Genomic DNA, 57,671 nt, shown 5'->3' with positions numbered 1-57,671 from the left:
TCTTTTTATCTTTGTATCGCGACTTTATTTCATCGTACTTTTTAGTGATTTGCTCTGCGACTTGTTGAGCTTTTTTTTCCGCGCCGACTTTTTTTCCTAATACAATCAGATCTCGACTAATTTCATCCATTTTTTTGGGATGCGTATAATAGATATTCAACCCGAGTGATTCTAATTTATTCAAGTCAGCCAATTTGTTTCCACTTTTCCAGGCAACAATTAAATCAGGCTTTAGCGCAACAACCTGTTCAATCTGTATGCCGGTGTAGCTCCCTATACGCCGAATTTTAAGCGCATCTTTCGGGAAGTCAGCATATTCAACCGTTCCCACAATGCGATCACCGACGCCAATAGCATAAAGCATTTCAACCGAATGCGGCGACAAAGCGATAATACGTTTAGCCGGTTCAGTTTTCTTAGCTTCGCCAGCAGCTAAAGATCCCGAAAACCAAACTAAGCTCGACGACAGAACAAGCCATAAGACCAGTCGTAGATTCCTCACCAGTCGACTCCTTTACGCGCTTTGATGCCCGCTTTAAATGCATGTTTTTCTTCTTTGACTTCACTCACGGTATCCGCTAATTCTCTCAGTTCTCTCACTGCCCCGCGTCCGGTAACAACAACCGATTGATTTTCCGGTCGGTTTTTAATGGCATCTAAAACTTCTTGTTTATCAAGATAATCGTAACCAAGCATATAAGTTAACTCATCAAGTAACACCAGGTGATATTGAGGATCAGCGAGGAATTTCTTTGCTTGCTCCCATACGCTTTCAGCTGCGGCAATATCACCTGCTCTATCTTGGGTATTCCAGGTAAATCCTGTTCCCATTACCGCAAAAGGCACATCGTGTTGTTCGAGCAAGCTTCGCTCTCCACAATCCCATTTACCTTTAATAAATTGAACAACAGCGGCTTTATAACCATGACCAACACACCTGGCAACGGTACCAAAGCCAGAAGTCGACTTACCTTTTCCGTTTCCAGTAACAACGATCATCACGCCTTTTTCTATTTGTGCTCGCGCGACATTCGCATCAACTTTTTCTTTTTGCTTTTGCGCTTTTCGTTTATGTCTTTCTTGTTCGTCCATCGTCTTACCCATTTGCAGTTAATGTTTTTTTACTTGCTTGTTTTGTTTTTATCAAATCAATTCTCAATAGTCTGAATAATCGCGTCAATATCCAGATATTCTTCAAAACAATCGGCTAATCGTTCCAATTCAGTTTCTCGCGTTTCATTCCAACCTTTAACGACGTGTTCTTTACCTGAGATCCAACTTAATATTGACGCCAGACTATTCTTCGATTCGAACAAACCATGGATGTAGGTTCCGATAATTTGTTTATCCTCAGAAATTACACCATCTTTGTAAGTATTTCCTTGTTGGTCAGTAATCGTCGCGAACGCATTTTGCAGCGCATCTCCTTCACTATTGCCACAATGTATTTCATAGCCCGAAATTTCATTTGAGCTTTCATCGATGTGGCATTGTCCACTGACTCGTTTCAATTGCTTCGCTTGAGTTAAGTTGGTTTGGAAATCGAAAAGAGCGAGCCCTTGGCTGGAGCCTGCATGACTTTCGATACCTTCCGGATCTCGTATAACATTGCCCAACATTTGAAAGCCGCCGCAAATGCCGAGCAGTTTTCCGCCATAACGTAAATGACGTTTTATTTGTTTATCCCACCCCTGCTCTTCAATGAATTTCAAATCACTTCTGACACTTTTACTGCCAGGCAAAATGATCAGGTCTGCGCCTTCTAAAGATTCTCCGCCACCTATAAATTGAAGATTGACATCTGGGTGCCACTTTAAAGGATCGAAATCGGTATGATTGCTAATCCTGGGCAATACCGGCACTTTGATATTGATACTAGCCGACTGCTGATGTCTCTCCGAATTAATCGCATCTTCCGCATCCAATTTTAATTGAGTTAGATAAGGCAGCACGCCCAAAACCTTTTTATTCGAATAATCTTCCAGCCAATCTAATCCACTCTGAAGTAATTCTATTCGCCCTCGAAACTGGTTGATAATAAATCCTTTTATTCGTTGTTGTTCTGATTCGGACAACAAATTTACCGTCCCGGTAAGATGGGCGAACACACCACCACGATTAATATCACTGATTAAAACAACTGGGCAATCGACGGCTTCCGCGAATCCCATGTTGGCAATATCATTTTTTCGTAAATTAACTTCTGCGGGACTACCAGCGCCTTCAATTAACACAACATCATACTGCTTTTTTAATCGCCAATATGATTCCAACACTTTTTCAAACGCCATCGACTTAATGTCACCAAAGGTTCTTGCTTCTAATTCACTAACAGCTTGTCCATGAATAATAACTTGAGATTTCATATCCGAAGAAGGTTTCAATAGCACCGGGTTGAAATCAGTTGTCGGTTCCAATCCACAAGCAGCAGCCTGCAAAGCTTGAGCACGACCGATCTCTCCGCCCACCTCCGGTTGTCCAACAGATTTTGCCACGGCGCTGTTCAACGCCATATTCTGCGGCTTAAAAGGCGCGACAGAAATTTTCTTGCGTTTTAATACGCGACATAATCCTGCCACACAAATACTTTTACCAGCATCGGAAGTCGTCCCCTGTATCATTAAACTACCTTGTACCATTCAATTAGCTCTCCAGAAATCAATTCGTTTCACGACTTCTACACCGTTACTTCAGCTAATTCTGGACGCTGATTTAAGCCCAGAAGTTGAGGGTAAAACTTATCATCTTGATAAATTGATAAGTGGGTAATGCTGGCATAATCCACCGCGAAACGCCTGAAATGTAAACCAGAGGCGTAGTCCATTTTTAAACACCAGGCGACCAATGTTCGTATAACGCCTGCGTGGGTTACAACTGCAATACGTTGCCCACTATGTTGCATGACTAAATTTTTTAGCGCCTTCTCTACTCTCTCACTAAATGCTTTCAGTGATTCTCCGCCGGGCGGTGGGAATTGGTCTGGGTCACTAAAAAATTGACTGACTTGTTGCGGGTACTTTTGATGTAATTGTTGATAGCTTTGTCCATCCCATTGACCAAAGTGGCACTCTCGCCATGCGCCATCAATTATCAGATTTACATCGTTTTCCTCGGCAAAATTCTGCGCAAAGCTAGCACAACGACTGAGTGAACTGGACACGATAGAATCGATTTCAACTAATTTGGAAAAGGATTCATTTAACTGCAGCCAACCAAGCTCACTCAGTGGTGAATCGGTTGAACCTAACAGTGCATTTTGTAATACTGGCTGACCATGTCGCACCAGGAAAATCTCGGTTGTCATATCTATATTTTAGTGTTTAAGTATTTTTCAATTTTGGTATTTCAGTTTAGTATTTCAAACCTGAACCTGAGTATTTCAATTAATTTAGTCTGCACAAAACGGGCAGTTTTTTATGCATCTTCTTTTGGTTTTAAACTGATTGGGCATCCGGCAACAACTAAAGTGACCTTGGCCGCAGTTTTCGCTAACTCCTGATTTAGCCAACCTGCCTGGTCAACAAAATCTCTGCTTAACTCCCCCATAGGCACCACACCGCTCCCAACTTCATTCGACACAATAACGATATTTGCCTGGCTATTTTTTAGCGATACAAAAAATCGTTCTCTTTCTTCTTTCCATCCTTCGGTGTCATTGGTACAAAGCCAGTTACTGAGCCACAAAGTCATACACTCAATAATTAATGTTCCGCCATCCATCTCTTCAATAACTTTCGATAAATTAAATGGCTCTTCAACCAGTTGCCAGTCTTCTGGTCTCGAATTTTTGTGATGTTCAATTCTCGCTCGCATTTCATCATCATTGATGGTCGCAGTTGCCACATAAGTGACAGTTTCATTGTTTGCAGCCGCTTCGTTTTCCGCGAAACGACTTTTTCCTGAACGAGCACCGCCGAGTATTAAATGGATCATTTTATTGTCTCGCCAACAATACAAAGTAAATTAAAAGTTCTGAGACCTGCTGGCTCGCTCCTAAGGTATCGCCAGTAAAGCCCTGAATTTGTTTACGTAAAAAAATTCGAATAACAAAAACACTCAAAAGTAAAACGCCAACAATCCAAATAATCGAGGTGGGCACTAACAAAAGTGATGAAGCGCCAATAACCAGGCTAAATTGAAGATCACTTTTCGAGTGAGTTTCCGCGAGCGGTTTCACTTTGGCGTTATCTGAACTTGTCACATAAGGTAAAAGAAAAATAAGAACGGTTGAAACAGCCCGACTCAAAGGATGGGCAACGATTAATGCGATAACGATATTGTCCAAATTTGATAAGGCAAAGAATTTGATTGATAAGGCAAACCAGAGTGCTGTTGCGCCATAAGTGCCGATTCTTGAGTCTTTCATAATCGAGAGCTTTTGCTCTTTGGTCCAACCGCCTCCCAGACCATCACAGGTGTCAGCCAAACCATCTTCATGAAAGCAACCAGTCAGTAAAATACCAGCTAACATCGAAATGATAACTGCAATCTGCTGCGGAAGAATTTGCGCAGTAATCCAATAAGCAACCGCAGTAACAAAACCAATTAGCCAACCTACCAGCGGAAAGTAACGGCTAGCCTGATTCAGTTTGTTTTGAGAATAATCGACATTCTCTGGCACTGGAACTCGCGTTAAAAATGCCAACGCAATATAAAACAGATTCAGCTGTTCTCTGACGCGACTCATACAGCATCCACTCCAGCACTATCGAAGCTAGCCATATCATTATAAAAAGCCTGTGCCGCTTTCAAAAGCGGAACCGCCAACGCTGCACCGGTTCCTTCGCCTAGTCTTAACTCAAGGCTTAATAGAGGCGTTGCTTGCAAATATTGCAGCAGTTTTTGGTGTCCCGATTCTTCAGACTGGTGACAGAACACCATATAATCTCTAGCCGCTGGATTAATTTTTACTGCCGCCAATGCAGCCACTGTAGCAATAAAACCATCGACTAAAACAACACTATTGCATTCGGCGGCAGCTAACATCGCGCCGACCATTTGAACAATTTCAAATCCTCCCAGCGCTGACAATATCTGCTTCGTATCGTCAAAGGAATTTTTGTGCCGTTTGAGTGCTTTTTGAATTAACGAAAGTTTTTTCTGATACACCTCATCACTAATTCCGGTTCCTCGGCCAACACACTCTTCCGCTGGAATTCCGGTAATAGCGCTCATTAACGCCGATGCCGACGAAGTATTACCAATTCCCATTTCGCCAAAACCAAATACATTGCAACCTTCACTCGCCATTCTGTAAACAACTTTCGCCCCTAGCGAAAAACCTTTGGTTACAGCCTCCAGACTCATTGCTGGTAAAGTGACAAAGTTATTAGTTCCTCGTCCAAGTGATTGCATGGTTAACTTTGGTGCGTTAATTGGCACCAAAATTCCCGCGTCAATCACTTCAAGCGCAATATCGTTGGCACGGCAAAAACAATTAATTGCTGCCCCGCCGTTTAAAAAATTGAGGACCATTTGTTGCGTAACTTCCGGCGGAGCAATACTCACTCCTTCTTTTGCAATACCGTGATCGGCAGCAAATACCAACATGGTTGGTTTATTTAAAATAATTTCATCACTTCCTGTGATCAATGCCAATTGCATGGCTAATTGTTCCAATCTGCCTAAGGCGCCGGGTGGTTTGGTTTTTTGATCAATTTTTTGTTGAATAGCAGTTCGCTTAGAGTCTGTTAACGGTGTTATATCAAACATAATTATCTCTCCAACTATTGCAGCTAAAACAAGGACTATTCATAGCATTAATCATCTTAATCGCGTCCGATGTTTTAATATCACAAAAAAGAAAAAACTCCCTACTGCAGAGGTGACAATTCCAACCGGTAAAACCTGGTGTTTTAATAACGAACGAGCAATTACGTCAACCCAAATCATAAAACTTCCACCGAGCATCAAAGACATAAAAAGTATGCGATGAATTTGAGCGCCGACAATAAATCGAGAAATGTGTGGGATCATCAATCCAACAAAGCCAATACCACCAACATGAGCAACCAACACCGCTGTAATCGCCGAACAAACAATCAACATAGAAAGACGCAAACGATTAACAGGGATCCCCAACGTAAGCGCGCTTTCGTCGCCAGCCTGAACAGCGATAAGCCAACGTCGATAAATAAAAAATAAACTCACGCCTACTAATAATGTGCCGGTTGGTAACCAGAGTTCATTCCACTGGCTGTTTGAAAAACTGCCCATCATCCAGAATAGTAATGTCGCGGCGGTTTCCGGATTAGAGTAGTACAAGATTAAACTGGTGAAGGCGCTCAACATAAATGAAACTGCAACCCCGGAAAGTAATAACCGTTCAACCTGAACCGCGGCACGACCGGCTAAAACTAACATTAACAGCACCGAAAAAGCGCCGCCGATCAAAGCCCCCATCGTTATAGAAACCATCGCAGTAGAAACAACAGCCATTACAATGACCGCTCCCAGCGAAGCACCGGAAGAAATGCCGAACAAATAAGGATCCGCCAAGGGATTTCTGGTAACCGATTGTAAAATAGCTCCTGTCACCGATAACCCCGCACCGGTGATCAACGCCATTAAAATACGTGGGAGGCGAATATCCCAAACGATCTGCCGACTGATTGGGTCAACCAGACAATTATCATTCAAATCATTGCGACAATAGAGCAAACTATTCAGCACTTCACTGAGCGATAAGTTAACACTTCCCATACCAGTGGCTAAAAGCGCACTGAAAACCAGCAGCAAAACAGCAGCCACCGAGAATAAAGAAAAACGCGAAGTGAAGCCTTGTTGTGCTTTGTCGGCTTTCAGCCGAAATTGAATTCTATCTTCCATGTTTTTCGCCACCTAAATCATAAGTGATCCTTAATTTTCGATTAAAGGGGTGTTGATCCACATGAACATTAACTTCGAATACTTGTTGGATCTGCTGTTTGGTTAAAACCAATTCAGGTGCCCCTTGAGCAACGATTCTTCCACGATTCAGTAAAATAAGTCGATCACAATATGCCGCCGCCAAATTTAAATCATGGATGCTGACAATAACCGATATGTTCAACGAGCGAGCCAATTCTAATACCTCTATCTGGTGGCGCACATCGAGGTGATTGGTCGGCTCGTCCATTAACAAAAGTTCTGGTGCTTGCAAAATAGCTCTTGCGATCATTGCGCGTTGCTTTTCACCACCGGACAGAGAGTTGAACTCTTGTTCTAGTTTGTCAGACAGTTCTACTTGCTCTGCCGCCTCTTCAACAGCTTTTTGATCATCGAGAGTATCAAATGACAAGAGTGGTTTATTGGGAGTTAATCCCATTCGGATAACATCGGCAACGCTTAGTTCAAAACGAGTGGGCGGCTCTTGTAAAACTACCGCAATCTTTTGTGCCAGGCCGCGCATTGTATAGTCGTTGAGTGACTGTTCGGCAAACTCGACCATGCCTGAAGTGAGTTGGTTTTTGCGGTATAAACACCGGAGTAGTGAAGACTTACCTGCACCGTTGGGGCCAATGACTCCAACAAATTCGCCTGAACCAACAGAAAAAGAAAGATCGTCGAGAATCGTTTTACCGTCGACCGCCCAAGTTAACTTTTCGGCTTTTAACAACCCTGCCGGTTCCGATTGATCGGCATATTCGCTCAAATGATCAGCATCCAAATCATTCGGGCTCGAGTCATTACTATTTGGATTATTGAGGATTGATCGATCTTGTGACACCCGAAACACCTGGAATACGAAAAAACAAAAAGCGGCCGTGTCTGGGAGAAGTAATGAAAGGAAAAGCGATCATCACACCACCGAGTAACCCGCTCGATTAGCTACAAAATAGAAATTATCGGCAGGTCTCCTGGCTTGTAGAGATAACCTTCTAACCTGGATGTTCCAGGCTCAAGCCCCTTCCCGACGCGTTTCTCGATAAAATGAGGTTTCTCGATTTAATGAGGCCTCGATTTTATGAGAATTCGCACCAGTGGTTTGGCTTGTCGCTCTACTGACAGTTGCGGGTACAGCCACGGAATTCAACCGTGTTCCCTATTAAGCGCTTAGCGCACCGAAATTTGCGGCGCGATTATACCACAGGTTAAGGACAGGGACTAATCTTCGCTCATTAGCCAGCGGATCGCTTCGGTTTTACAGGTAAACACCTGTGCATCGACCGGCGTTTTAGAAATAAGTAGCTTGTAAACTGACAAAAGCGCTTTACATAAAGTGTCATTGGCCACCATTGCCAGTTTGTAATTAAAACCCCGGTTGTTCAGGTGGCTGGATACAAAATAGGCATGTTCTTCAATTTCAGCCATGCCAATTTCTGGGTAAGCATTCAAATAATCATAACAAGCGTTAATATTAAACTTAAACTGCGGATGTTGGGTTAGTTTAACAAATGACTCATTTAGCAACTCTTTAGTAACGGGTCCGTCAAATATCAGATCGGCGTAATCGCCAGTTTGATTGATTGTAATAGTCAGTGACGAAGCTTGTTGCTGTTGCTTTTGCGATGCCATTTATTTTTATTGACTCCTAATAATTAGAATTGGATAACTAGAACGCACTGATTTGAAAATAAAACCTGAAATGGATAATCAAACCGCTAAATTCGTAACGCGAAACAACAAACTCAACCCAAAATCAGGTAGTTAGCGGAATATGTTTAAGTGTTTTCTATTTTGTGTTAAATAGCAAGAATAATTTTGAAATTCCTAAAGATAAGACATAACCGTTAGCAATAACTAACGAAATTTATGATGAGAAATGCGAAGTTTTTTGAAAAGCAATCAAGCTGGCTCGCAAAGCCAATCCATTGCTGAAGACTTGGTATCTGTGTTAAATAATTCGATATCAGTTCGAGCCAGAAATAATCGATAGAAATCTACCAACATTTTCGTCATCTCGTCACCACAGATAAAAGCGATTCTATAATTGGCTCCGCGACGATCGCGAAGCCCTTCGACAAAATGCGAAAAAATTTCAGTTTCATTCAGGTCGATTTCGACAATTGCTTGCGACAAATCGTAGCAGGCGTCCATATTGTGAACAAAATCGGGGTGTCTGATTAGTGCAGAAAAACTACCGACAACGTCTTTAAGCGTGATGCTACCGAAATACACAAGGTGCGCCAGCGAATTTGTCGAGTCAATTTCAACAAAGTACTTTTCTGCTGTATTGGCCAACGCCTCACTTTTCCTCAGGTGTGTCATTTGCCCTGATCCGTTTAGATTGCCACATTTCCTCGCCGGCATTATCGACACGAGCAAGAATTCGACAAAACACAAACAGAAGATCCGATAAGCGGTTAAGATAAATGCGCGCATTGTCATTAATCTCGTCGGTCCGCGCCAGCGTAACAATCCGTCGTTCTGCACGACGGCAAATGGTGCGCGCTAAATGACAGCTTGTTGTCGCCAAATCCCCCTTCGGTAATACAAATTCTTTAAGAGGCGGTAACTGCTGATTGAAGGTTTCAAGTGAGTCATCCAGCTGCACAACATGTTCTTCTTTAACCAGCGTATAACCTGGCATCGCCAGCTCTCCCCCCAAATCAAACAACCGGTGCTGTACTTCGCCTAAGGTAGATGCGATGTCGCTTTCAACCGGTTGAGACAAGGTCATGCCGATTGCCGCATTCAACTCATCGACAGTACCAATTGCTTCAATACGTGCCGAGTCTTTATCCAGGCGTTGATTCCCACCTATTCCGGTGGTTCCATCGTCGCCCGTTTTCGTCGCGAGTTTTGAGAGTCGATTTCCCATATTCAATTCCAGTGTTAGTCAGTGTTTGTATTAACTAGTACAAGCCCATCATTAAGCTACTGATAATACAAAGCGTTGAGAGCAATAAAGCGCCGAAGATTACCTGCTTCGATATTACCAATTACAGTGATAAGATCAGTCCTATAATAACGCGTCAATTTACTTTTAACTTGTTGAAAATCAACTAACTCTAACATTTTGACCGCAATTGCCGTTAGATAAATTTTCCGGTTACTGGTTAGTCGAACAGAGTAGATTATTTTTTAACCATACACTCGACTAAAGCGCGCGTATTCTATAGAAGATGTTTTAAAATAGAAACGGTTTAGACTTCTCAATTTGCTATAAAAACACGAAAAATTGTGAAATATTTACATAGTTTACTGACTTCATTATCTTTTCAATAAAAATTCAAGATTGGCACGAATAACTAATGAAAATCATTTGCCTGGTACCATCGATTACCGAGACTCTGATAGCCTGTGAAGCGGATATTGTTGGTCGCTCACGCTTTTGTATTCATCCAGCAGATTCCCTTGACTCGATTCCTAAAGTTGGCGGCACCAAAGACATCAATTGGCAAAAAGTTGCGCACTTAGAACCAGATTTGGTTATCCTCGACAAAGAAGAAAATACGCTGGAAATGGCCACTTCTTGCCCATATGACTATATTGCACTCCATATCACCAGTATCAACGACGTGGCCGTTGAACTCACCCGTTTGGCGAAAAAGATCAGCAATGCGAAATTAGAACAAATAGCCAATCGCTGGCGTAAAGTGAGCACAACCAGCTATCAGTTACCTTCATTAAAAGATCTACCCGGTGTGATTGAATGGTGGAAGGAACCTACCAGTCAAACAAGCGTTGAATACTTAATCTGGCAAGATCCCTGGATGGCAATCGGCGAAAATACTTTTATTCAATCAGTGCTCGATTTTTGTGGATTACAACAAGCTAAAGTTAAGCAGCCTGAAAAGTATCCACAAGTTAACATTGAGCATTACTCCAGGGAAAATGTCGTGCTGCTTTTTTCTAGTGAGCCTTACCCATTTGAACGATACAAAACTGAAATGCTCGATCTCGGGTTTAGCTGTGGTCTGATCGATGGAGAAAAGTACTCCTGGTATGGGATCAGGAGTTTAAATTTTTTAGAATCTTTAGTAAGCCCTCTCAGCCTTAAAATAGAGGACTACTAATTTTTATTGGTCTATTTTCAAATAACACAAGAACTATTTATTTTTCCTTAATTCAACCTGTGCCGTTTCCATCATGACTAAAACTTCACATGGGGAATATTGCTCTAATAAGGAATTTGAACGATAGGTAGACCACTCTGCAATTGGATCAAAATCATCCTTTTTTCGAAAGTTTAATTGTTTTAGACCAACCAGACATTCTCCTTGCATTTTGGCATTCTTAAATTTGTCAGCAACTAAAGACGTCCCCTTGTAACGCTTGGCAATTGACTGATAATCAAAATTGGTTGCGGACAGGTTACCGGTAAACATTAGTATGAATAAAGCGCTAGTTAATAATTTCATTTGTACTCCCTGAAAAGTTATTTTTATACAACGACTGAATTAAAATGACACCTCTGGTTTCAGATATTCTCATAAAGGCGTGACTCGCTAAGTTGAACCAGAGATAAAATTAAATAACCTGAGATTAAACACAAAAAAGGGCCAGCAAGTTGGCCCTTTAATGCAAAGAAACTAGTGATAAACCAAATGTAAAGCTCTAGTCTCGCTTTTAAATCGGCGAGCCAGGAGGCATTTTGGGTAACACAATCAACTTACCGGTACCGTCAACTGAAAGATTTTCTAATCGTTTTGACTGATAAGCATAAAACCCATAATAACTCGATGTCTTTCTCACCGCTGTTAACTTCCTTAGTAAATAATCTTTTTCTTTCATCAACACACCAAGAATTTGCATTTTAACTTGTTGTGAAACTTTATCGCTGTGTAAAAGATTTAAATAATTAGAATAAATCAAATCAACGACAGATTGGTGGATACTCGCTTCAATTCCGTCATAATTCTGCTCAATAATCGCTTGATGGATATCTGTTGCTATCGAGTCAATCGATGGAATTGTTGGATCATTTGCACTTTGCTCAATTAACCTGGCAAGTCGCTGTGGGTTAAAAATGAGACCTAACGTGTGCTGAGCCGACGCACTGGCTAAAGCCAACTGATCAAAAGCAACACCAGTGTTGCCATGAATACTCTCGCGTGAACGATAATATTCGGCAGCTTTAGGCGGCAATTTAGAAGACAATTCTGGCGAAAGCTTTAAAAACTGGGGTTCAAGTGAAGATAACATCGATTTCAACGCCTGAGCTTGTTTTTCGCCGGAGACAACCCGTACTTTTGCTGGTTGGCTATTGCGTTTAATCGAATATTCGTACTCTAGTCCGCCTAGCCATTTAGCAACCGCGGCAATCTGATAGCGATGGAAATAATAAACCGGTACCAAAAGCTCTTCCAGATCAGACCAGGGCCTGTCACGTTTCAGATTGCGACTACCAAAATTTTTCAATGCCACTTCACGGATTTTCTTCATCGCCTCAAACTCAATCACCGCATCTCGACCGTTATCCCAAAGGCTTGCTTTAGCATGCGGGCTGCCTGGACTTCTGGCGTCAGGGTCAGAAATGTACAACAAGCCTTTTGAGTCATTTTGTGCAATAAGTTGCTTTAACCAGGCACCTTCTTTGTCGTCTTTAAATTCTTGATAACCATATGCAATGGCGGCCATATCCCACTTTCCAAGGCCGACGCCATATGCGTTGGGCGCAGAAATTTTATTTCCCTGTAATTGGAACTGTGGGTGTGGGTAATCCATAACAGATTCTCGACCATAAGTGCTTGCTGCAAAATTATGGTTAAGTCCTAAGGTGTGTCCAACTTCATGGGCCGACAATTGTCTAATCCTCGCTAACGCTAAATCCATTAGCGCTTTATCATCTTCATTTTGAGTAAATGGCGCCATTAACGCTTGCGCAATCAGGTAATCCTGACGAACTCTCAATGACCCCAGCGTGACGTGACCTTTAATAATTTCTCCGGTTCTAGGATCTGTGACCGATGCGCCATAAGACCAACCTCGTGTTGAGCGGTGCACCCACTGAATGACGTTGTAGCGCACGTCCATAGGATCAGCCGTTGCCGGTAGCATTTTTACCTGATACGCATTTTTGTAGCCAATTGCTTCAAAAGCTTCATTCCACCACATGGCGCCATCAATTAACGCAGATTTAACCGGCTCTGGTACGCCAGGATCCAGGTAATAAATAATCGGCTTAACCGCTTCGCTCATTTCAGCATCAGGATTTTTCTTCTCTAACCGATGGCGGCCAATATACCGTTTGGTTAAGTCTGAGTTAATTGGTGAAGCGTAATCCTGGTATTCCACAGTCCAGTAGCCGCTTTTCGGCAGGTATTGTCTCGGCTTATATCCCTTTTTCGGCAAGCGAACAAAACTATGGTGCATTTTTAAGGTAATCGCGTGAGCATCAGGTGCTGTTTGTCGCAAATAGTTACCGGGCTTGTTTCCGGTGAGAGTAATAATAGCTTCAAGTTCCGTATTATCAGGGAAACTGGTTGTACGAGGCATGTAGAAGGAAGAGCGAGATTTATCAACCCGATACCCACTACCTTGTTTTCTCTGCTCCAATCTTCGACCAACACCGTGAATGTCCTGCAACATGAAATCAGTGGCATCGACCAAAACCCAATTTTTGCTACTATCCACCACTGGGAAGCCCCACAAAACGGATGAAGCGAACGCCTCTTCTAGTGCTTTGGCTTCCTGTCGATTTTTAGTGATGGCGCGGAAATCAGTCGGGATTTGTTTTAAAAAGACTTTATTGCCTCTCTTTTCAAATACCGCCAAACGAGTGTTGCTTAACTGACCACGATCAAGACCAATATCGTTTGAGCCCAGCCCAGAGGGTAAGCTAGTCTGATAGATAAATTCTCTATCCAGGTTGTCAATTTTCAGATAAATTTTGTCTTCTTTTTTATCGTGAATGACCCCTACAAAACCTTTATCGACATTATAAAGCTGTTGTAATTCTGATAATGTTTTTGCCCCAACGCTTAGAACTGACCAAAAGAATACACCACATAAGGTGATCAGCACTTTTTTCATGATTTGTTCCTTATAATTTGAGCTAGCGAGTACAGATTTTCGTGATTCAACTAATTATTCAAGCTAAAAGCTTAGCATCTTCATTAGGGTCTGTTATTTTTCTCTCGCGCGTTCAACCCGCAGTAGTAACACAATATAAAATTGTTACGCCTTGAAAATCAAGCAACTAGCAAAACTTATTTGAATTAATATTAAGTTTAAGCCACGAATAACAATCCCTTAACCAACAATGATTGCTTTTACGCCGATCATAATCGGTTTTTGCTCTCCCATTCACTATGCAACAATCCATATTGGTACTGGTCCGTCCATTCACCATCATTCAAAAAATGCTGAGTAAAATGACCCTCTCGCTTCATGCCGAGTTTTTCCATGACTCTGTAAGAAGCGACATTTCTCGGATCACAACAGGCAATTAATTTATGTAAATTGAATTCACTGAACAAATAGTTAACTACTATCCTTACTGCCGCAGTACATAATCCCTGACCTGAAAACTTCTGGTTCAAACGATAACCAAGTTCTCCGCGCCAGTTCTCCCAATTTTCAATTCTAAAAGCAACATGGCCTGCAACCTTGTCTGCCTGACAAATCATTAATACATTCCAGTAGCCAACCGAGAGCTGCCAGTGACTGGATTGATGGTTAACAATTTCTTTGATCCGCTGGTCTGACTCAGGGGGGCGGATAAAGCGGCAATTTTCAGGGTCTTGCCGATAAGCTTTTATGGCCTCTAAATCATCATGCCGGCAAGGTCTTAAGCAAATGTTTTCTCCAGAAAGCGTTGGAATCGGCAAAACCTGATCGACTTCATACTTCATCTTTTCTTTTTCTCTGACTGCTTCTTTTCGGCTTTGCCAGTGCCAGGCTTTTGATTATTTTCATCTTTTTCCTTCGATTTTCCTGGCGCGCTAATAGCTTGGCCATAATAAAGAGCGTTCAGAAATACACGGCTGGTTCCAAGCCAAAATCCACGGAATAACGGATTGTCAGAAAACGCAATTAATCGACCGCTTCCTTTACCTTGAATTAACACACTCGTGCCACCGGCAATATGGTTGCTATTAGCTTCAGATAGGTACCCGGCAGCATGGGGTTTATCAGTAAAGCGCGCGACACTGACGAATGCCTCTCGTGGCTCTGTAAACACTCTTCGGCCGCGTTTAAAAATTGCTAAATCTTGATTGTCCAAACCGAAAGCGAGTGGATGTCCTGAGTCAATCTTTGCGTGAGTTATGGCCCCACCAATAACATGTTCAGCATCTACCTGGCTTTTATCCTGGTATGCAGCGGTTGTATCAACGGGTTTGTCGAATTGCTTAATTTCACTTGAAGTCCACCCCTGCGAAAGCAACCATTTGGCGCCACTGCTGTGCGCAACGATTATGCCTCCCTGGTTAACCCAACTTTCAATTTTTGCGACAGTGTCATCATCAAACTGATATTGGCCAGATACCAAAATCAGGTGGCTGTAATTAATGTGAGGTAGCTTTTTAAACTGGGTTTGAGTCATCATAGTGACTGGCTGTGAAATTCTTTGATCAAGTAAATGCCAAACTTCACCCGCATCATAACTGGAGACCCCTTCGCCAACAATTAACAGCGGATTTATCGTTTTTAAAACTGGCACACTCGGACTGCCCATATCCACACCAGATATGGCTAAACCACTCATTATTTCGATGGGTTGAATATCCAATTGCTTCAGTTTAGGTGCCAAATGCGCCAATATTTGACGACGAGTAAGCTTTTGGTTATTTAACATCAAAACAACGCTCCCAAGAGATAAAGAGCGATCACCTTGAGTGGTTTTGATCTGCGTGGGTTTGGTTACCCCCTGAACCACCAGTCCAAGCCTCTGTAACTCACCTAACAGGTTGACTACATTAAAGTTATTCCAATCAAAGGCAAGACCGAGAACTCGTTTATCTTCTGCAGAAGTTAGCTTTATTTGTCGCTTAGTTGCATCAGAATTGTTTTTTCCCAGCAACGAGCGAGCAAAATCTGACCGGCTCACAAATGAATAATTCAAATCAAATGCCGCGCCCATATTCCATGCAGAAACATCATAAAAGACTTTATCTTCAAAGGTCTTTCTCGACTCAAAAATCGACTTAATTAGCCGATATTGTGCCTGCTGCAACGGAATAATTGTGGCCGAATTCTTGTGAAAAACCTGGCCATCAATCTTTAAATCTTTAGCCAGAGGATAGTGGAGAATCTTGTGACCGTTCAATATTCGCTTTAGCTCATTCAATCGATAACGATCAGCAGACTCAAATACCACGGCACGTTGGCGATCAGCCTTAGCCATTTTCGCTGATTCAGCAACAAAGTTCGCACTCATCGACTTCAACTTATCTCTATTTTGCTGAGCCGCCTCAAGTGTCGAAAATGATGTAGTCAGGTGATTTTTAACGGCAAAGGGAAACCCTACCGTACCGTAAACTGAATCTTGTGCATGACCTCTAGCACTGGCCTGCTCAAACAAAATGCCGACAGAACCGTGAACATCTGGATAAGTGGAACCCTTGCCATAATAAAAATCGTCAAAATTTTCTTTGGTGTAATAAAGGCTGCCGATTCCATCTAGAGCCTTGGCATGATACTCCGCAATGGTCGCGGTCATCTTAAAGTTTTCTTCCGGCGTTAATGGATTTTGACGAGAATGAACACCTGGCTGGAAAAAGTATGAGCTATTGGTTCCCATTTCATGGAAATCCGTCAGGATATGGGGTCGCCACTGGTGAAACTTGCTGACTCTTGCGCGAGATTCAGGATGTTGCAGCAGCAGCCAATCACGGTTTAAATCAAACCAATAGTGGTTGGTTCTCCCCCGAGGCCAGACTTCATTGTGCTCCATGGTTTTTGGATCGGCATTGGGGATCTGACTTTTATACATATTGACCCAATGGGCAAACCGCGCCAATCCGTCAGGATTGAGCATCGGGTCAATGATAATGACCTGATTTTTCAGCTGATCCAGCGTTTGTTGATCATTGGCTGCAGCCAGGTGATAAGCCAGCAACAACGAAGCATTACTGCCACTAGCCTCATTGCCATGCACGCTATAACCCATCCAGGTAACGACTGGCACATTTTCAGACGGCGTTTTTTTATTTCCTGATTTATTTGACAGTCTTGCCAAATGAGCTTGTCGAATATCTTCCAGCCGCGCAATATTTTCGGGAGAAGAAATATAGGCAAGAATCAGCGGCCTCTTTTCGTGGGTGTAGCCAATCGTTTCAATTTTGACTCTTGAAGACTGGTCTGCCAGTTGGTGGAAATAGCGATCAATTTGCTCAGGACGCACATGCCACTCCCCAACCTGGTAGCCTAATACGCTCTCAGGTGTAGGAATTTCCGAGTTATATTGTTTCGCGTCAGGAAGGTAATACTCAAGCTCAACCGCCATACTCGATAAGCTAGACCAAAAACCTACTAATAAACCTGTTACTATCGTTATTTTTTTAATCATTCTTGTTTTATTCACTTTATAGTCGTAATTAAACTCATCCATTCGAAGCGCAGAGTCGTTCATTTGATTTACTTGAGCAATTTAAGTTCAATGTTTATGAACACGCTGACAACAACCGAGAATAGGTAAATTGACGTTTCAGATCAACGAATATACAGATATTGTTACGATAAAATAAAAATTAATTTTCGCTGCCTGTTCACCAATCGATATACGCAGATCATTTGGCGAAGTTAAAATCCACTTTTCATAGCTATTTACAATCAATTAATCAGTTTTTTATTATATCCCTATAAAATACATGGGATATTCTTCCCAGCTATCTGATAAAATAGGATCACTTTAGTTCTATTTAGCTTGTTAGAATGATTAATATTACAGATACTGCCCAGGAACATTTCTCCAAATTACTTTCTTCGCAAGAGGAAGGCACTGGAATTCGCGTTTTCGTTGTTAATCCTGGGACCCCTCACGCTGAATGCGGCGTGTCTTATTGCCCGAATGACGCCGTCGAAAAAGATGATATCAAACTTGAGTTTGGACTTTTCGATGCTTATGTTGACGAAGAAAGCGTTCCATACCTTGAAGAAGCCGAAATTGACTTCCAAACCGATGATATGGGCGGCCAGTTAACCCTTAGAGCACCAAATGCCAAAGCACGCAAAGTTGCTGATGACGCGCCGGCCATAGACCGAATTCGCTACATAATTGAAGCTGAAATAAACCCTCAACTCGCCAGTCATGGTGGACAGGTAGCATTAGCCGAATTTACCGAAGAAGGTACCGCTGTATTGCAATTTGGTGGTGGATGTCAGGGTTGTGGTATGGCAGACGTAACTTTGAAAGACGGTATCGAAAAAACCTTAGTGGAAAAAGTCCCTGAAGTTAAAGGTGTAAAAGACGTCACTGAACATCAGCTGGGTGAAAATCCTTATTACTAAGTTTATCAAGACCGGGCTTTATCTTCGTCAATTATAATGAACTGTCACCTGACTGACATTCAGTGTTTTACTTGTGTAATAACTGGATATTTTCTTGAGCAGGTGACCAGTGCTGATCGCTTCTGTTCTTAACTCATGGAACCTCTTAAACAAAAGTTGAAACAAATGGCTTTGACGCCCAAAGCCCAGCTAAAAAAAGTTGCAATCGGTACAGTCGGTTCGCTGCTTTGCATGTTCATCTTGATATTAACATCACCACAAGAAAACCAATGGCTGTTTTATGGTCTTTCAGTGACACTATTCTTTTTTATCATCTATGCAATACCCGGTTACATCGGCATTTGGGTATGGCGAATGAGAAAATTTCTTTTTGACATGGATTAGTTAAACCCGCGCTCTACCTTAAGCCTAAGCTTTCCTCGACGAGATAATCAGGCAGGCAGATTTTCTGTGCGAAAATCGCAAAATTTCAAAATTCGTTTTATAGTATTAGAATCACTGATTATCTGAAGATTACGCTAATCATTCATTGTTAAAAATTAGCACTTAAAATAAAAAACAAGGAACTGTCAAAATGTCATATGAGTGGTTTCAAGAATTATTGGGAAAATTACCCTTTCAATTGCTCGACTACCTGGTCATTAGTCTCAACCTGCTCATTTTTTTATTCGCCAAGTTCATCATAAAAATTTCTCCAAAGGCGACTTATTTTTCAACAACCAACAATCGAATGCTGGGCTTGCGCGCTATTAACCTGGCACTATTCAGTATTTACATGTTCGCAGCCGGGGTCGAAATTATTTTTGATCAGCCGATATCACATCTACAGCAGATTTCTCAAACAGGTCTTACTGTTTTAGTTGCCTACATTATCCAACACTATGTGCAAGGTTGGGTGGTTTACCGCTTTGGGAAAGCGAAAGAAATTGATGGTGTGACCTATCATGGCGAATCTTACGCCAGCGAAATTATCGGCTTAATCGGATTAGTCTTAGTTAGCTCATTTGCCATTTTAGTCATTATCAATATTTGGGAGCTCAACGAATGGTTGCAGGCGACATCTGTTATCGGCGGCATCCTGTTAATTTTATTTGCTTCTAAAGAGTATTTTCTTGGTGACATGATTAGCGGATTAATCATGCATTACAATCATTCGGTTGAAGCAGGCTCAGTGATTCGAGTTAAAGAGCTAGATACCATTGGTGTCGTTTTACAAATAACCTTATCACAAACCATCATTCGCGATTTGGTACAAAAACATGAAGTTACGATCCCTAATTCGAAACTCAGAAATTCAACGGTTGAGACAATATCGAATTGTGGAAAAAATGGATTTAGAGAGTTTCTAGACTTTAAAATTGGTTATGACCAGCCCTCGGAAAAAGTGCAAACTTTTCTGGAAAAAGTCTGGGAACAAGCTGCAGCAAAGGAAGCAGGAATAAACATTGACGCTAAACCTAAAATTGTCGTCATTGAAAATGGTGATCACGCCGTCACCTGGCGATTGCTATTTTATATCAAAAACCCTTACCGCTTGCTCGACTCAAGAAACACTATGCAAACCATTGCCTTCGAGCTGAGCCATCAAGAAAACATTGGGTTAAATACGCCAGTCACTCATCAAATACTCGGTGACCAGCCTCCCGAATTAGATAACTCAAACAACAGGCTCACTTCTGAGTGAAGCCAGAATAACTAAGATATTTACTTCTTGAGAATTGTTTGGAGTTAACAATTCTAACTGTTTCTTTTTGCCATTTTGTTTGATCCCAGTCAACTTGCCTTGCCCAATAATCGTTATTCTCAAGGCTACAAATTTCCAAACAGTTATCAGCCAATAGGCTAAGCTTAAACAGAATCTTCTGATTAAGTTCTTTTTAAACAACCTTACCAAGCCTGCAACATGTCGGAATTTAAGCGTTCGGAGTTTAAGAACATAGTATTCATTACACTTGGGTCAGCCATTCTGGCTTGCGGCGTAGCGTTTTTTCTTTTACCCGCGGAAATTGCAACGGGCGGAACCCCCGGCATGGCAATGTTGGTGCATTTTCTGACAGACATTTCGACAGGTGTGGCTATGTTGCTGATCAACATTCCGCTCCTCGCGATTGGTATTCGATTTATTGATTTAAAGTTCGCGATAAGAACGATTTATTCAATGTTGGTCACAGCTCTATCGGTTGACCTTCTTGTTTCACAAGTCGACTTTCCTACAATTAATAGCCTGTTGCTTTCAACACTCTATGGAGGAACATGCATTGGTGCCGGGGTTGGCCTGGTATTAAAAGGACACGCATCTGCCGGCGGAACAACAATTATTGCCAAAATTGTCTCCAGTTATTCTCATATTAAACCTGCGCAAGTCGTCCTTATACTCGACGCATTAATCATCATCGCAATTGGTTTTATTTTCGCGGACATGGAACGTGTGCTTTGGAGCATGCTTAGTATTTATGCGACAACTCAAGTGATCGATAAAATTTTAACCGGCGCAGTCCCGGAAAAAATTGTCCATATTGTCTCAGAAAAAGCGGATCGAATCGGTCTCGACATTACCGAACAATTAGGCCGAGATGGCACAATACTGTCAGGTCAAAATTTAACAGGCGAACAAAGCAAAAATATTCTCTTTGTGGTTGTCGGTGCGAGAAGAATTCCAACTTTACGCAATATTGTTTTGGGCATTGATCCAAAAGCCCTGATGCTGGTGATGGAAGCTTCAGAGATGTCGGGTTCAAGTCGGCGAGTTAACTAACCTGAGTTTGAGCTAAGAATAACTATTCAACAGTTAACAAAACACGAACCCTTTCAACCAATCGACGAACATCATCTAAACTAGAGTTTGGACTCATAAAAACCATTCGTAAGTAGCGTTTGCCATTAAAAACCGTTGAAGTCAGATGAAAACTTCGCTCTTTTAACAGCGAATCACGAATAGATAGCACTGTCGCATCATCAACCTCTGGCCTGAAGCAAAGAATATTACTTTCCGGGCAAACCGGACAATTAAGATCAGGTTGTTCCTCAATATATTGATAGGCTTGTTGCGCCAGCTCACATTGTTGATCAACATAATGACTAAGGCCTGATTCGCCGAGAGCAGCCAACACAAAAAAGAATTTGGTTCCCAGTGCAGACTTAGTGCATTCTATCGTTCTAGGCATAAAGTCAAATCCAGGCTGCTCCTTATCATGAAATAAATAACTGGCATCATGGTGCATGGCCGTGTCAAGAAACGCTCTTTCCTTAACTAAAAGCGCAGCACATAAAGACGGTGTTTGTAGCATTTTATGTGCATCCCAGATAATGGAATCTGCTTGTACGACCCCACGTAATTTATCCCGATGTTTTTCAGACAGCAGCGCCCCTGCTCCGTGGGCCGCATCAACGTGAAACCAAATGTTATGAGTCTGACAAAACTCCGCGATTGGTTCCAATGAATCGTAAATTCCCAATGCTGTGCTACAGGCATTGGCAACTAATATCATCGGCTTTTTACCATCGACCACTAACTGATTGAGCGTATTTTCTAATTGATCAGGTAATATGGCACCTCGTTCATCAACAGCCAGTTGATAAACGGAGTTTTTGCCTATTCCCATTATGCCGGCGGACTTTTCGATACTATAGTGACTCTCCGAAGAAACCATCACCGCCAAATCACTATTACTTCCCGATTGCCAAACATCTGGTTGGATTTTTCTCCGCGCCACGAGTAACGCCAATAAATTCGCCAAGGATCCACCGTTAACAAGTACACCGGCACCTGTGGAATTTTCTCGGTTATTTTCTGCGTAGGGGTTTGTTGACGACGGTTGCCAACCGACCTTTTCCAACATCCAGTTAACTACAAAATATTCAACACTCGCCGCGGCCGGCCCCATTTCATAGACAGCCATAGGATTGTTGATAAACCCGTCAACTAACGACGCTAGTGCGCCGGAATAATGCGGTGCCGCACATTGATGGCCGAAATAATGAGAATGATGAAGCCGGGTTGAATAAGAAAGATATTTCTTTAGGAAAGCGGCCAATTTTCTATCAGTTAACCCACCGGAGCGCACATAAGTAGCTAGGTCGAGTTCGTTAATAATCACTTCCAGACGCTCTTGATTAATAACGGGTTCGCTTCCTGAAATAGACTGTGAGAAAAATTGATCTAACTCACGAACAACAATATCTGCGTCTTGAATAAACGGCATAATTTCACCACCTAGACCTTTCTTATTTGTATCTTACAAATATAATAGGTAAACTATTTGTATCTTGCAAGTATTTACACTAATCTAACTGAATAGATTTTTCATTTCATAAAAAAACACTGAAAGTAAAAACCAAATGAATAAAAATCAAGTTGAAGAATTTCATCAGGAAATCGTAGAGTTGGTAAAGAAATACCAGTTTCGTGATCGCGAACAAATTGTCTGCTCAGGTATCTCCGTTAGCCAATGTTATATTCTGGAGACACTTCATACAAACGGCCCCTTAACCGTTAGCGAGCTCGCCGGAAAAATGCACTTATCGATTAGTACGATTACGCGAGTGTTTGATCAGCTGGTTAAAAAAGAACTTGCCGTTCGAGAAAGAGCTCCCAATGACAAGCGTGTTTATCTGTGTCATTTAACTGAAAAAGGTGAGGCTATTTATCAACAATCCTGGACAAATATTTTTGAGTCGGAAAAAGCCATCCTGGCGAACTTTCAACCTGAACATAGAGAAATGTTGATTGATTTTTTAAAGAAACTAAATCACGCTGTCGATCAATGGCAATCACAGTGTTAATCAAATTATTTTTTGAAAAATTTATTTCACAAAATAGTTGAGTGCTATTTAATCTGAGTGCGGGATAAGAACTGCTATCCAGCACAAATAAAAACGAGACCCAAGGTCCCGCTTTTATTTACCGAACAACATCACTTTTATTCTTGAGTCACTCGCAAGCTCGTATCTCCATGTTCGGGATTAGCTAACACCGAAAAATAGACCCAGCCTTCCGGCGGATTAGACATGACCATATATTCGGAATTTCCTGGTTCGGTAGAGGAAAATTGAGCATTATCCGAATCAGCCCAAGCTTCAACAGAGCCGTAAAGATCACCGTTTCCAGTGCCACCGCTTAATTCAACAATCAGGTTATTCGTTCCCGCATTAACATAAGTATAGAAATAAGAAATTCCGGTATTTGCGGCAACGCAAACCGGTGTTCCTTCTTCAACATTTCCTGTCGTCACCGGATCTGATGTTGCGCAGGCATCAAATTCCGAACCATTATCCGAAGCAGTATAATCTGCCACCAGGGAAACTTTCTTAATCTTCGAATAGGCTTTAACTACCACATACCATCGGCCCGGTTGAGGCTCAGAGAACTCACAAGTTTCTTCATTTCCTCTGGCGTCAGAAAAGCAATCGTTATCTTTTTTCGTCGGCTTACTACCGCGTTTAATGAGCAGGTCACCATCTCCACGACCACCAAAGAGATTAAAACTTAAGTCCGTTGAATTTGCTGGTACATCGATATAGAAGTTCAACTCTTTACTTGATGCCGCCTTCAAACCTGCTACAGTTTCGCCTTTGATTAATTCTGTTAAGTCGACACCGGGAGGGCTAGCCGGCTCTGTATAACTGGCGGTTAATGATACTCCTTCAAAACGCTCGTAAGATTTAATTTCAATCCACCATCTGCCTTTTCTGGGTTTCGCAAACTCACAAACTTCATTGTTGCCATCTTCAAAAGGTCGGCAATCATACTTGTTCTTTTTGGGCTTTCCTTTTGCCCTAACATAGAGGTCAGCATCACCGGTTCCTCCTGTAATTTCGATGCGTAAATCAGTGGCATTTTTAGGAAGATCAATATAGAACCTTAAACCTTTATTGGCTTTTTTAGGTGTCTTAAGTCCACTCACTGTTTCTCCGTTTTTGAGCTCTCGCTTATTTGGATCCGGTTCAGGCGTGGGATCAGGTGTGATGTCGTCAGTGTTGCTTTCAACTACCGCTAACCATTCATTCCACTCACTGTCATAATTACTACCAATTCCATTATTAATGAAATCTAAATAAGCGTCGTAATCACCCGCACGAAAATGCGTTAGAATTGTATTGACGTCATCATGGTGTTTTTCAAACATAAATCGTACGGCCAAGTATCCCCAACGATATACACGATCCTGGCCGCTGTTATAGTTGTTCGAAAGAATTTCGCTTAAAGAAAATTGTTGAGTACGAGCAAGAGCAATCGCCTCATCATTCAGATTTTTCCTGGAAATATATTCAGCGAGTCCTTCAATCCACCAAACAGTTTTATGCGTGTTTGTTTTAGCTGCACCAAAATCGCCTTTTAAGTTAAAACGTCCATCCAGATAGTGAACATACTCATGAGTTAAATTCCAGATATGAAAATCTGGTAGTAACCATTCGGCTTCATAAGCAATAAATCGCGCCTGATTATCAGGATTCGATGGGTTACCTTCCAAATACATACCACCATTGTTAGTGCTAATACCATAGAACAATCCAGCGTGAGCTTGATAGCTCGCACTGTTGTTAAAGATAACCATTTCCAGATTAGTATTATGATCATCTGCAACAGGGTTGTTATTCGTGCCGAGAACTTTGTGGAACAAAACTTCTTGTACCGCCAGCTTCTCACACGACTCATCAAATTGTGCCTCGGTAATTTCTTCTGCACGCATTTTCAAGCTATCACTGCAGGTATGGGTTAACGGCAAAACCTGTGCTTCAAGCTCCTGTTTAAAACCGCAGATGTCAAATTCCGCACATTGGCCTAAATAGTCGACTTGCTCCGCAACTCGCAACCAGACCGATTGACCTGGTCCGCCAATACGATATTGATCCAGTGTTTTCTGAACTTCTTGTTTCACCGTTGGATAAATAGCTGCGCTGGTATATTGAAGAAATCGTGCCAGCTCAGCAGCGGAATTTTCCTGTAAATAAAGTGACGAAGAATCGAGCATCCAATCTTGTCTGGAAAACTCGCCCAATTTTTTAATGAGTTCAACATCGTTGCCTGTTGCGCTCACAAACTCTGATAAATAGTGACCGCGAAAAAGTACCGTGAAAATTCCGTTGACCGCTCGGCGCATATACCATGACTCTGCATAACTCTCGTCCCAGCGCGTTAACCACTCTTTGACCATTGGTAGATAACGGGCATTTTCTTCTGCGCTGTCTACTAAAATAATCGCGTCCTGGATGTTTTTGCCATGTTGATCAGAGCTCGCGTAAAAATCTTTGTTATTGATCAAGTTGTCGAGTGCCTGACGAGTCGCACTCTTCACATCACTACCGTAAGGTCCAACATGGTCAGAACTATAAAATTCATGGTAGTAACCCGTTCGTATAAAGTAGTAAAGGTTGTTAAGTGAGTGGGAGCCAGCTTGAGCCGAATATTCCTCGGCAAGATCCGACGCAGCATTAGCGACTGTCAACATATTCGCCGACTGGAACGCAGCAAAACTGGTTTCATTTGCGTCGTACAAATCGTTAATACATTCACCAGGAGAGTTAAGTATGTGGTCAACTAACTCTTGACCGGTTTTCGTTCCATAACCAGCGGTGTCACAATCAGCCGCAGCGGCTTCAACATTTTGTAATCGTGCCGCGTTCAGAGTGTTTCGATTTAAATTTGAATCAGCATGTGAATGAGAATGTCTTAAAAGTTCCGTCGGCATTGGTTCTACCGGCGCAATTATTGAGGTATTTGTGTGATGTAATCTGTGCTTGTCAATTTGTCTCTCTAACGGCGCTTTGTCCGCAGCATTAACGCTTGCGCCAAAACACAGTGCTACAGCACTGATTAGTAGACTTTTCTTTTTAAAATTCATTTTAATTACCTTATTAAAATATTTTTTAAGCGTTACTTTAACTTCCACCCCTTTTCCAGGAAGTCAGCAAAGCGTTGGATTTTTCCGTGTCGCTTGTACAGCTTAATCAAGCTCATATTAGAAATAGCACACACTTTTCTTTGTGCGCAATAAATATTTATATTGTGTGCAATATTACCATATTGCAAATGCAAAAATATCGGCACAACAAGGCAAAAGAAATAATTTAATTAACCTGTATTAATAATATTAATACGGCATAAAACTTATGTAGGTCAGGTGATAGAGATATGTCTTACGGAGGTGTTTCTGATCCAGGCTGAAAATAGCAAACAAGAATAATTCGGCAAAACGATCTGCAAAAACTTATTGTTACCTGGGAAAAATAAAGCAAATTCTTAAGCTGATAAAATGTCGTATAGTTTTGAAAAGTAGTTTTAATGAGTTTTGGCAGTTCTCGTTATTGTCCCACCCAATGTCATCTCAAGCGCAGTCGAGAGATCTCCTAAAGGCTTGGATATTAATCAACACAAAGACTGATCTATTTGGAATCGCTCTCTCAAATAAATATTTGATGGGTTATTGAATGAGTCAATGTCTGTAGGAGAGCTCTCCGCGCTGGTCGAGATGACAATAGAGGGAACTGTCATCTCGAGCTAAGCCGAGGAATCTCCTATAATTTTAACCGCACATAAAAACGAATCGACTAAAACTAACGCAAAAAATATTTTACAAACAGCGCTAAAAATTTATTCAGTCTCAAACAAAGTTCCTGCGCGCCAATCATAAGGACCATTGACTGATCGATTACGCCCTCCGGTAACAGTGCTATGCTCGCCCCAGGCAGCATTTCCTTGCCCACCGACAACCACAGACCAGCCAGCCATCGCTTGATTGCCCTGACCGCCAAATACAGCAGAGTCACCACCATCAGCTTCATTGCCATTACCACCGGCAACCAATGAACCAAATGAAAAAGTCGAGTTACTTTGTCCGCCAACCACAACCGAACTTGCGCCACCGGCATCATTGAAACTTCCACCGATAACAACTGACTGTGAGGCACTTACAAAATTTTCTGAACCACCAATAATCACCGCGCCAAAGTTATGGGGTCTGTTATGAGCACCGCCGATAGCCGCAGCATTTTGAACAGAGGTTGAATGCCCGGTGCCATGGACGATAGTTCCATAGCTGGTATATCGATGATCTACCCCCATAATTAAATTGTGCGATCCGGTTCTTTGCGAACCATCACCGATTGAAATATCTTCGTTGTAACCGATAATGACGTTTCCTGTTTCATCGGTTGAATCGGTTTGTCCTAAAGCATTTCTTACGTGCAAATTGCAGCCTTCAATTATGAAATCATTATCGATTTTTACGACACATCCAAGTAATGCTTTTAACTCATCTATTGATTGTTGTTGCATTTCGTTTTGTCGTTTTAGCTCTTTGATCTGCTTTTGAAGTTTGTGCTTCCATCCATAGATTTCGTCGGTATGGGTTTCAGCTTTTACAGAAAAGTTAACACAGAAAACCAAAGCAAATATGAGGTTAGATACAGTTAAAATATTTCGATTTTTTTTTGTCATTTTGTTCATTGAATTGCTCCTTAATTTAAAAAGCGAATAAAGTAATTTGAAAACTAAACAAAATCAGCTCAACTATTTAGCAGAGGAAAAATAAAGCAGGTACGAATTAAGGAATTAATGGATGGTAAATCAATAACGATTGCTATTTCATTTGCAAAGATAAATGGCTATCACCTGTAAAATCATCGCAAAATGAGAACTTGCATCGATGAGCAATCCCTTGCCGCACGCTTTTTCTAGAACTCAAAGTTAACTAGTCAATCAAGCTTAGTAAATAATAAATTGATTTTTATGAGATTACAACTGGTTGTTGAACTTTGGAAAACTAGAATTTTTCTTTGACTGTAAACTTTATTTTTTCGCAAAAAAAAGCCCGCGAACTTTCAATTCGCGGGCTTAAATATTACTCAGTTTATAACAAACATTTTGAGATATTTAGTTACCGAGTAAATTTCCTAATGCCGCAGCATCCCTCGCTTCAATAAGCCTTTTTGGCACCGCATAACTATCCATAATATTTCCGGTACGGCCAAACTGACTAATTGTATCGGGACCAACCAGATAGGCATTCAGGTTAGGAAATGACTTTAATGCTTGTTGATAATTAGCAACATCATTAGAAGCACCAACCGTTCCAGTAGAAGGATGATTGCCTATCGCTGCGTTGGTGGTTCCACCTAACCCTGGATGTGAATGCATCCAGCCTGAAACTTTCCACCCATTTCCAAGGTTACCATTAAGCTCTATGTCAACGTGGCCCGGTGTTCCTTCAAAATACTTTATTTTGTATTTGCCATTTTTTTCGTAAATCGCGGCGCCCCATTCATTTCCTGTTTGAGTCGTTTTACGATAAAGCTTCAACGCTGCTCTTCTTAATTTTCCTTGTTTCCACGATTTCTTTTTCTGAGCCGACGCAGTTTGGAAGTGTAATTCATCATTGAACGCTCGGTTAAATGCACCACTCACTGCGCCATTGGCAAACTTGCCACCTGTCAGTGCTGAACTGGTACCACCGACGGCTGCGGAAGCGGTAATTCTAATGGCTCTATTACCAACGCTCGCCCAATTTCCTTTACCACCAATTGCATCGATATAGCCTCCAGCTAAAGAACTCATTCCAGCGCTAATAAATCCGTGACCAAACTTACCGCCCTGCAATACCGAAATCGTTCCGGAGGCTAATCCATGTACTGTCGCTTTAGCCGCATGAAATGCGAAACCCAGAGATTTTGTCGCGGCTTTTGCAATTGAACTAAATGCGCTCCCAATGCCGAATGTCACCGCGGCACTGAACGCGCCGAATAGCGCTCCTTTTAGTGTTCCCGTCGCAACGGCCCCCGATAAAAAACCACCTCCAACAGCAACACCAAAGGCGGCCCATGAAAATCCTCCACTCACCGGAGTTAATGCTGCTGCGACAACCGCGGCAACAACAACAATGGCGATAGATGCTATTGTCCGCCAGAATTTTTTGAAAAACTTCCCAATTGATTTAAAGAAATAACCACTCGGATCAGTGTATGACAGTGGGTTATTCAAAACATAAGAATAACGATTTAAACTCTGAGTATTACTCGGCGATTGTATATGCGGATCAGCCTGCAAAAAGCGTCCTAAACTCGGATCATAAATACGTCCGTTCATATGAATCAGACCAACTTCGTCGAGCTGTTCATGGCCGGTATAACCAAGATTAGTCACTAATTGGTGAACATTATATGTCGCTAACCCTGTGGCATTTAAAGAACTCCAGTTTGCGGCGCTACGTCGTTTACCAAAAGCATCAAAACTTTGCTCTTGGACTATTGCACCGTTTTCATCGGTGATCACGTCAATAGAGCCCAAATTGTCCGTATGCAGATATCGCGTACTGGTGGTTGTTAAATTATTACTACTGTTATAGTTGTAGCTGATTAACGTTCCACCTAAGTTACGTCTGAGCTCCTTCGTTCCATCTGAGTTATGAATAACTTCCAGACCACCTAAATAATATCGAGTTGTTGTTCCGTTACTGTCAATATCAACGCGCTTATATCGATTGTTACCAGGGCTATATTTGAATTGACTGGTATGCCCACCTTTCACAATTTGCAGTGGTTTATCAAAAGTGCTGTAACTTATGGTTTTGCCTCCTCCCGAAACCATATTTCCGTTCGCATCGTAACTATAACTCTGGGTTCCTCCTGCGCCATTAGTTTGAGTTACAGCGTGAGGTCCGGCACCATTTTGTCCGTAAGTGTAAGATCCCACATCACTCTTGTAAGTAATATTTCCAACCGCATCATAAGTAAAAGTTTGAGTGCCATTATTGTGGTTAGCCTGGGTAAGACGATTAAGTCCGTCATAACTAAAGCTTTCCAACAAGTTCTTACTGCCACTCAGCTCTTTTCGCTGCGTAAGGTTTCCAATTGCATCAAACTGGTAGCGTAAATCTTGAATGAGTCCGCTACTACCGGTATTAATACTCTGAAGTCTGCCGGTTGTGGCCTGATAACTTCGGTAAGACGTTAGCCCATTTCCATATCTTATTTGAGTCGTATTGCCTCGTGCATCCATTGCGAGGATTTTGTGGTAGGAAGCATCTGTCAGTTCTTCAACCAGCTCTTGTAAATACCCATACTGATTATAAATATGTCTGACACCGCGGTTATCACCACTGGCGTCAAACTGTTGATAGGTTCTTCCAAATTGATCGTAGGTCACATCCTCGTCAAAACCATTACCGTCAACAACCATGCTTGACGACGATATTCGACCAAACGAATCATAATAAAGCTCTTTGTAATAACCACTGATTAAGTCCCTTTCAATAGCCAGTTTGGTCAAACCATTTTGCGCGGTATCAAAAACCCATTCGGCATGAACCTTCGTTACGTTATTACTATCTTTCTCAACTCTTTTAACAACTCGTCCCAACGCATCGTAGTAAAAATATTGCTTCTGTCCTTTCGCATCATTCTGCTGAGCAAGCTCGCCATTCGCATTATATTGATACGTCCAATTACCTTTATCTGGATCGTTGAGGCCAACTTTTCGACCTCTATGATCGTAGTTAATTTGAACCTGATTGCCGACGCTATCAATTGTTTTGGTTAAACTGCCCAAAACATTATATTCGTAATCAATAGTGCCGCCTAAGTTATCAATCACTCGAGTTGTTTGACCCAAAGCATTTTTGATCTCAGTTTTAGCTTGCCCTAAGCCATTGTAGAGTATCGTTGTGAATCCTTGATAACTGTTACTGGCAGTTGAACCGTCAGGGAAAGTCGTTTGCGTTAATCTGCCATAAATATCGTAAGTGAACTCAGTCCAATAGATCGCTTCACCATCGTAGTATGGTTCACTTTTACGTACCTCTCGGCTCAAATTATCATACTCAACATCCACATAAATCCAGCGGCCGTCAAATCCCTGGTTTGCAGTACGTATGGTTCGTTCGACCAAATCTTTGTAGATACGCGAAACAGTTCCTCCTGAAGTGACATTTTCAATTCGAAATTTTGCACCTGTCGGACAATCAGAAAGCTGAGAACAAAACCGTTTAGTCACATGATTGTAACCGCCGATTTGCGACCGACTGAAATACGGCACACCAAAACCATCGTAACGCGTGTCAGATACAACTTGTCCAAGTGTCCTGACCTGAGTTTCACCGTAAGGACTATAGCTCAACGTCTCACTTTGCAAATGACCAAGCCCGTTATAACTATTCAGTACATATCGGCCTTCGCTATCGTAAGTCACGCGACTATGGCGGTTGATGGTATAAGGGTTGTTATCATCCTGAGCAGTGGTGGTCCCGCAAGTAGACAAGTAATGTCGGCTACAAACAGTAGTGCGAAGTCTGTTACCGTACGCATCATACTGATAAGCAGTAACTAGTGTTTCTTTATCAGTTCGATTGGGCTCTACAATTGTTTTTGTCAACATACCGGTAACGGCATCATATTCAAAAGTAGATGTTAAAGTTCGATTAGAGTGCCCCGACTTTTTATGAGTAACACTGGTCTGCGTTAAGCGCCCCAGATGCCAACGAGAAAGATTATCCTGATATTGATTAACTGTATCTTTTTCAGCAATCCACTGATTATTGGCATCATAATTTTTTACTTGCGTGCGGGTACTATTGCCGTTGGTGTCATACCAATTATTGGTAATTGTTTTACTCATAAGAGCAGATGATGATGACGAATCGACATTGTATTGCGTATCAGTAGCGCTGGTTAATTGTGGACGCACTACCCTGCCATTGGCGGCCACATTAACCGACTCCCAGGTATTAGTCGAATAACTGATTAGTGAGCCACCGGAAGTCTTTCTGACTTCAGTCGTTTTAGGCATCCCTGTAAATGGAAAATCTTGGCGATAAGTTGTTTTAGTTTCGATGCCAGTTTGCGAGTCTGTTGAAATCAACTGACGGAAACCTAAAAAGCCTCTGCCTCCTCCCTGAATTTTCGCACCAGCATAACGGTACGCTACGCGACTATACGCACTTTGATCAACCGAACCTGGACTAGAAGGGTTCGCTGTAGGAATACGCGTTTTCGCTTCGCTTACTACATATAATGGAGCAACATATTCCATTACTGGTGAGCAATTCCCCCAACATTGACTACTTCCCCATCCAGCATAGTCTTTAGTGTAAATGCTTTCGTCTGTCATCGGTTTATAAACGACTTCAGTTCTAGCGCCGTAACCATTAATAATGGTGTCAATTTTTTGATGAGCTCTGGTAATTCCCTGAGATCGTTTCCAATATCGATTGTTCGCACTATTGTCAACGTACAATCGATCAATCTGCCCATCACCATTAATATCCATAAAGAAGTTAAAATCTTCTTCAGGGTTATAGTTGCTGGTGGAGTGAGTAAAACTCACGCTATAAGGCGTGTCTGGATAACGATCATTGTCAGTACCATAGTTCCAGATAAATGCCTTCCAACGAGTGCTGGTGGGATACAAAATATCAAGATAACCGTCACCGTTTAGATCAAGTAATCGCATGTGGCGAGAGTTCTCAACACCTGAAATCTTATCACCATAATATCCGGTAAAAGATCGTCCATTGTTCATGCTGACTCGCCAGCACTCAGCGGTTTCTGAAGTGGTACAGTTAGTGAAAGAAATTAAATCAGTTAATCCATCGGAATTAATGTCAGCAAACTTCAAATCGTCCAGATCAACATAATTAACCAGACCCACACTCACCGGTTGCTCGGATAAAGAGTTAGTGCCATTGGAGTAGAAAACTTTCCACGCATGATCAACAGTAGTCGATGAATTAGCCTGAATTTTCAGTGGGCAGGGCGCAATTTTTTGCGTACTCACAACATCTGCGGTTCTTGGAATGATGTCATCACAATCACCACCACCGCCGCCACCGCCGGACGAATAAATTCGCTTAACTTTTAAAATAAGATCTAACTTTCCATCACCGTTAAAATCCGCAGGTGCAGGATATTCCGTTCGAGTAACGCTTGTTGATGTAGCACTAGTTGACAACGTTTGAGTTGACAATGTTTGAACAGGATGTGTCGCTCCATCAACTTTGGTTCTTTTCAATAACAGTTGATTATTTTTGACATAGAGGAAGTCTCCCATTCCATCGCCATCAAAATCTGCAAAATGGGTTTGCTTAATGACATCAGCACTATTATTAATGCTGATATTCGCATCGATCTGGACATTGGCATGCACACTTAACCGCGTTCCAAAAGATAGCATCACAGCCCAGCGGTAGTAAGATGAATGACCACTTAAAGTTGAGTACTTTCTGATGTACATTAAATCGTGACGACCATCACCGTTGAAGTCTACGACTCGCATACTTCGTGCAGCTAAATCAGCATCAGTACTATTTGAGGTAATCGAAGTTGCTGACATTGTTTGAGCATCAAAACCATTTCCATTGGAAAAGTCAGTGTAAATTCGATAGTAACTTCCAGACTTTTTCAAATAGGTTAAGTCCATTAAACCATCGCCATTAACGTCCATCGGCAATGCATTTAAATAATCCGCGCCGCCGCTACTTTGGGTAGAATAAAAACTGTTGAAATATTTTTGTTGCCAAGAAAAAGTCGTGTAAGGTAAACAGCTACTCTTAACCGCATCCACACACTGCTGAAGCGTCATCAGCAAACTTCGATAATTCGGGTAACTGTCAGAATAACCTAAATGGTAAGAGCGGATTATTTGATTGTGATCATAACTGTCAATGCGTTGTAAACGCTTAGTCATTTGTCGCTCATAACCATAAACATAACTTTTTACAGTATCTTCGCGACCATCTTCATAAACAAACTCTACGTGATTGTAAGGAACTAGCCCTGCGTCAGTGTTACCGGTATACCGAATAAACTTCAGATAAAACTCTCGTTGCTGGTAATTGTCTTCAAAATATTCATAGTCCATATAATTGCCGACATTATCCTGCATTCGATTAACTGCCCAAACATAAACAGGCGCGCTTCCCGCATGGCTGACTTCAATCCGTGAATCTTCAGTTTCCCCGTAAGTTCTAATCGAACCATCTTTGCTCCACACTTTAAAATACTGCGGACCGCCAGACTGGATTCCATAAGATCGAATTCGGCTGTTAGTGTCAATCTCCGTTTTATACTCAGCACCATCTTCGCCATAATTACCAGACACCAGAATTAGCCTTTGCCCATCAAGACAAAAACGATCATTGTTTGTCAATGAAACCGCATTTGACTCACCATCCTGCTCATGAGTTTTGCGACATCTTGTAATTGCTGACTGTCCGCTCAATGCCCAGCCCACGCCTAGATATCCATTACCACCATTGCTGTTGTAGCTGATGCGTAACTGAGGCGCGATGCCTGCGGTACCTGGCGCCACAGCAATCGGAATAGAATAATTCAGCGCACCTGATTCATCGATGCGGAATTCACCACTGGTCGCGCCAACTTTTTCCGAAGTGCTATCAACAGCCGGAATTGGCTCAACATGTGGTGCAGGCGCTGGTAACGGATCAGTACGCACCACGTTAACAAATACAGAGTGTGGACCACGCCAGCTGCTACAACCGGATCCATTACAGGCTCGCACCTGGAAATCATACGAACCGTCACTTAGCCCTGAAAAACTTTTGCTCAAGCCACTGCCAGAATAAACCGTGCTGTAGCTTCCCGAATTAACTCGACGCTGTAAGGTATAACTGGTAACCACCCCAGAAGCAGCCCCCCAGTTAATCGTAAAATTACCATTGGCGTTATTGCTGGGTCCGCTTATCGAACTCGGCATACTCGGTAAATTCACCACAGTTATCGTGTTACTGGTTTTATAACCACTACAAGTCGCAGAGGTGCATGCCTTAACTCGGTATCGATAACCCGCATCACTTTTAGTAAAACTTTTAGACAACGCGGTTCCGCTATAAACCTGATTCCAGCCACCACCGTTAATTTGTTCTTCCAATCGATAACTAGTGGCTACATTGACACTGGCCCAGCTAACGGTATAACTACCCGAACTGCTGCCCGGTGTGGTGATACTGGTTGGTGGCCTTAACACTGTCAGCACGGTCGTTGTTGTGCGATAGCTGCTACAAACAGAGCCACATGCTCTGACTCGATATTGATAAGTGTTGCTTGCTTTCCCGGAAAACGCTTTACTTCGAGCGGTTCCACTATAAACCTGGCTCCAACTGCCGCTACCTACTTTTTGCTCTAACCGATAACTGGTCACAACACCGCTTGAACTTCCCCAACTAACGGAGTAATCCCCACTGGTATTAGTTGCCGGATAGCTAACGTAGGATGGTGTTGTTGGTGTGGTGTTCACAACTACATAGCCGCTATAACGATAGCCACTACATCCGTCAGTATTACACGCCTTAACTCGATAACGATAACTACCATTAAAAGGCATGGAGATGGCTTTGCTTCTCAGGTGCCCGCTATAAACTTGTGACCAGAGAGTCGTTCCTGATTTGTTTTGTTCTAATTCATATCGAGTCGCATAGCCGCTACTTGCCGTCCCCCAGGAGACCGTATAGTTTCCCGTCGTATTAGACGATGGCACACTGATACTAGAAGGAGTACCAGGCGCACTACCTCCATCACAACCGGCGCGAGTGGTCATTTTTTCATCCGCCGACTGTGCAACAATTTCGCACGGTATTAGTCTTGCGCTAATTGTTTTCTGATTGGAAATAGTTGCCTCACTGGCAATTACGATACTTGCGCCGCTTATAAGAAACAGCGCAAAAAAGAACTGGTAGATAACACGCATTATTAAACACCCTGATTTTGTTATTAGCAATAATTGTCTATGACTTATGGAGATGGCTAGCTATTTTTAGGGCTGATAACTTTGATGAGGAAAGTTAATTCAAGTCATTTTGGGACTTCTTAACTACAACTTTTCACCAACACTTCCACTTTGTGCTCGTGACTAATATTGAATTCACTACAACAATAATTTCAATTAGAGATAAAACGACAATAGCGAATGGGCAAGGTAAGATCGTTATGCTCTTTCGTTATTTTAATTTATTAACCCTGATTCAATTCAACCCTATAAAAAAAGCACTTTAATTTATCTCATATTTTTTTATTGAGATCATTGCAATCAGAAAAACTTCATCAATCCTTAATGATTTCTTAATTTTTTTTATTGTGAACAACGAAAAAAATGGTAATTTTCCACAAAATGCACAACGCTTTCACAATGTGAAATTGCAAAAAAATCTCAAGAAGAAATTTTATTCACTAAAGCTTCGAGAAAAAATTAACGAAAAGAAAAACTAAAATCTCATATGGAGTTAAAGAATAAACGGAAGGCTAATAATCTAAAAAATGATTTAGGTATGGATAAAGAACTAATTGAATAAGAGAATAAAAGACTCAGCTCGAAAAACAAACAGATTGGTAATTAGCAATTGCTCATTTACCCTTCCCCCCAGAATCATTTAAGCGGTGTGTTTTCCAGCAGCGTTTCGCTTTTAGTATTGTAGATGTTTTGTAATAGATGTCTGGTAATAGGTGTCTTAGGTTAGTGCTTTGTGATGACTAAACCACCGTTGTGACGGTTTAGTCATCAAATAAATTTCAACAATTTTCTACGCTAGACTTTCTCGTTGTTTCGACCTTAGCTGCGCTAAATACAAAATAGACAACAACAATGCCGCACTAATAATTGAAACAGTTCCAGCCAAACCGCTGCCAGAGATACCACTGGCTAATTCAATTGAAGCATTTGGCGTCATTTTCACCGCATACATTCCGGTATAATGCATACCGCAAACAGCCACTCCCATAATGAAAGCACTGCCAAACCTTTGAATATTTCCGCGTAGATTAAATGCAAGCCATAACGCGACGGTTGCGGCAACAACACCAATCACGACAGACAAGGTAACAATTGTTGCATCGTAAGAAACATCAGCAGGAATTATCATTGAGTACATACCGATGTAATGCATAGCAGATACACCGAGTCCCGCGACTACACCACCAGCGAGCAGGCTCATATCGCCTAATAAATCCTTTCCTGCAATCAGAAAGCCTAAACTAACAAAAACAATGGCCACCACAAAAGAAACAACTGTTAACGCTACGTCAAAAGACATTTCAAAAGGCATCTCCATCGCCAACATCCCGACAAAATGCATCGACCAGATACCACCGCCGCCTAAAGCTAACCCAGCAGTTAATACCCAGTAAACCAGGGATTTGTTTTCTGCGGTCGGTATTCTGATCGCGAGCTGAAGCGCAGTAAATGAACCAAATACTGCAATAAAAAACGATAAGGCCAAAAGGCCAATATTATAACTCATGACTTCCCCCCATTAATGAAACTCAAAACTACAAGCAACCTGTCCGTGTGAACGGCAAGAATAGTTTTGTATTTTTACTTTGTTTGTTTTTGGTGAATTCTTTAAAAAACCTGTGATAAACCCTTTGGTGAAATCACACTCACTATCAGGGTTTCTAAGGTTGCAAAAAATATTATTTTCTATTGTTAATGTTCTCTTACTACAAGAAACTTTGCCGAATTTTTTTATTGCATTTGATAGCATTCGCTTTAACGCCTTTTCAATTTCCAAAGGCTTACCAAGCGAATAATCGTTTTGATAAATAGCAGCGCCAACTTCGACTCCCAATCGGTACACTTGTAACGACGCCGCACTTTCATCGAACTTTCTTCTGAATCCCTGAACAAAATTTTCGACGTTACCAAAATCATTGACAATCGCTAGTGCAGTCGATTTGATTTTTTTATCAACCTCATCGCTAATTTTGTTGTCACCATCGGCATTCGAGATTTCCCAGTTGGGTTCCTCATACATAATATCCAGGCAACCATCGATATTCAGCAACTGACTTTCCAACGAAAAAGGAATTGGCAAATCGCCTTCTGCGATAACCAACTTAACAGAAACCTTTCCTTCTTTTGGATTGTGATTTAAATGATGGGAAGTAATTCTATAGTCAGCCTGATTCAGGCAACGGTATATTTTAACTAACAACCCAGGTTGTTCTTTTACGATTACGTAGAGCATTTTTTTATTTTCTTTTTATCGATTGGGTAATAATAACAAGTTTATTTTTTTGAGAAATAAAAAACTTATGGCGCGGCAATAATATAGCTGAAAAAAATATTCGTCAAGCCAATAAAAACCACTTTCACCTCTCCATTTGAGATAGTGCAAAAATGTGAACCAATGGTCAGAAACTTTTAAAAAAAATGAACTAGATTTATTTCTTTAACAATAAAACGAATAAAGGTGTTTAATTGAAAATTTTAATTTTTGCGACCAGTTATAATGGACTTACTCAACGTATCCATCGAGAATTACTCTTATCAAAGCATACAGTTTCGTTTGAACTATCAGCCGATGAACAAGATATGCTTGATGCGTATATTAACTTCGAACCTGATTTAATTATTTGCCCATTTTTAAAACATAGAATTCCCCAAAGTGTCTGGTCAAAAATTCCTTGCTTGGTTTTACATCCGGGAATAATTGGCGATAAAGGTCCCTCTTCTCTTGATTGGGCTATAACAAATAATTCTAACATTTGGGGCGCAACACTACTCCAGGCTAACGATGTTTACGACGCTGGAGAGGTGTGGGGAACAAAATATTTTTCTGTAGACGAGAACGCATGTAAGTCATCAGTGTATCGGCACTCTATAAATCATGTCGCTGTTAGTTTAATTATGGAAGCGGTATCAAATTTCAAAAATAATCGACGTCCCTTGCTCAACTTTGACGACTTTCCAATTACAGGAATTGAGCGCCCTTTAATGAAACAGTCAGAACGAAAACTAGATTGGCAAAACGAATCTGCTGCAACAATCGTTCGAAAAATTAATGCTGCCGATAGCTTTCCGGGTGTGCTTGATCAAATCGAAAACGAATCATTTTATTTGTTTGGTGCTCTTAAGGAAGACAAAGAACACCAATCTCAACCAGGTGAAATTATCGGCTGCAGAGATGAAGCAATTTGCCGCGCTGCAAAAGATGGAGTTGTCTGGATTAAACAACTCAAAAGAAAAACGCAACAAAATCAATCTGAGAATTTTAAACTTCCTGCAACAAGGTTGCTTAAGCATCAATTCTCAAAAGTTGAGTCCGATGTGTTAAATAATATAAAAGTAGAAATTAAAGGCGCCGTCGCCTATCTTCACTTTAATTTTTATAACGGTGCATTTTCCACAGAAAACTGTCGTGAACTTCACGTCGCATTTAAGAATTTAACTCGAAACGCCGATATCAAAGTAATTACTTTAATGGGGGGAAGCGACTTTTTCTCAAATGGCATTCATTTGAATTGCATTGAAGCGGCGGACTGTTCTGCCAAAGAGTCCTGGTTGAACATTAACGCTATTAACGATCTAGTGGAATGCATAATCAGATGTAATAACAAATTGACTGTAGCAGCGTTGCAAAATAATGCGGGCGCGGGCGGTGCTATTTTACCGCTGGCCTGTGATTATGTCATTGCAAGAAATGGCGTTGTACTCAACCCACACTATAAAACAATGGGGCTTACCGGCTCAGAATACTGGACTTATCTTTTACCAAAACGAGTTGGTCAAACAAAAGCAAAATTACTGACGGAAGAGTGCTTACCGTTAGTAGCTTCGGAAGCCGAAGCAATTAATCTGGTTGATACTGTTTTTCCAGAAAACAAAGAAGACTACCTGAATGAATTACGACAATACTGTCGTGAATTATCAAACAGCGAGGATTACGAGTCACTATTAATATCTAAAAGCCAACTAAGAGTCGAAGAAGAAAGTAAAACACCGTTACAGAGTTACCGTGACAAAGAGCTCGCCGAAATGAAGAAAATTTTTGATAATCCTGATAGCAGATACCATCGATTAAGAGCAAATTTTGTGAGAAAAGTTTCTTGTGGGAAAACGCCTGACCGTTTGATTCATAGTCAAGTTAAGAATAAAGCTTCAATTGACTAATCAGTTAAAAGCGAATTAAGCAATGTTACACTGATGCGTTCTCGAAATACCACTATCAATATTTTCGAGAACGCGCTTTGAAATACTCCTACATCTCTAGACTCAGTATTTAAGATATGCCCATTAATCAACCCGTTTAGTATTCAAGGTCATTGACAAGCCTTTATACAGCCCCTTCTCGTTCTTTTCGCCGATTTCTATTGTAGCGTCTTCGTTAAGCGCTGTTACCACATGCGGAGTCGCAACAACTTGATAAGCGCCATCGACTTTTTCGCTAATTTCGCTAACAATTGAAACTGCCTCTCGCCCTTGCAGGTTGACAACGCTTGGACGAATGCGAAATAAATAATCACCTTCCTCGATGCCTGTCCAGTGACTATCCGTAGCGGCTAGTGTCAATGATACTGCTTTTTCTTGATCCCTTCGAAAATTTAGATCGATCAAAAGCCTTTGTGACGAATTTGCAGAACCAGTCTTATTTTCTTCTCGAAAGAAAATCTTCAAGGGCGAATCATTAAACACGGCTAGTAATTTTTTAGTATCGACTAAACTGTTACTATTGACTTGAATGTGCCGAATGTTTTCCTCATCAATATTAGTCGAAACATCAACAGAAAGTTCACTTGCTAGCGCGTATAGTTTTTGAACTTCAGATTCGGCTCCTCTGAACTCTCCCCCCATACTGCGCTCGTGTTTTGAATCTCCATCAGTAATCGCTGTGATTATTTCTAAACGGGTAATGGTAGCCGCATCACTCAAAATTTGTTTACTGGTTGCGGGAATAGCCACCGTTAATAATCCCAACAAAGTTAACAGGGTGATAGAAAATATATGTTTTGAAGTCACTTTGAATTCCTTACTAAGTTGTTTAATTCGATAAAGGTTAAATTTCTCGCGCAAGAAAAAAGGTGTGCACAACACTGGTTGATTATTTTTTTGGTGTTTTTGGAGAAGTGCTCGTGCAAGGTACTCTTGATAATCAGGCATTGAACGTCGACAAGCGTCATCGCAGCTTAATTCGATATATACTCTCGCCTGACTAACCAATAAGCGTACTAGTGGATTCCACCAGAACAGACTCTTGATCAATAAAATGTAAAATAAGTAAAAATTGTCATGGTGCTTAATATGAACAAGCTCATGTTGTAAAATGCTTCGAGTGGTTTCGTTTTTCAACTGCCTCTCCCCAACCCAGATAACCGGGTTGAAATAACCGCTCACAAATGCATTGTCATAATCAGCGACTACCCTTAAAGGTGTTTTCTCAGTGGCAAATCCAAAGCGAGGCCAAAGTGACTGGTTTACTTTCGATTTTTCGTGCCATTGTTTTAACAGATGTCGCTGCTTAAGTATTTGAAATGCGAAGAGTATTAGTCCAAACATCAGGGCACTAATAAATAGCCACTCCCAATGGAAAACCCAATCGTTTTGGGGTTGGGCTAATACATTCGAAAGAGGACGAACCGACTCCCAGAAGACGGTTGTTCTCAACACAGCAGGCTCAGGAAATACCCAATCAAAGGAAATGAGTTGCCACGGTATTAACCAGAAAAACAACGCCGCAATGCAAACAAAAAATTTTAATCTGGCCGGTGCATTATTAAGAGTAGTCAATGCAATTAGACTCAACAAACTTAAAATACCGTTAATCAGAAAATATTCAAACATTACTTATCCTTCAATTGCTTTTTCTTTTGAGCGATCAGATTTTCCAGATAAGCGATATCATCACTATTTAAAGGCTCCTCTTGTAGCAAGTGGCTAAATAATGATCGCGATTTCCCACCAAACACCCGCTTAATAAAACTTTTTACTAATGGCTTGGAAAACTGAGACTGAGCAAGTAAAGGCTGGTAAAAAATGGTTCTGCCCTGCTGGGCGCTACGCTCAATTGCGCCTTTTTCTTCAAGGCGATCAATAATGGTTTTTACCGTTGAATAGGTGACTTTGCGTTCATTTAATATCGCTTTGTGGAGTTCAGGAGCCGAAGCCTGGCCTCTCTGCCATAGCAGTTGTATAACTTCCATTTCGAAATCAGATAGCTTAATTGATGATTGATTCATAGAACTTAAACCTATCTCTACATTTGTCGCTTTAATGTCGACAATTGTAGAGATAATATTTATTTTGTCAACAATCGATTTTTATTCACAGTAGAAAACCAGATAATTTTGATAATTCAAACAACAAAACATATGCTCATACACAATAAAGCCAGTAAGGTTTCAGGTTGATACAGAAGAACGATTAGATTCAGTTTTCTGCTTGTCGTATTTAGTCATTTCTCTTAACCTGGCAATGCAATGAGAGACAACGCAAACAACGAACACCGAAGATTAAAAGCGCTACGCAGCAAACTGTCGATTAAATACAACATAGGCTAAATACTATGATCCCCAACTTAAGAGATGTCGGTGAAGTCGTTAATATTATTTATGGTGAAGAAGTCATGAATGAAGGCGTTTTGTTCAGAGGTGGTACGGTTAACCAATTATTTGACCAATCAGAACTCCCGAATATCCAGACTATTATCAATTTGAGAACCGGTCCTGATAAGCAATTTTCTAAAATCAGGCAAGTTCATATTCCAGCCGTTGATCAAATTGAAAATTACACGACATCTAATGGTCATGTTAGAAACTGGACTAACAGAGTTATTCAATCAATTATCGCCCCCGATATGTTTCCTCTTCTCATTCATTGCACGGCGGGCAAGGATCGAACCGGAGTGATAGTTGCATTGATACTACTCGCCATTGGTATCAACAGAAAAACAATCATAGAAGAATATTGTTTAAACGACGGCGTTAACAGCAGTAAAAATATCGAGAAAGCCATTGAAGGTATTGGCGATCCTGAGCAATATATTTATGAAGCCGACGCCATTAGCCAACTGAAAATTCAATTATTAATAAGTGAAAAAAGACTACCAATAAAGTTATAATTCACAGGTTCGGAAATATATTTATTCAGAATTCCTCCTGCCGCCATCTCTCCTTAGATGACACAAACAATGATAGGTAGATTACATAATGAAAATTGACGATTCAGCTCGCCTTAGTTACCAACAAATGAGCGCAGATGATGCGGACCTTTTGTTTCAACTTGATCAAGATCCTGAAGTGATGAAGCACATCAATGGTGGAAAAATGACCACCATGGAAGAAGTTCACGAAATCTATATACCTCGACTGGAAAGCTATAAAAATGAAGCAAAAGGCTGGGGGTTGTGGAAAGTATCGGTAAAAGATACTGGTGAATTTATCGGCTGGGTTCTGGTTCGGCCAATGGCTTTTTTCAGCGATAGCCCGGAATTCGATAATCTCGAATTAGGTTGGCGTTTTTTGCGCAGTTCCTGGGGTAAAGGTTATGGGACGGAAGCTGCCAACACAGTCAAAGAGGCGCTAATTGCTAATGGCGGCATAAAAAAGCTATCCGCCGTGGCATACGAGGAAAATAAAGCTTCTATTAAAATCATGCTAAAAATCGGGATGAAATACCTTAAGACAGACATCCACAAAGATCCACTGGGGGATCACGAGGCGGTGTACTATGAGTTAAATCTGGATTAACACGCAAGAAAGTATGTTGATTTAGCAAGGAAGCTGAATTAGAAAACAAGAGAAATCAGTATAATCCTAAAAACCTGAGTTAAACGCGAAAAAGATGTATAAGTCATTGGTATGCATGGGAAACTTAAAAATGCCGTGGTCACCCATTCGGTGATGAGCGCATTTTTAAGTTTTCCAGACGCGACAAGGAGTTGCGCAGATTTTTGTGAATTGACTGAGGTTATTAGGATAATATGTGAACTATTGTAAATTACTGTAAAACCCCTGAAGAAATCCTCATTCGGCTATTGCCCCCAGCCATTTTGCCAGTTATTCTCGGACCCGAAATTTTGCTTTATCCTAAATTAATCAGGGATGAGATGGAACTTGTCAAATCAGCTAACTAATAAAAATATGAGTAGCCAATTAAAATGAAATCATTAAAACGCCAAATAATAGGGCTTGCCTTGAGCCTTAGCGCCGCTATTTTTTCCACCTTATCGCAGGCAACAATCGTACAATTTGAAACAGCATTGGGTAATTTTGAAGTAAACCTCTACGACACAAGAACACCGCAAACGGTCGCGAACTTTCTTCAGTATGTCAATGCAGGTGATTATTCGAACGCTATTATTCATCGTTCAGTAAGCAACTTTGTCATTCAGGGTGGTGGTTTTGAGTATGATAACGCATGGCCTGTTACCGCAATTAACGCCAACGCAGCGGTTACTAACGAGCCAGTGTTTTCAAATGTTCGTGGCACCATCGCTATGGCAAAACTCAGCGGAAATCCAAATAGCGCCACCAATCAATGGTTTTTCAACCTGACCAATAATAGCCAAAACCTCGATCGCGAAAACTCAGGATTCACAGTTTTTGGTGAAGTAACTGGTAATGGAATGGCAATAATCGATCAGATTGCGGCATTAGACAAATACAACTTCAGCGGCGCTAACGCTGCACTTGGCGAATTGCCGCTGCAAAATTACACTGGCAGTGGAGACCCAGACAACAGTAACCTCGTTATCATTACCAATATCACCGTTATCGATGCGGCCACTGATACTGCAGCTAGTCTAAATCCACCGCTCAATATCGGGCCGGCGACACCGCCAACTGAGCCAACATCCAGCGGCGGCGGCGGGGCAATTAACGCTCTGCTTTTAGGTTTGTTTGTTTTATTAATAGTTGGTCGAAGAAGAAGCTAACTATTTTACCTGAACTATTCGTCGACAACGCGGAATACAATTGAGTCGTATCCCAAAATTAATAGGTGTTACGACTCATCTTTTCTCGCTAAAAAAGCACTTCAAAATAGTTGCTCGAAAATAGAAATTAACGGAACTTTGTTAAGGATGATAATAAGCTCCCTTAGGCGGAGCCCCAAATAAACTCATTGCCCCCTGCATCTCCTCTTTTGGGAAAGAATCAACAGATTTTCGATGAAATTCTTTAGACTCCCATCGCTCAATAACCACAAAGCTATCTTCACTTTCATCGCTTCGAAGCAATTCGCAAGAGAGACTGCCTTCTGATGAGTTGATATGCGGCAGTAGGCTACCTAAAAATTCAAATAACTCCGCAGACTTACCTTCCGCCGCTTTAAACTCGTTAATTCGCGTTATGCTCATGACGTTACCTTTATTAGTGTTTTTTGAGAATCTAATTAGTCGGTCAACTTTATCATAGAACTACTGACAACATACTGTCAGCAGCATGAATTAATAATTAGCTATGATTTACGCGGAAATTCGATTGCGGAAGTCGTCGGTTCCTATTGACTAGCAGTTCAATTTATAGGCTAGTATTGATACCGAGCATTTTATCAATCTCAATATTTTTCTCATTTTTCGTCACATTGATAAAAAACTTCAAGTCAGCATGAGCTTCGAGTTTTGTGGCAAACGGCCCAATCAGATCACATTCTCGTGTTCGATAAAAAAATCCTTCATCACTAACGACAAACCTGTCAGATCTTTCAAGCGGAAGTAAATAATCCGGTTCTCCCAACCGATGGGTGTACGGCATTTCGAGTTCCTTTCAGAGATAGCAAAGAGTAATCAATACTACAGCTCTGACAGACAAAAGACGATAGGAGTATTAAGCGAACACTTGTGAGATATCTCTCAAGGATTGGTGGGAAACTGTCTTATCTGAGATGAGACAAACTTGCAGTTCTAACCTTAAACAGTAAACTGTCACTTAAGAATCCAATACTTACCCACGGCTTTGCCATTCATAACAATATAAGAGCAATGAACTGATGGAAGACTACATCAATCGTATTCAATCAATATTTTCCGATCCAATTGAAACTTGCAATGTAATCCAGACCGGCTGGTCGAATATAATTATAGAAGTTAATAACCAATGGATTTTTCGATTTGTTCGGGATAAAAGTAGTTCCCAATTTAATGTCGAGCGAGACTTTTTATCCCGCTTCTACACAGTGTCTCCTATCTCTATTCCAAACATTGCCAGTTATGGAGAAGATTATATTCTCTATCGAAGAATAGGTGGTGAGAGACTATCCCCTCAAATTTATCAGTCAATGAACGAACCAACCAGACGTGACCTTTTTAGAAAACTAGCGAGCTTTTTATCATCTTTGCATTCCGTCGACTTTGAGCATCCAGAATTGGTTAACTTTCCTTACGGTGGGAGTAATTTCTGGAATGAGCTGTGGCCAATAGTCGAGGCACATTTATCGCGCCGAACCAGGGCGACAGCAAAAGCCTTTTTTTCCGAGATGGAAGAACAAATCCATGCAACCAATTTCGAGAACAAAATTACCCACAGCGACCTCGGCTCGAATAACATTTTATTTGATAATCACAACAACAATTTAAGTGGAATTATTGACTTCAGCGATCTCGCTCTGACCGACCCTGCAGTGGACTTTGCTGGTTTTTATCGAATATTTGGACACTCTTTTGTAGAACAGTTACTGAAGTTTTATCAACCGATAATCGAAGAAAACTTCTGGTCTCGTATTCAATATCATGCCAACCGAAAATTATTTTTTGTCGCCTATTATGCTACTCATTACGGTTTTGAAAAGCACGTTCCGAGTTTGGTCAATAGCATTGAAGAAAGGTTCAGTAGCGCAGAATCAAGAGCGTAAGAACACCAGCCGAAGCCTGATTAAGAACAAAGATCAATATCGGGTAATCCCGCCCGGTTCAATGATGGCTAGAATGCAGGTATCTGACTTGTGCATAAATCAGCTCTACTAACAGTTAGGATGAGCAGCGCACTTACAGTTGCGGGTACAGTTCCGGACTCTCACCGGATTCCCTTTTAAGGCCTTAATTGGCACACATAAAAGCGTCGAGCACTATACGCTACTGACAAAAGTGAGTCAATTTCAGGTATTTGAAAAGCGTTTGCCAGATTTCAGTATTCTCTATCTATAAGGGGCTTTTAGCGCTTGCCATGTGCTCCAGGCGGCTAAATTGTACCTGATTTCGACCAGATTCTTTGGCTCGATACATGGCCTTGTCAGCTCCTTCCAACAATAGATAAGAAGTCTCACCACATTGCGGTGAAGTAATACAACACCCTAGACTAACCGTCACATTTAGAAATAACTCGTTATAACGAATTGCCAGAGCTGAAACTTTTTTTCGAACTTGCTCTGCGAAAAATTCCGCGCCTTCTTCATGGGTTTCAGGCAGTAGAATCACAAACTCTTCGCCGCCATAACGTGCCACAAAATCGCCTGGCCGTTTGACTGAGTCATTAATCGATTGCGCCACCAGTTTTAAGCACTCATCTCCCGCCTGATGACCATACTGATCGTTTAATTGCTTGAAGTGATCAATATCAATCATAATCAATGCGAGCTGATTTTTGGCCCTTATGGCGCGTTTCCATTCAAGCTCAAATCGCTCATCGAATGAACGTCTGTTATGAATTCCCGTCAGGCCATCTTTTGCACTCAAATTACGCAACATCGTATTTGCTTCAGAGAGCTGCTTCATTGTCGCTTCTAGTTCAAGGGTTCTTTCTCTAACCCGCCTTTCCAGAGTTTCATTGGCTTTTATTTGAACAAGCATTGTTTTCTCGTTTGCTTCACGCGCCAACCTTTCACTTTCTAATGCTCTCTCTTGGGCAAGGAATCTTTTTCTACGTTCTGAGGTAAATTTCTGAGCAAGGGCCAGCGACAACAATATAACCTCGCAAGCTGAACCAAACGGCATCGCGTTCTCGGTAAACATATTGGACGGCAATACGCCCGACTTAGCGAGTACAAGAATCAAAGTTCCGATAATGAAAAGCAGCCAGGCGATAGTAAAATACCTTGCTGCAAGATCGCCTTTTAACCACTGAGAGATTCCGGCAACTAATAATAAAACAGGAATAATGAGACCAAAGGTCCTCGCAAGGTTAATTCCAATTTTAAAAGGTAGAAAAATATTAAGTAGTGCTATGGTTACTACAATTGGTCCGAGTATTTTAAAGGTTCGATGCAACCAACGAGTATTCTCTTCTAACTTCAGAAAGTTCAACGCAAAGTACACTGCAAAAATGAGCGGCAGCACTGAGAAAACCGCAACCGATTGGCCATTCCACCATGCAGATTCAGGCCATAAATACTGATAAGTTAACCCGTGTAATGCAGCCTGAAACAAAAGAGTGCTGAGAACTACGCCAACATAATATAAATACCCTTTGTCCCTTAACGTCGTATAAATAAACAGGTTATACAAGCACATTACCAGCATTAGCCCCAGGTAAATGCCTTGCAGCAGATTAATTTTATTTTCATAAATTAAAAAATCATTTTTTTCCCAAACCTTCACTGGAAGCTGTACAGCACCGGACGTTTGAAAATGAATATAAATTGAGACAACTTCGTTGTCGCCAATCTCCAATGGGAACAGAAAGTTTCGGTGCTCAATGGGCCTTTGTTCGAATAAAAGTAGGTCGCCGGTAGAATATGACGATTCTATGAGGTTATTTCTGATGATATAGAGATTGAGATAATCAGGTAGTGGATAAGCAATTTCAATCCACCGTTCCTTATAAGTACTCGCCGTAAGCTCTGTTTTAAACCAATAGTGTCGGTCATCAAATCCAAAATTGATTCGGTCAGAATCATGTGTTTTCCATTGAGCCGCATCGAGACTGAGTATTTGTTCAATCTCAGATTGAGCTGACTGATCGATATAGTAGGATAGGTATTGTTGAACATTGGTGACCGAGTTCTCTACATCAACCGTTGCTGAAGCAGGCGCGCTCCATATCAGGTAGAGGATAAACAATCGAATTAATTTGGATAACAAGTCCTGTTTCAATTTAATACGGCCGCTGGCCTGGTGAGTTGACGATACCAATAGTTTAGGTCAAAGTTAGATAAATTTATAAATTAATCCCATTAATTGCAGATTTATTTGCAGGTGCTATTCAGTATGCTATTTTGTCCCTCCCTGGGTAAATCTCGCTTTCATTATATTTAAAGTAGCTAATATAAACTCCAACTTATCTAAAGTTTCCCCCAACTAAAACTGTCGACTAGATACTCGATTGCGCTCCCCCTCCCTCAGAGCAACTTGACCCCGTGCTACGGTTATATTACTTTGGGCTAATATTAAATTTTTTAGCTCACAAATTCATTGACCAACACCTTGATTAACAAACCGAAAGATACTCGCACTGTATAAATTATGAACTATATCGAGCCAGTATTTCGCCCACCGAGTGAATGGAAGTCTTACATTCTTCAAGTTACTAATGGCTGTTCCTGGAACAAGTGTACTTTTTGTGAAATGTATACAGCCCCAGAAAAAGCTTTTGAATTTAAGTCACGTGATAAAATCCAGTTCGAACTACAATTAGCGAGTCAACAACCGAACTTTCCAAACCGCATTTTCCTGGCTGATGGTGATGCACTCACTCTTTCTATTAGACGACTTAGTGAAATATTAAGCGACATTAAACACTTTCTCCCCCGGATAAATCGAGTAACCAGTTACTGCTTACCTAGAAATTTGAATAACAAATCAGTAGAAGAACTTGCCTCGTTAAGAAAGCTTGGCTTAAAAATGGTGTATGTGGGTTGTGAGTCAGGCGATGACGAAGTGTTGAAAAAAGTTAATAAGGGTGAAAGTTTTCAATCCTCGTTAGCCGCATTGCAAAAATTAAAGGCCGCTGGTATTAAGGCCTCAGTGATGATTTTAAATGGGCTTGGCGGTACTTCGTTGTCAAAACAGCACGCTATTAATTCTGCAAAGTTGATGAACGCTGCTCAACCTGAGTACCTTTCTACTCTGGTTGTAAGTTTTCCAATGGGCGAAGAGCGATTCAAGAGTAATTTTCCAGAATTTAATCCACTCACACAACAAGCTTTATTTCAGGAAATGCAATGGTTATTGTCTGGACTGGATTTGGAGAAAACAATCTTTCGTAGTGATCATGCCTCCAACTACCTGGTTTTAAAAGGCATCTTGGGACAAGATAAAGACAAGCTACTGGCGCAGGTGAACGCAGCTTTAACCTCACCTCAGTCAATTCCATTACGACAAGAATGGCAAAGAGGTTTATAAAAAATTGAAATTTTTGACGCTGGTTTTAACCATAACCATATTTTTCTCCAGTTCCACCAACGCAGAATCGATAATACTGAGCGATGAACATAGGGGGAGAAATATACCGATTGAAATTTATTATCCTGATGATAAAACTTCGTGCACAAAAAATCGTCCTTGTCCTGTGGTTTTATTGAGTGCGGGTTATGGTGTTTCTCATACCAAATATACTTTTCTAACGGAGCTGTTGACTCATATGGGTTATTTAACCGTATCAATATCCCATGAGATAACAACAGATCCTCCGCTTTCTGTAGAAGGCAACTTGTTCGAAACTCGAAGCGAGAATTGGATAAGAGGTTCTGCTACTTTAGAATTTGTTCAAAAGAATTTACGAACTCAAATGCCAAGTTATGACTTTAGTCAAATTACTCTGATAGGTCATTCTAATGGTGGTGATATTTCAGCATGGTTAGGCAATGAAAATAAAAGCTATGTTAAAAAAATCATTACTCTTGATCACCGTAGAGTTCCCCTCCCAAAAAGAAAACACATTGGCGTTTTGTCAATTCGAGCGAGTGACTTTTCAGCTGACAAAGGTGTGCTTCCGTCTGAGAACGAACAAGTGAAATTTAGCAGCTGCGTCGTGGCAATTCCGAAATCCAGGCATAATGACATGTCAGATTATGGTCCTGCGTGGTTAAAGCAAAAAATCAGCAGCATTGTATCCCTTTATTTGAAACATTCGAACTGTAATTCTCTTCAGAACAGCATTTAAGAAAACCTCTTATAGAGGTTCAATGTTTAAAAGTCGTTTATTCTAAATAAACTGGCTGAATGCACTTATTAAAATGACCAGAATAGCGATACCCGAAAACTCAACAAAAAGCGCTGTTGACAACGGAGCCTTTTCCAACTCACTCAATTTTTCTTTCGGAAAACGACCAAAGGTAATTGTTCTGTAAAAGAACCACCCAATAGTCCATCCAATGATTTCAAAAAATAATTCCCAAGCGAGAACGAATAAAAACTTTAAAAAAACCTACGATCATACGAATTATCGGTTTAAATATAATTTCGGCTAACTCTTCCATTATTTTCCTTAGAATTAGTAACATTAGTTTTCAGGGTAATTACTTCACCACTAATTTCTGCATATGTCATTACAGATAAGCCGTGGTTTCTTTCAATGCCTCACCTTTGATACTTTTTGGTTACCTTTACCTGGCCCAACATTTCACATTTGAGCCAGACAAAATTAGCGAGCGCTTTAACCCTTTTTCCTTTTATAAGCCTCAGCTTGAACTGAACGATACAACTTACTCAGGTCCTTATCTTTGGCTTTCCTTTCAGCTAAAGTCTCACGATTACGCGCTTGCTCTCGCTTAAGTTTGAAATAATTGTTCAATCGCCTCAAATCTAGCTCGCCAGTTGCTAGCGCGAGCTGAATTGCGCAGCCTGGCTCACTTTCATGTTGGCAATCGGAAAATCGACAACGATTAACAAGTGCAGTGATATCAGAAAATGTATGACTAAGACCTTGCTCACAATCAACCAGCTGTAACTCGCGCATTCCCGGGGTGTCCATTAACAAACACCCCGTCGGCATTATATGTAACGAACGCGCTGTCGTTGTGTGGCGGCCCTTGCCATCGTCTTCCCTGATACCCCCAGTTTGTTGAGCAGATTCACTTAACAGTGTATTGATTAAAGTCGATTTACCCACACCTGAAGAACCTAGCATCGCAATAGTTTTTCCTGGTTTACACCAAGAAAGAAGCGCTTCAACGCTAGTCCAATCCAGACTATTGACAGCCTCTACAATCAACATGGGATCAAGCTTTCTAACCTGATCAACATATTCTGCCGGTAACTCACAACTATCAGCTTTGGTTAATACAATAACCGCCTCCGCGCCCGACTCTTTAACCAGCATTAAATATCGTTCAATACGACTTAAGTTGAAATCCTCATTCAGCGAACTAACAATGAAAACTGTATCAACATTGGAGGCAATGAGTTGTTCCGCTTGCTGAGTACCAGCAGCCTTACGCCTAAAAACTGAATAGCGCTCAAGTAACCGTTCAAATCGATTTTCCTGACTCATCAATATCCAGTCACCAACGGTTAGTTGCGGCATTCTGTTCGAAATCGGCAGTTTGATCTTGCCTTGCTGGGTTATTACCAGAAAACCATTTCGATGATGATCGGTCACTCTACCAATGATAGTTTGCTCCAGTTCATCGAGCGATAGTTGTTGCTGAAAAAATTGACGCCAACCAAGTTGCGACAAAGAAATAAAATTTACCATTAGAAACCCCTGATGCGCGGCTTAGTTTGGCAACAGCGCATCTGAAAAAATTCAAAAAAGGGGGAGAATTCCGCCGAACCTGAAATGCAGTCGCATCAGTTTCGCCAACTGGAATTTTTACCCCGGCAAAGACGCCGGGCAGTGCAGGACAAGACTTAAGTTTTAAGCTCTCGTTACGCCCGGCTAGAATTGATTACTATCATGAAAATTCCTTTCTTTTGTCTGTCATCTAACAATAGTTAGTGGTTCGAAATTGAAAAACAGACATCTAAGATCGACTTTTTAAAATAAGACTTCGATAAAAAACGCATCTATTTTAGTAGAATAAAAGCGAAGCTGCAACAATCCTCAAGCACGCTCAGCCTAACATGCCATCAATAGTAAGTTTTTTCCAAATAAACTATCCGGCTTTTTTCGCAATAAGAAACAAGGCTTTACCTTCGCCAGGTCTCCAACGATGCTCAATCTCAAAACCGGCAGCCATAAAACAGTCTTCTAATTCTTTCGCGGTAAAAATCTTAACTAGCGGCATAAACCCAAAAAACTTGCCAATTGGTGCTATCACCTTAAAGAATTTCATAGTATCTCCGAGACAGGCAGTGCTAGTTACAAATAACCCTCCTGGTTTTAACATTTTGTAAACACTGGCGATTACCTCCTCTTTATTGCTCACCAAGTGCAATACACTAAGTGCTAACACCGCATCCCATTTTTTCGCGATACCGGATTGATTATTGCCAATATACTCATCAATCGTTGAGTGTTCGAAGGTAATATTATCGATACTTTTTGTCGTGACCTTTTCCTCGGCTATCGCTAGCATTTTTGAGGAAATATCAATTGCGTGGATATGCTTTACATACGGTGAATGAATGATGGCGGTCGATCCTGTACCACACCCCAGCTCCAATAACTCCATATCGGGTTGAAGATGTTGACGCGTAGTTTCTAGCTTTTTCTGATAAGACGCCTCATCAGCAATTGGCCGTTTCGCATACTTTGCGGCAACTCTATCCCAAAATTTCGGTGAATGATCCATAATATCCTCAGCTTGGTTATTTTATCAAAAGTAGACACTCCATCAACAACGGCCTACTTTTAGTAAATATTTCTGTTGCCCTACCAATTAAATAAATATTAAATAAATTCATCTATTTAAAACGTGAAGACTCACATTTTTGTTAAAGGCCAATTCACTCTAAGAAGCACCAGCCTGGTATAAGACAGCCCCCTGCTGAAAACAGCAAACCTATCAGCCTCGCTAGTATGAAATCAATATGTGTCTCATTTTTTAACTATTTTCATACTAGTAATATTACCCCTTTTAAAAATAAATTCCGTTATTAGCTTTTGCAATCAGCTTTGAACAGTACTAATCAATGGTTAACCACCAGTTGATTAATAATTTGCAAAAAACTGGTACTAAAACACCTTATCGCATAAGCACGCGATAAACTAACATGGAAACAAAAAATGAAATTAATTTATCAAATAACACTTACATTGATATTAGCCACATCAACATCGACAGTCATTGCAGGTTCACAAAATACTAGTGAGAATAACTATATCATCGCAAGACAAGACAAAACTATCAAGCTCACAAAATTACTCGACGCAGTTTCAAAGCAGAGTAAAAAGAAGTTTCTTATCGATTCAGAAGTGGGTGTTAATGTCGTCGCTTATGGCATAGACACTGACGACATAACTTACAATGAATTGTTACACCTACTAGGTCGCAATCAAATGACTGCTGTAGATTTAGATAATTATGTCAACATTATTCCTGCGAGAAAAGCCAAACGGTTTGCGCAAGTATTACCTTCAGCGACCGGTCAGAAAATCGAAAATGATTCTCAATGGGTAACTAAAATAGTTGACTGTGGTAATTTAGATGTCAAACAGCTCATTCCTGCATTACGCACTTTAATTGATGTCAATGGCCATATGGCTTTTTACGAGCCGTCCAACTCTCTGATTCTTGTTGCACCAAATGCGACAGTTGTTCGGGTTGAAAATATCATGATGGAGTTAAATAAAAATAACCCAAAAAGAAAAAGCTAACTGGCAAAAAGTCGCTGATACTAATCACAAGGGGCGCTCGAAAACGCCCCTCTAATTGACTTTAAATTATTGGCTAGGTGTTGCTTTAATATTTAAAGTTACACCTGATGCTGAACTGTATCCACGCACATCAATATGCCAGGTATCCGCGCCAGGATTAGTAAACTCACAAGTTTCATTGTTTCCGTTTCTCCATGGCCGACAATCATACGACGAAGTGGTAGACTCAGCTCCCTTACGAACATATAAATCTGCGTCGCCGGTGCCACCTGAAATCGTCACGGTTAAGTCACCATAGCCTTCCGGCAATACCTGAGTGAAACGAGACCACTCACCACGAGCAACCGATATCGTTTCAGTTCGATCGATCGGTTCGTTTCCTGGAGGATTACCACCATCGTTATAATTACCGACTAAAGTCACACCAGAAAAACTACGATAAGCTTTAACGCGAACATAATAAGTACCGCCCGCCTGACTACCGCTACAAGATTCAGTATTTCCATTTCTGTAAGGTCGGCAATCATAACTCGAATCGGTTGGTGCCGAGCCAAATTTTACATAGAGATCTGCATCACCGCTGCCGCCGCTGATATCAAATTTAATATCGGTAGCACCCGCCGGAACTTCCATGGTGTAAACAACATCATTTCCCTGGTTAGCAGAAAGCCCTGTTACCGGCTCGCCATTTTTCAGAATATTATCACCGGGAGGTGGTGGAGGCGTTCCACAGTTGTCATTACTGGCGTTAGAATTAATTCCAACAGCAGTCAATGATGCTTTAACTTGATCGACATTGAAACCCAATTCACAAGCAGCGTCTAAGACACCATTACCCGCTTGATCCCAGTTAGTGCTCGCGGTCCAGTATTTCTGGTTTGCTTTGGCATAAACCTGAAACGCTTTTTTGGTATCCCAACCGGTAGTTGTTGCTAAATTATAAAATGCTTTGTTGTAAACACCAGAACTGTGGTGTACATCCATACCCGACTGGTAATCAGATTGTTTATCGATAGACCGCCCATCCTTAGTTGGATCGTTCATATAACGTAGTGCACCAGTGCCCTTGAAAATTTGGCCACCAACTAGCCAATCATTGCTGCCATTATTGTAGAACTCCGCTGCCTCACCGGACATATCGGAAAATGCTTCGTTCAAGCCGCCAGACTTTCCTGAATAAACAAGGTTAGAATTTTGTTCAGTAAATCCATGGCTTACTTCATGGGCAGAAACATCCAGACTCACTAAAGGATAGAATCGTGACCGACCATCGCCGAACGTCATCGCTGAACCATCCCAAAAAGCATTCTCATAGTTATTACCGTAATGCACTCTCATTTTTAACTGAAATGTCAGAGGTGCGGTGTTAATGTAATCGTTATACATGTTATAAACAACACCGCCAAAGAAATGTGCATCATTTAAAGGCGAATAAGCACCATTAATTTCTTTGTGAGTATTTTCAGGGCAAGTAAAACTATGAACTGAACCACCACCTGTCGAATGATTCAAATTAATCGTTTTAACATTAGTATTTTCCATAGTGCAAGAGTTGCCGGATTGAGTCACGTCCATTTTTCCAAAATCGGTGCCGTACTCGTATCGACCTGTTTTCTGATTTCCACCGGGGCCAGTTCCAACTTCTGCCGTTTGTAAATTATCATAACTCGAAATGATTTCGCCGGTGAGTGCATCGATAACAGTTGTGGGTCGAGATGGTTTGTCCGCGTGTTGAACATAGCTTACCTGGTAAACTAATCGAGCATCTCCTTCAACAAGAATAATCGCTAGTTGTGAACTCTCATTAACATAAGTAATCGTTTGTGAAGAAATTAATCCGTTAGCAGGCAAACTCGCTTGTTTCGCAATTTTCATCGCTTTTTTTGCAGAAAACTTCGGCGTAACACTCGCGATATCATTTGATATTCCATTAACCACCGCGCCGTGTGCGTGCTTAAATGTATCATCGGCTCGTCGAGAAATAATGACGTGGTCGCCAAGCACAGGTAGCCCCATATACATTTGTTGATAGCGTATAGTGATGTCACCATTTGCCTCGGTATATGTTTTAACCGGTTTGAGCGACTCATTCGCACTCAAACTCAATACTTGCGCTGTACTGCTTGCGCTAGTCATGAGTGTGTTTGAAGATAAAGTGGTCAGCTGCTTATTAATTTCTTGAAGATATTGTCTTTCGGCAGCGTTAACCAGTGTCGAACCTAGCAGGCCAATAGTGATGGCGCTAAGTGCAAACTTAGTTTTATTCATGATTTATTCCTTGGTATTTGAATGGCGGCTTTTATATTAAAAGCCTGTTAATATTTTTATTTATTTAGCGCTAAAGATTTCTGAATGCAAAATACGATTCAGTTTTGCTTCAATAATCTCGAAAAAATAACATCTCAAAACTTAATTTAAATATTCTTAGAGGTGATTGCTGCGGACGAAATAATACTTGGTAAAACCTAAGAGAAACTGCTAACAAAGTCACAATCTTTATTTTCAAAAATGAGGGAGAAATCAAAAAATTTTTAAAGAATTTAAAAATTTTCATCAACAAGAAAAGTTGACCACAAAAAAAGATATAATTGCAAAGCACAATTTATTTTTTGTGAAGAAGATTAGGTTTTTATTTTCTTTTAATAAACCCGAGAGATTTCCCAAGCGGCATTTTTTTATAAACTTAAAAAAAGGCCCATTATATAAACCTCGAGCTGAACACTTCTCTGTCAAGCGCGTCAGACGAAATGTAGTAAACCACAGTCTGTTGCAATTTAGCAACAACATTCCCCTTCAGCCTATTCTTTTTTCCCATACCCTAAAGAAAACCTGTTAGCTTAATCGATGGAGAATAAACCAGAGTTAATTCACCGACAAAAAGTAACGCCTGAACGAATTTATTTCTTTATTCGGCTTATAGCTCTTACACTTGCATTTATTGTCATTTAAACGTAAAGAAGTAAAGAGTCCATTTGGTTTAACGAGTCAATCAATACTGGGAGAGTCGC

43 protein-coding genes and 2 riboswitches (1 of these 45 cut by a window edge) are annotated in these 57,671 nt (G+C 41.1%); of the genes, 13 read left to right on the top strand and 30 right to left on the bottom strand.

Annotation, left to right across the window (positions count from 1 at the left end; all coding sequences use genetic code 11):
- The 12 genes from FLL46_RS01705 to FLL46_RS01650 all read right to left on the bottom strand — a co-directional run.
- Positions 1-502: the 5' portion of a cobalamin-binding protein gene (locus tag FLL46_RS01705; protein WP_210418567.1), read on the bottom strand. Its footprint begins 356 nt before the window's first position; the window shows 502 of its 858 coding nt (coding positions 1-502); its start codon is at positions 500-502; its stop codon lies beyond the left edge, outside the window.
- A complete protein-coding gene (gene cobO, locus FLL46_RS01700; protein ID WP_246119248.1) occupies positions 499-1,092 on the bottom strand; it encodes a cob(I)yrinic acid a,c-diamide adenosyltransferase in 594 nt (197 codons plus the stop codon). Before cobO ends, FLL46_RS01705 begins: the two co-directional genes overlap by 4 nt.
- 56 nt (positions 1,093-1,148) lie before the next feature.
- Positions 1,149-2,639, bottom strand: coding sequence for a cobyric acid synthase (locus FLL46_RS01695; RefSeq protein WP_142891686.1), 1,491 nt, complete (start codon positions 2,637-2,639; stop codon positions 1,149-1,151).
- 38 nt (positions 2,640-2,677) lie between these two features.
- Positions 2,678-3,304 (bottom strand): histidine phosphatase family protein, encoded by a 627-nt coding sequence (locus FLL46_RS01690; protein WP_142891685.1) that lies wholly within the window; start codon positions 3,302-3,304, stop codon positions 2,678-2,680.
- A 110-nt stretch (positions 3,305-3,414) separates the two neighbouring features.
- Entirely contained in the window at positions 3,415-3,933 is a 519-nt protein-coding gene (cobU, locus tag FLL46_RS01685) for a bifunctional adenosylcobinamide kinase/adenosylcobinamide-phosphate guanylyltransferase (protein WP_142891684.1), read from the bottom strand.
- 1 nt (position 3,934) lies between these two features.
- A complete protein-coding gene (locus FLL46_RS01680) occupies positions 3,935-4,687 on the bottom strand; it encodes an adenosylcobinamide-GDP ribazoletransferase (RefSeq protein ID WP_142891683.1) in 753 nt (250 codons plus the stop codon).
- Positions 4,684-5,712 (bottom strand): nicotinate-nucleotide--dimethylbenzimidazole phosphoribosyltransferase, encoded by a 1,029-nt coding sequence (gene cobT / locus FLL46_RS01675; protein WP_142891682.1) that lies wholly within the window; start codon positions 5,710-5,712, stop codon positions 4,684-4,686. The genes FLL46_RS01680 and cobT overlap by 4 nt, the downstream gene beginning before the upstream one ends.
- A gap of 51 nt (positions 5,713-5,763) precedes the next feature.
- On the bottom strand, positions 5,764-6,828 hold the full coding sequence (locus FLL46_RS01670; RefSeq protein ID WP_142891681.1) for a FecCD family ABC transporter permease: 1,065 nt from the start codon (positions 6,826-6,828) through the stop codon (positions 5,764-5,766).
- The gene (locus FLL46_RS01665) at positions 6,818-7,708 is read right to left on the bottom strand and encodes an ABC transporter ATP-binding protein (protein ID WP_210418566.1); all 891 of its coding nucleotides are present in this window, start codon (positions 7,706-7,708) and stop codon (positions 6,818-6,820) included. The genes FLL46_RS01670 and FLL46_RS01665 overlap by 11 nt, the downstream gene beginning before the upstream one ends.
- A gap of 103 nt (positions 7,709-7,811) precedes the next feature.
- Positions 7,812-8,062, bottom strand: a riboswitch (cobalamin riboswitch).
- Positions 8,063-8,085: 23 nt separating this feature from the next.
- Positions 8,086-8,496 (bottom strand): hypothetical protein, encoded by a 411-nt coding sequence (locus tag FLL46_RS01660; RefSeq protein WP_142891680.1) that lies wholly within the window; start codon positions 8,494-8,496, stop codon positions 8,086-8,088.
- Positions 8,497-8,766: 270 nt separating this feature from the next.
- Positions 8,767-9,189, bottom strand: coding sequence for a hypothetical protein (locus FLL46_RS01655; protein ID WP_142891679.1), 423 nt, complete (start codon positions 9,187-9,189; stop codon positions 8,767-8,769).
- A complete protein-coding gene (locus FLL46_RS01650) occupies positions 9,167-9,742 on the bottom strand; it encodes a cob(I)yrinic acid a,c-diamide adenosyltransferase (protein WP_142891678.1) in 576 nt (191 codons plus the stop codon). Before FLL46_RS01650 ends, FLL46_RS01655 begins: the two co-directional genes overlap by 23 nt.
- Before the next feature lie 433 nt (positions 9,743-10,175).
- Here FLL46_RS01650 and FLL46_RS01645 point away from each other — a divergent pair, with 433 nt between their 5' ends.
- On the top strand, positions 10,176-10,940 hold the full coding sequence (locus FLL46_RS01645) for a helical backbone metal receptor (protein WP_142891677.1): 765 nt from the start codon (positions 10,176-10,178) through the stop codon (positions 10,938-10,940).
- A gap of 33 nt (positions 10,941-10,973) precedes the next feature.
- Here the strand turns inward: FLL46_RS01645 and FLL46_RS01640 are convergent, their stop codons facing one another.
- The 4 genes from FLL46_RS01640 to FLL46_RS01625 form a co-directional block, all read right to left on the bottom strand.
- A complete protein-coding gene (locus FLL46_RS01640; protein ID WP_142891676.1) occupies positions 10,974-11,285 on the bottom strand; it encodes a hypothetical protein in 312 nt (103 codons plus the stop codon).
- Positions 11,286-11,493: 208 nt separating this feature from the next.
- Positions 11,494-13,899, bottom strand: a complete 2,406-nt coding sequence (locus FLL46_RS01635; protein WP_142891675.1) for a zinc-dependent metalloprotease — start codon at positions 13,897-13,899, stop codon at positions 11,494-11,496.
- Between the two features lie 248 nt (positions 13,900-14,147).
- On the bottom strand, positions 14,148-14,720 hold the full coding sequence (locus FLL46_RS01630) for a GNAT family N-acetyltransferase (RefSeq protein ID WP_142891674.1): 573 nt from the start codon (positions 14,718-14,720) through the stop codon (positions 14,148-14,150).
- Positions 14,717-17,440, bottom strand: a complete 2,724-nt coding sequence (locus FLL46_RS01625) for a M14 family metallopeptidase (RefSeq protein WP_142891673.1) — start codon at positions 17,438-17,440, stop codon at positions 14,717-14,719. The genes FLL46_RS01630 and FLL46_RS01625 overlap by 4 nt, the downstream gene beginning before the upstream one ends.
- Before the next feature lie 302 nt (positions 17,441-17,742).
- On the opposite strand from FLL46_RS01625, the gene nfuA reads away from it, so the two are divergent.
- From nfuA to FLL46_RS01610, 3 genes are all read left to right on the top strand, one after another.
- Complete coding sequence (gene nfuA / locus FLL46_RS01620; protein ID WP_142891672.1) at positions 17,743-18,318, top strand: Fe-S biogenesis protein NfuA; 576 nt, start codon at positions 17,743-17,745, stop codon at positions 18,316-18,318.
- 574 nt (positions 18,319-18,892) lie between these two features.
- The gene (locus FLL46_RS01615; protein WP_142891671.1) at positions 18,893-20,002 is read left to right on the top strand and encodes a mechanosensitive ion channel domain-containing protein; all 1,110 of its coding nucleotides are present in this window, start codon (positions 18,893-18,895) and stop codon (positions 20,000-20,002) included.
- Between the two features lie 219 nt (positions 20,003-20,221).
- Positions 20,222-21,073, top strand: coding sequence for a YitT family protein (locus FLL46_RS01610; protein WP_142891670.1), 852 nt, complete (start codon positions 20,222-20,224; stop codon positions 21,071-21,073).
- Positions 21,074-21,095: 22 nt separating this feature from the next.
- Here the strand turns inward: FLL46_RS01610 and FLL46_RS01605 are convergent, their stop codons facing one another.
- The gene (locus FLL46_RS01605) at positions 21,096-22,520 is read right to left on the bottom strand and encodes a pyridoxal phosphate-dependent decarboxylase family protein (RefSeq protein WP_142891669.1); all 1,425 of its coding nucleotides are present in this window, start codon (positions 22,518-22,520) and stop codon (positions 21,096-21,098) included.
- 136 nt (positions 22,521-22,656) lie between these two features.
- On the opposite strand from FLL46_RS01605, the gene FLL46_RS01600 reads away from it, so the two are divergent.
- Positions 22,657-23,100: a MarR family winged helix-turn-helix transcriptional regulator gene (locus FLL46_RS01600; RefSeq protein WP_142891668.1), complete on the top strand. Its 444-nt coding sequence runs from the start codon at positions 22,657-22,659 to the stop codon at positions 23,098-23,100.
- A 137-nt stretch (positions 23,101-23,237) separates the two neighbouring features.
- Here the strand turns inward: FLL46_RS01600 and FLL46_RS01595 are convergent, their stop codons facing one another.
- From FLL46_RS01595 to FLL46_RS01575, 5 genes are all read right to left on the bottom strand, one after another.
- Positions 23,238-26,159, bottom strand: a complete 2,922-nt coding sequence (locus FLL46_RS01595; protein WP_142891667.1) for a M9 family metallopeptidase — start codon at positions 26,157-26,159, stop codon at positions 23,238-23,240.
- Positions 26,160-26,908: 749 nt separating this feature from the next.
- The gene (locus FLL46_RS01590; protein WP_142891666.1) at positions 26,909-27,763 is read right to left on the bottom strand and encodes a hypothetical protein; all 855 of its coding nucleotides are present in this window, start codon (positions 27,761-27,763) and stop codon (positions 26,909-26,911) included.
- A 426-nt stretch (positions 27,764-28,189) separates the two neighbouring features.
- Positions 28,190-36,010, bottom strand: a complete 7,821-nt coding sequence (locus FLL46_RS01585) for an FG-GAP-like repeat-containing protein (protein ID WP_142891665.1) — start codon at positions 36,008-36,010, stop codon at positions 28,190-28,192.
- A gap of 829 nt (positions 36,011-36,839) precedes the next feature.
- A complete protein-coding gene (locus FLL46_RS01580) occupies positions 36,840-37,556 on the bottom strand; it encodes an MHYT domain-containing protein (protein WP_142891664.1) in 717 nt (238 codons plus the stop codon).
- 12 nt (positions 37,557-37,568) lie between these two features.
- Positions 37,569-38,282, bottom strand: a complete 714-nt coding sequence (locus FLL46_RS01575; RefSeq protein WP_142891663.1) for a hypothetical protein — start codon at positions 38,280-38,282, stop codon at positions 37,569-37,571.
- A gap of 233 nt (positions 38,283-38,515) precedes the next feature.
- Between FLL46_RS01575 and FLL46_RS01570 the strand changes: the two genes are divergently transcribed.
- Positions 38,516-40,207, top strand: coding sequence for a hydrogenase maturation protein (locus FLL46_RS01570; protein ID WP_142891662.1), 1,692 nt, complete (start codon positions 38,516-38,518; stop codon positions 40,205-40,207).
- Positions 40,208-40,330: 123 nt separating this feature from the next.
- Here the strand turns inward: FLL46_RS01570 and FLL46_RS01565 are convergent, their stop codons facing one another.
- Together FLL46_RS01565 and FLL46_RS01560 are read right to left on the bottom strand one after the other, a co-directional pair.
- Positions 40,331-41,875: a M56 family metallopeptidase gene (locus FLL46_RS01565; protein WP_142891661.1), complete on the bottom strand. Its 1,545-nt coding sequence runs from the start codon at positions 41,873-41,875 to the stop codon at positions 40,331-40,333.
- Positions 41,875-42,270, bottom strand: a complete 396-nt coding sequence (locus tag FLL46_RS01560; protein ID WP_210418565.1) for a BlaI/MecI/CopY family transcriptional regulator — start codon at positions 42,268-42,270, stop codon at positions 41,875-41,877. The genes FLL46_RS01565 and FLL46_RS01560 overlap by 1 nt, the downstream gene beginning before the upstream one ends.
- 326 nt (positions 42,271-42,596) lie before the next feature.
- Here FLL46_RS01560 and FLL46_RS01555 point away from each other — a divergent pair, with 326 nt between their 5' ends.
- From FLL46_RS01555 to FLL46_RS01545, 3 genes are all read left to right on the top strand, one after another.
- A complete protein-coding gene (locus FLL46_RS01555; RefSeq protein ID WP_142891660.1) occupies positions 42,597-43,151 on the top strand; it encodes a tyrosine-protein phosphatase in 555 nt (184 codons plus the stop codon).
- 88 nt (positions 43,152-43,239) lie between these two features.
- Positions 43,240-43,779: a GNAT family N-acetyltransferase gene (locus FLL46_RS01550; protein ID WP_142891659.1), complete on the top strand. Its 540-nt coding sequence runs from the start codon at positions 43,240-43,242 to the stop codon at positions 43,777-43,779.
- A 410-nt stretch (positions 43,780-44,189) separates the two neighbouring features.
- Complete coding sequence (locus FLL46_RS01545) at positions 44,190-44,966, top strand: peptidylprolyl isomerase (protein WP_142891658.1); 777 nt, start codon at positions 44,190-44,192, stop codon at positions 44,964-44,966.
- Between the two features lie 141 nt (positions 44,967-45,107).
- Here FLL46_RS01545 and FLL46_RS01540 read toward each other — a convergent pair whose 3' ends face one another.
- Together FLL46_RS01540 and FLL46_RS01535 are read right to left on the bottom strand one after the other, a co-directional pair.
- Positions 45,108-45,389: a putative quinol monooxygenase gene (locus FLL46_RS01540; protein ID WP_142891657.1), complete on the bottom strand. Its 282-nt coding sequence runs from the start codon at positions 45,387-45,389 to the stop codon at positions 45,108-45,110.
- 163 nt (positions 45,390-45,552) lie between these two features.
- Positions 45,553-45,786 (bottom strand): DUF6316 family protein, encoded by a 234-nt coding sequence (locus tag FLL46_RS01535; protein ID WP_142891656.1) that lies wholly within the window; start codon positions 45,784-45,786, stop codon positions 45,553-45,555.
- Positions 45,787-46,021: 235 nt separating this feature from the next.
- Between FLL46_RS01535 and FLL46_RS01530 the strand changes: the two genes are divergently transcribed.
- The gene (locus FLL46_RS01530; protein ID WP_142891655.1) at positions 46,022-46,882 is read left to right on the top strand and encodes a phosphotransferase family protein; all 861 of its coding nucleotides are present in this window, start codon (positions 46,022-46,024) and stop codon (positions 46,880-46,882) included.
- A 57-nt stretch (positions 46,883-46,939) separates the two neighbouring features.
- A riboswitch (cobalamin riboswitch) is annotated at positions 46,940-47,098 on the bottom strand.
- A gap of 70 nt (positions 47,099-47,168) precedes the next feature.
- Here FLL46_RS01530 and FLL46_RS01525 read toward each other — a convergent pair.
- Complete coding sequence (locus FLL46_RS01525; RefSeq protein WP_168203999.1) at positions 47,169-49,058, bottom strand: sensor domain-containing diguanylate cyclase; 1,890 nt, start codon at positions 49,056-49,058, stop codon at positions 47,169-47,171.
- Positions 49,059-49,427: 369 nt separating this feature from the next.
- Here FLL46_RS01525 and FLL46_RS01520 point away from each other — a divergent pair, with 369 nt between their 5' ends.
- Positions 49,428-50,306 (top strand): radical SAM protein, encoded by an 879-nt coding sequence (locus tag FLL46_RS01520; protein ID WP_142891653.1) that lies wholly within the window; start codon positions 49,428-49,430, stop codon positions 50,304-50,306.
- Between the two features lie 4 nt (positions 50,307-50,310).
- On the top strand, positions 50,311-51,066 hold the full coding sequence (locus FLL46_RS01515) for an alpha/beta hydrolase (protein ID WP_142891652.1): 756 nt from the start codon (positions 50,311-50,313) through the stop codon (positions 51,064-51,066).
- Positions 51,067-51,558: 492 nt separating this feature from the next.
- On the opposite strand, the gene rsgA is transcribed toward FLL46_RS01515, so the two are convergent.
- Both rsgA and FLL46_RS01505 read right to left on the bottom strand, forming a co-directional pair.
- Positions 51,559-52,599, bottom strand: a complete 1,041-nt coding sequence (gene rsgA, locus FLL46_RS01510; RefSeq protein ID WP_210418564.1) for a ribosome small subunit-dependent GTPase A — start codon at positions 52,597-52,599, stop codon at positions 51,559-51,561.
- Positions 52,600-52,999: 400 nt separating this feature from the next.
- The gene (locus tag FLL46_RS01505) at positions 53,000-53,638 is read right to left on the bottom strand and encodes a class I SAM-dependent DNA methyltransferase (protein WP_142891651.1); all 639 of its coding nucleotides are present in this window, start codon (positions 53,636-53,638) and stop codon (positions 53,000-53,002) included.
- Positions 53,639-54,072: 434 nt separating this feature from the next.
- Here FLL46_RS01505 and FLL46_RS01500 point away from each other — a divergent pair, with 434 nt between their 5' ends.
- Complete coding sequence (locus FLL46_RS01500; protein WP_142891650.1) at positions 54,073-54,663, top strand: hypothetical protein; 591 nt, start codon at positions 54,073-54,075, stop codon at positions 54,661-54,663.
- 66 nt (positions 54,664-54,729) lie between these two features.
- On the opposite strand, the gene FLL46_RS01495 is transcribed toward FLL46_RS01500, so the two are convergent.
- The gene (locus FLL46_RS01495) at positions 54,730-56,931 is read right to left on the bottom strand and encodes a M4 family metallopeptidase (protein WP_142891649.1); all 2,202 of its coding nucleotides are present in this window, start codon (positions 56,929-56,931) and stop codon (positions 54,730-54,732) included.
- Between the last annotated feature and the right edge of the window lie 740 nt (positions 56,932-57,671).

It is taken from the genome of Aliikangiella coralliicola, assembly GCF_007004725.1.
Taxonomy (GTDB): Bacteria; Pseudomonadota; Gammaproteobacteria; order Enterobacterales; family Kangiellaceae; genus Aliikangiella; species Aliikangiella coralliicola.
Note: the sequence above shows the minus strand (reverse complement) of the source record. Positions and strands in the feature narration are given on the sequence as shown.

What these genes read in the sequence shown, in the direction of transcription:
- FLL46_RS01650 (WP_142891678.1), bottom strand. Translation starts at nt 9,742, where the DNA reads ATGGGAAATCGACTCTCAAAACTCGCGACGAAAACGGGCGACGATGGA.
- FLL46_RS01520 (WP_142891653.1), top strand. Translation starts at nt 49,428, where the DNA reads ATGAACTATATCGAGCCAGTATTTCGCCCACCGAGTGAATGGAAGTCT.
- FLL46_RS01545 (WP_142891658.1), top strand. Translation starts at nt 44,190, where the DNA reads ATGAAATCATTAAAACGCCAAATAATAGGGCTTGCCTTGAGCCTTAGC.
- FLL46_RS01695 (WP_142891686.1), bottom strand. Translation starts at nt 2,639, where the DNA reads ATGGTACAAGGTAGTTTAATGATACAGGGGACGACTTCCGATGCTGGT.
- FLL46_RS01555 (WP_142891660.1), top strand. Translation starts at nt 42,597, where the DNA reads ATGATCCCCAACTTAAGAGATGTCGGTGAAGTCGTTAATATTATTTAT.
- FLL46_RS01625 (WP_142891673.1), bottom strand. Translation starts at nt 17,440, where the DNA reads ATGAACGACTCTGCGCTTCGAATGGATGAGTTTAATTACGACTATAAA.
- FLL46_RS01605 (WP_142891669.1), bottom strand. Translation starts at nt 22,520, where the DNA reads ATGCCGTTTATTCAAGACGCAGATATTGTTGTTCGTGAGTTAGATCAA.
- FLL46_RS01660 (WP_142891680.1), bottom strand. Translation starts at nt 8,496, where the DNA reads ATGGCATCGCAAAAGCAACAGCAACAAGCTTCGTCACTGACTATTACA.
- FLL46_RS01615 (WP_142891671.1), top strand. Translation starts at nt 18,893, where the DNA reads ATGTCATATGAGTGGTTTCAAGAATTATTGGGAAAATTACCCTTTCAA.
- FLL46_RS01500 (WP_142891650.1), top strand. Translation starts at nt 54,073, where the DNA reads ATGAAATTAATTTATCAAATAACACTTACATTGATATTAGCCACATCA.
- rsgA (WP_210418564.1), bottom strand. Translation starts at nt 52,599, where the DNA reads ATGGTAAATTTTATTTCTTTGTCGCAACTTGGTTGGCGTCAATTTTTT.
- FLL46_RS01640 (WP_142891676.1), bottom strand. Translation starts at nt 11,285, where the DNA reads ATGAAATTATTAACTAGCGCTTTATTCATACTAATGTTTACCGGTAAC.
- FLL46_RS01535 (WP_142891656.1), bottom strand. Translation starts at nt 45,786, where the DNA reads ATGCCGTACACCCATCGGTTGGGAGAACCGGATTATTTACTTCCGCTT.
- FLL46_RS01680 (WP_142891683.1), bottom strand. Translation starts at nt 4,687, where the DNA reads ATGAGTCGCGTCAGAGAACAGCTGAATCTGTTTTATATTGCGTTGGCA.
- FLL46_RS01595 (WP_142891667.1), bottom strand. Translation starts at nt 26,159, where the DNA reads ATGAATTTTAAAAAGAAAAGTCTACTAATCAGTGCTGTAGCACTGTGT.
- FLL46_RS01540 (WP_142891657.1), bottom strand. Translation starts at nt 45,389, where the DNA reads ATGAGCATAACGCGAATTAACGAGTTTAAAGCGGCGGAAGGTAAGTCT.
- FLL46_RS01550 (WP_142891659.1), top strand. Translation starts at nt 43,240, where the DNA reads ATGAAAATTGACGATTCAGCTCGCCTTAGTTACCAACAAATGAGCGCA.
- FLL46_RS01575 (WP_142891663.1), bottom strand. Translation starts at nt 38,282, where the DNA reads ATGCTCTACGTAATCGTAAAAGAACAACCTGGGTTGTTAGTTAAAATA.
- FLL46_RS01655 (WP_142891679.1), bottom strand. Translation starts at nt 9,189, where the DNA reads ATGACACACCTGAGGAAAAGTGAGGCGTTGGCCAATACAGCAGAAAAG.
- FLL46_RS01590 (WP_142891666.1), bottom strand. Translation starts at nt 27,763, where the DNA reads ATGAACAAAATGACAAAAAAAAATCGAAATATTTTAACTGTATCTAAC.
- FLL46_RS01530 (WP_142891655.1), top strand. Translation starts at nt 46,022, where the DNA reads ATGGAAGACTACATCAATCGTATTCAATCAATATTTTCCGATCCAATT.
- FLL46_RS01630 (WP_142891674.1), bottom strand. Translation starts at nt 14,720, where the DNA reads ATGAAGTATGAAGTCGATCAGGTTTTGCCGATTCCAACGCTTTCTGGA.
- FLL46_RS01580 (WP_142891664.1), bottom strand. Translation starts at nt 37,556, where the DNA reads ATGAGTTATAATATTGGCCTTTTGGCCTTATCGTTTTTTATTGCAGTA.
- cobO (WP_246119248.1), bottom strand. Translation starts at nt 1,092, where the DNA reads ATGGACGAACAAGAAAGACATAAACGAAAAGCGCAAAAGCAAAAAGAA.
- FLL46_RS01670 (WP_142891681.1), bottom strand. Translation starts at nt 6,828, where the DNA reads ATGGAAGATAGAATTCAATTTCGGCTGAAAGCCGACAAAGCACAACAA.
- FLL46_RS01690 (WP_142891685.1), bottom strand. Translation starts at nt 3,304, where the DNA reads ATGACAACCGAGATTTTCCTGGTGCGACATGGTCAGCCAGTATTACAA.
- FLL46_RS01635 (WP_142891675.1), bottom strand. Translation starts at nt 13,899, where the DNA reads ATGAAAAAAGTGCTGATCACCTTATGTGGTGTATTCTTTTGGTCAGTT.
- FLL46_RS01495 (WP_142891649.1), bottom strand. Translation starts at nt 56,931, where the DNA reads ATGAATAAAACTAAGTTTGCACTTAGCGCCATCACTATTGGCCTGCTA.
- FLL46_RS01505 (WP_142891651.1), bottom strand. Translation starts at nt 53,638, where the DNA reads ATGGATCATTCACCGAAATTTTGGGATAGAGTTGCCGCAAAGTATGCG.
- FLL46_RS01585 (WP_142891665.1), bottom strand. Translation starts at nt 36,010, where the DNA reads ATGCGTGTTATCTACCAGTTCTTTTTTGCGCTGTTTCTTATAAGCGGC.
- nfuA (WP_142891672.1), top strand. Translation starts at nt 17,743, where the DNA reads ATGATTAATATTACAGATACTGCCCAGGAACATTTCTCCAAATTACTT.
- FLL46_RS01645 (WP_142891677.1), top strand. Translation starts at nt 10,176, where the DNA reads ATGAAAATCATTTGCCTGGTACCATCGATTACCGAGACTCTGATAGCC.
- cobU (WP_142891684.1), bottom strand. Translation starts at nt 3,933, where the DNA reads ATGATCCATTTAATACTCGGCGGTGCTCGTTCAGGAAAAAGTCGTTTC.
- FLL46_RS01610 (WP_142891670.1), top strand. Translation starts at nt 20,222, where the DNA reads ATGTCGGAATTTAAGCGTTCGGAGTTTAAGAACATAGTATTCATTACA.
- FLL46_RS01560 (WP_210418565.1), bottom strand. Translation starts at nt 42,270, where the DNA reads ATGAATCAATCATCAATTAAGCTATCTGATTTCGAAATGGAAGTTATA.
- FLL46_RS01600 (WP_142891668.1), top strand. Translation starts at nt 22,657, where the DNA reads ATGAATAAAAATCAAGTTGAAGAATTTCATCAGGAAATCGTAGAGTTG.
- FLL46_RS01565 (WP_142891661.1), bottom strand. Translation starts at nt 41,875, where the DNA reads ATGTTTGAATATTTTCTGATTAACGGTATTTTAAGTTTGTTGAGTCTA.
- cobT (WP_142891682.1), bottom strand. Translation starts at nt 5,712, where the DNA reads ATGTTTGATATAACACCGTTAACAGACTCTAAGCGAACTGCTATTCAA.